Origin of the sequence: Bosea sp. F3-2, from assembly GCF_008253865.1 — a bacterium.
Taxonomy (GTDB): domain Bacteria; phylum Pseudomonadota; class Alphaproteobacteria; order Rhizobiales; family Beijerinckiaceae; genus Allobosea.
The window spans coordinates 5,382,038-5,438,674 of record NZ_CP042331.1; the positions used below are offsets into that span (position 1 = coordinate 5,382,038).

Below are 56,637 nucleotides of genomic sequence, written 5' to 3' on the forward strand. Positions count from 1 at the left end.
GACATCGGGACGGCGGCGCAGCACATCGGCGGGGATGCCGGCGCGCGGCGGGGCGGGTGTCGCGGGGACCGCGGCGGCGCGCGCAAAATAGGGCGCCATCGCCGCCGGCGGGCGGCCGGTCAGCACGGCCAAGCGATGCTGGTTCTGGGCGAGCGAGGTTTCGAGCAGGGGGATCTGCGATTCCGTGCTCGCGGCCTGCGCGGTGGCGCGGGCGGTGTCGATGGCGGAGATGTCGCCGGCGCGGAAGCGCGTGCGGGTCAGCGCCTCGGTCTCGCGCTGCGTCCTCGCCGTGCTGCGGGCCAGCGCGATCCGCGCCTGCAGGCCGCGCGCCTCGACATAGGTCGAGGCGACGTCGCCGATCAGCGTCAGCATCACCCCGTCGAGATCGTCGAAGGCAGCGTCCGTACCATAGGTCGCGGCCTCGACGGCGCGGTCGCGCGCGCCGAACAGATCGATCTCCCAGGAGGCGTCGAAGCCGGCGCGGAAGCTGTTGCGCGTCACGCCGAAGCTGCGCGAGCGTGTGGCGGAGGCGTTGCCGTCGACCTGCGGGAAGAGCGCGCCGACCGCCTGCTCGCGCGTGGCGCGAGCCTCGCGGATGCGGGCCTTGGCCTGCGCGACATCGAGATTGCCGGCAATGGCCTGCCCGATCAGCGCATTCAGCGTCGGGTCGCGCAGGCTGCGCCACCACTCGCTCGGTTTCGGCGCTTTTGGCCCACTATTCGCAGCGCTCCAGCGTTGCGGCAGCTCGAGGGCGGGTGGCGTGTAGTCCGGCCCCACGGCACAGGCACCGAGACCCAGCGCCAGGATCAATGGGGTAGCAGGGCGAATCATCGCGGCCAGAATGCCGGGAAAACCTGGGGCCGCCACCCTTTCACCCCGCCCATGCGCAATATTTCGTCCCGATGGTCATCCAGTCGGGAAGATAGCCGTTCGGACTGCCCGAGGCATTGCGACTAGATGACCATCCGGTGAGACAGCGTCTTCACGGTCATATAGTGGGCCAGCCCCTCGGCGCCGCCCTCGCGACCATAGCCGCTATCCTTGACGCCGCCGAACGGCACCTCGGCGACCGAGGCTTCCAGCGTGTTGATCGAGACGTTGCCGGCTTCGATGCCTTCCGCGAGCTGGTCGGCGCGCGCCGCCGAATGGGTGAAGCCGTAGGCGGCGAGGCCGAAGGGCAGGGAATTCGCCTTCTCGATCGCTTCCTCGACCGAGCGGACCGGGTTGATCAGCGCCATCGGGCCGAAGGGCTCTTCGCGCATGGCGCGGGCGTCGTCCGGCAGCTCGGCGATGACCGTCGGCGGGAAGAAGTAGCCGCGATTGCCGAGGCGTTCGCCGCCGGTCAGCACGCGGGCGCCGCGAGCGCGGGCATCGGCGACGAGCGCCTCCATCGCCTCGATGCGGCGGTGATTGGCGACCGGACCCATCTCGGTCTCCGCGTCGAGACCGTTGCCGACCGTCACGGCCTGCGCCTTCTCGACGAAGGCCTTGGCGAAGCGCTCGTAGATATCCTCCTGCACGAAGAAGCGGGTCGGCGACGTGCAGACTTGGCCGGCATTGCGGAGCTTGCGGGTGGCGGAGACATGCGCGGCGGCCACCGGGTCGACATCGTCGCAGACAATGACCGGGGCGTGGCCACCGAGCTCCATCAGCACCGGTGTCATGTGACGCGCCGCCAGCTCGGAGAGGTGCTTGCCGACGGTGGTCGAACCGGTGAAGGCGACGAGGCGGGTCTGCGCCTGCGGAATGAGATAGCCCGAGATCTTGGCGGGCACGCCGAAGACGAGGTTGAAGACGCCGGGCGGCACACCGGCATCGTGCAGGGCACGCGCAATATGGAGGGCGCCGGCCGGGGTCTCCTCCGCCGCCTTGATGATGATCGAGCAGCCGGCCGCAAGCGCGCCCGCGATCTTGCGGCAGGGCTGGCTCATCGGGAAATTCCAGGGCGAGAAGGCTGCGACCGTGCCGACTGGCTGGTGGGTGACGACATAGCGGATGCCGGGTTCGCTCGGCACGACGCGACCATAGGCACGCTGGCCTTCCGCCGCGTCCCATTCGAAGAACTCACAGCCGCGCACCACTTCGAGCCGGGCCTGCGCAAGTGGCTTGCCGTGCTCCAGCGTGATCGCATAGGCGATCTCCTCGACGCGCGCGCGCATCAGTGCGGCGGCCTTCAGCATGATCTCGGCGCGGGTGCGCGGTGCCGTGCGGCTCCAGACCTTGAAGCCTTCGGCGGCGGCGGCGAGCGCATCGTCGAGATCGGCATGGGAGGCGAGGGGCACCGCGCCGATAATGCTTTCGTCGGCCGGGTTGAGCACCGGCTGCTCGTCCGCCGTCTTCCGCCAGGCGCCGCCGATATAGAGCTTGAGATCGGGATAGGTCGTCATGAAAGCCTCGGCTGGCGGTGCATTCAGCGGTCTGTTCGGGTCATTTCCGCCATTCTCAAGCGGACCATAGGTGGCGGCTCATTGCGTGATCCAGTCGGCTAAATCAGATAAATTCAGATTGATCTGATTATGAATTGCGCGGGCTACCTCACCGTCAATCCGGACAAGCGGCGAAGCCGCGCCGATCCGGAATCCACCCAAGGGCGAAGCGCGTAGTCGTGGGTTCCGGGTCTCCGCTGCGCCCGGAATGACGGGAAGGTCAGCGCACCAGCGTGCGCACCCGGTTCTCGATCAGCCGGACGAGGCCGAGCGCCGTCATCTCCGAGGATTTCGGGTTCGAGGCCAGTGGCCGATTCTCGATGGCGATGTCGAGCTTGCCGAAGGCGCCGCGGGCGCTGAGCTGATGACCGTTGCCGGATGCGGCAGGGTCGGCGACGAGCTCGACGCGGGTACGATCAAGTCCGATGCCGGCGAGCGCCGAGATCACCGCGACATTGGCGTTCTGTGGGAAGCGCGAAGCGGCTTCGCGCGCGGTGCCGGAGAAGAAGGTCATGGGCTCGGTGAGCGTATCGAGAGCGGTCAGACTCTCGGCTGAGGTGCCGCGCCAGGCAGCCGGCGGCTTGACGATGCGATGCACGACCTCGTCGAGCGGCAGGAGGGCGGCTGCGGCGATGCCGTCGATGCCGGCAAGCGCGCCGGGCGGGATCAGGAGCTGGCTTCCCTGGCTGTCGGCAGAGGCGATCAGCCGGTCGAGCAGGGCGTCGTCGCAGAAGGCGCTGGTCGAGGCGATGGCGAAAGCGGGCGCATGCGCGAGCGCCGCCTCGCCCCAGATGCCGACGGCTTCGCGCCCGGCGGCTTCGACGATGAGGTCAAGATCAAGGCCGGTCAGCTCGTCCGGCGTCGTGATCAGCTTGGTGCCGGCCGGGATACCGCCTGCGGCGTCGGGGTTGCGGACAGCGATGGCGACGATGGTGATATCGCCGTTGCTTCGCTCCGCCAGCAGCTCTGCGACGCGGCGGTTGATGGCGCCCCAGCCGATCAGGGCGAGGCGCAGCGGCTTGCGCGATGGCATCGTCATCGGCCTTCCGCCGTTCGCAGGGCAAGGTCGAGCAGGGGGCCTCCGTTCAGGCCTTCCAGAAGGCTGAAATGGTGGCCAGGGCAGATCAAGGGCGCGGGCGCCTGCCATGTCGCGGCAAGCGCTGCCGATTGCGCCTTGAACGCATCGCTCTCGCCTTCGCCGACCGCGAAAGCGATCCGCGTCGATTGCGGGCGGGGCTGGACAATCGGGCTGAGCCGGGTCGCACGCGCCGCATCGTCGAGGCCGAGCAGGCGGCCGAGCGGCAGGTGGCTGACCGGCCTCAGGTCGTAGAGGCCGGAGAGCAGCAGGGCCGAGGCGATGGGCGGGGCATCCTGCGCGCAGAGCGCCATGGCGGCGAGGTGACCGCCGGCGGAATGGCCGGAGACGTGCAGGCGAGTGGCATCGAGGCCGAGCGCATCGGCTTCGCGCGCGAGAAAGTTCAGCGCTGCCACGCTCTGGGCGATGCTCGCTTCCAGCGGGGTATCCGGAGCCAGACCGTAATTGGGCATGGCGACGGCATAGCCGGCATCGAGCAAGCTGTGAGCGAACTGGGCATGCTGGGCCTTGTCCGAGGCCTGCCAGTAACCGCCATGGATGAAGACGAAGATTGGTGCCCGCTTCGCACCGGCCGGGCGATAGAGGTCGAGTGTTTCGAAGCGGCTTGGGCCATAGGCGAGGTCGAAACCGCCGTGGCGGGCGCGGAAGGCTTCGCCGTCGCGGCTCCATTGCCGGAACAGCGCCTTCATGTCGGCCTGCAGGCGCGGACTGTATTGCCGGCCGAGCTCGCGCAGCGTGTAGCCGTCGACGAGCGTGTCGGGCAGCGGCTGAGCGTCGGCATGGCGGGCGCGGATGGTCAGGCCGGCCTCGCCCCTGGGCTGAAGCCGGATCGGCGGGCGGAAGCCGGCGAAGACCTCACGCCAGACGAGTTCGATGGCGGGGCGGGAGAGGTGGAAGGCCTCGGGCCGGTCGCTCTCCCAGACCATCTCGCGCAGATGATGCGGGCCGCAGCCGGCGGCGACGAGCCCGGCGAGGATGTCGCTCAGCGCGTCGCGCAGCGCCTCGATCGGGTCAGGCTCCGCACTATGCGCGACGATCTCGTGCAGTTCCGTTTCAGACGCCGACATAGCGATGCACCAGCTCCGCATTGGCCGCGAGATCGGCGCTCGACCCCGACCAGACCGTGCGGCCCTTCTCGATGATGTAGTGCCGGTTGGCGATGCGCCTGAGCACGTTGATGTTCTTGTCGATCAGCAGGATCGACTGGCCCTGCGCCTTCAGCGCCTCGATGCAGCCCCAGATCTCGGCGCGGATCACCGGGGCGAGGCCTTCCGTCGCCTCGTCGAGGATCAGCAGCTTCGGATTGGTCATCAGCGCGCGGCCGACCGCGAGCATCTGCTGTTCACCGCCGGAGAGGGTGCGGGCCGATTGCCCGGCACGCTCCTGCAGGCGGGGGAAGAGGGCGTAGACCCGCTCCAGCGTCCAGGGCGAGGAGCGCTTCAGCCGGTTCGAGGCGGTGGCGACGAGGTTTTCGCGGACGCTGAGCGTCGGGAAGACCTGTCGGCCTTCCGGCACGAGGCCGATGCCGAAGCGGGCGATCTTCTCGGGCGCGATGCCGGAGATGGCGCGCCCATCGAAGCGGATGTCGCCGCTTTTCGGCGCGAGCAGGCCCATGATCGAGCGGACCGTCGTGGTCTTGCCCATGCCGTTGCGGCCGAGCAGGGTCACGACCTCGCCCTCGGCGATGTCGAGGGCGACGTCGAACAGCACCTGGCTCCTGCCATAGGCCGATTGCAGGTTGCGCACGCTCAGCATCAGGCGTCTCCCTCGCCGAGATAGGCGGTGCGCACCTCCGGATTGTTCCGGATTTCCTCGGCCGTGCCGGTGGCGATGACGCGGCCATAGACCAACACGGAGATGCGGTCGGCCAGCGCGAAGACGGCGTCCATGTCGTGCTCGACCAGCAGCATGGTGACGCGGCCCTTGAGCGCGGAGAGCATCGCGACCATCTGCTCGCTCTCGGCATGGCCCAAGCCCGCCATTGGCTCGTCGAGCAACAGCAGGCGGGGCTCGCAGGCGAGCGCGATCGCGAATTCGAGCTGCTTCTGCTCGCCATGAGAGAGGTCGGCGACCTTCACCTCGGCGCGGTGGCTCAGGCCAGCGGTCGCGAGATGCTGGCGCGCGCGACCGCGCAGGGTTTCGTCGCGCCGCGCATTGCCGAAGAAGCGGAAGCTGTGGCCGTCATGGGCCTGCACGGCGAGCGCGACATTGTCGAGCATCGAGAAGTCCGGCAGCAGCTGGTTGATCTGGAAGGTGCGGGCGAGGCCGCGCTTGACGCGCTGCGGCGTCGACAAGGCGTCGATCTCCTCGCCGGAAAGCCTGATCGCGCCCTCGTCATGGGTCAGTTCGCCGAAGAGCTGGGTGAGCAGCGTCGTCTTGCCGGCACCGTTGGGGCCGATCAGCGCATGGATCTCGCCGTCGCGCACGTCGAGATCGACGCCGTCGGTGGCGATGAGCCCGCCGAAGCGCTTGCGCAGGCCGCGCACGGAGAGGAGCGCAGGTGTTGCATCCATTCCAGTCATGGCGCGCTCCTGCCGAGGCCGAGCCTGCCGATCAGCCCGTTGAGTCCGCCATGGGTGAAGAGCACGACGAGCAGCAGGATCGGCCCGAGCGCGAGCTGCCAATGCTCGGTCCAACCGGTCAGCACGGTCTCGAGGATGACGAGCGCGGCCGCGCCCAAAAGCGGGCCGAGCAGCGTGCCGACGCCGCCGAGGATGACCATGATCATCAGCTCGCCGGACTTGGTCCAGTGCAGCATGTCGGGGCTGACGAAGCGCAGATAATTCGCCATCAGCGCGCCGGCGAGGCCGGCACCCATGCCGGAGATGACGAAGGCGGCGAGCTTGTAGCGATAGGGCGCGATGCCGATCGCGGCCATGCGCCGCTCGTTCTGGCGGATGCCGGCCAGCACCATGCCGAAGCGCGAGCCGACGATGCGCCAGAGCACCAGGAAGACCAGTGCCGCGACGACCAGGCAGATGAAGTAGAAGGTGGTGTCGTCGCGGGTGTTGAGATCAAAGAGCGCATTGCGGCGGCGGATCGTCATGCCGTCGTCGCCGCCATAGGCTTTGAGCGAAACGAAGAGGAAGAACAGCATCTGCGCGAAGGCGAGCGTGATCATGATGAACTGCACGCCGCTGGTGCGCAGCGACAGCGCGCCGATGATGCAGGCGAAGAGGCCGGCGACGAGGATGGCCGCCGGCAGCGTCACCAGAAGCTGGTCGGTGCCGGGGATGAAGCCGAGGAAGAGCGCGTCGTCCATGAGAGTGCGGTAGAGGATGCCGACAGCATAGCCGCCGATGCCGAAAAAGGCGGCGTGGCCGAAGGAGACCATCCCTCCGAAGCCCAGTGCGAGATTGAGGCTGGCGGCGGCGATGGCATAGATCAGGACGCGCGTCGCCAGCGGCACCAGCGCCGGCTGGCCGAGCGCCTTGACCACGAACGGCAGGGCGATCAGCGCGACGGCAAGGACGAGCAACGCGATGATGCGGCCCAGCACGGGCGTAGCCGCGTGCGTGCGGGTGATGGCGTCGTCAGACATGAGCGGGGAACAGTCCCTTCGGCCGCACCAGCAGCACGATCGCCATGAGCAGGTAGATGCCCATCGAGGCGAGGCCGGCGCCGAGCGCGTCGGCCTCCGAGCCGGTCATGACGTGCCGCAGCAGGCCGGGCGTGAAGGCGCGTAGCGAGGTGTCGACGAGGCCGACGATCAGCGCGCCGAAGAAGGCGCCGCGGATCGAGCCGACGCCGCCGATCACCACCACGACGAAGGTCATGATCAGGATCTGCTCGCCCATGCCGACCTGCACGGCGAGGATCGGCCCGGCCATCAGCCCGGCGAGGCCGGCGAGCAGGGCGCCGAGCCCGAAGACGGCGGTGTAGAGCAGGCGGATATCGACGCCGAGCGCGCGCACCATCTCGCGATGGGTGGCGCCGGCCCGCACCAGCATGCCGACGCGGGTGCGGTTGATCAGGAGATAGAGGCCGAGGGCGACGAGCAGGCCGACGGCAATGATCGCGAGGCGATAGACCGGGTAGGTCAGCCCGGGCAGGAGCTGGACCGAGCCGTTCAGCACTGGAGGCACCGAGACGAAAAGGGGATGGCGCCCGAACAGCAGCGTCACGCTCTGGTTGAAGATCAGGATCAGGGCGAAGGTCGCCAGCACCTGGTCGAGATGGTCCCGCGCATAGAGCCGGCGCAGCACGACGAGCTCCATCACCATGCCGGTGACGGCGGCGGCAGTCAGCCCTGCCAGCACGGCGAGCAGGAAGGAGCCGGTCTGCGCGGCGGCGAAGGCGGCGGTATAGGCGCCGACCATATAGAGCGAGCCATGGGCGAGGTTGATCACGCCCATGATGCCGAAGATCAGCGTCAGCCCGGCAGCGAGCAGGAACAGCATCACGCCGAACTGCAGGCCGTTGAGCAATTGTTCGAGAACGAGCGTCATTGTGGCTGAAGCCAGAGGGCCCTGAGGTAGATGGAAACACCACTATCATTCCGGGGCTTCGCCTTGGCGAAGAGCCTGGAATCCATCAGCGGTGCGATATTTCCAGAAGCGTCATGCTCGCCCCTGTGGCGAGCATCCACGTCTTGAACACCGACCTCGATGGAGCAAGACGTGGATGGTCGGGACAAGCCCGACCATGACGGAAACGTAGCATGCTGGCTGTGAGCCAGTGTGTGCCGCTTCAGAGCTTGCAGTCCTTGGCGTAGACGTCGCTGTGGTTGCTTAGCACCTTCCCGGACGTCTTCAGGACCGGCGTGCCGTCAGCGGCCTTCTCGACCTTGAGGGCGTACCAATCCTGCACCGGGTGCTGGTTCGGGCCGAACTTGAAGGCGCCGCGCACCGATTGGAAGTCCGCCTTGGCGAGCGCCTTGCGCAGCGCGGGCACGTCGGTCTTGCCGCCGGTCGCCTTCAGGGCGGAGGCGATGGCGAGCGCGGTGTCGTAGCCCTGGCTGGCATAATAGGTCGGTGCGCGGTTATAGGCCTTGGTCCAGGCCTCCATGAACTTCTTGTTGGCCGGGTTGTCGAAATCCGAGTTCCAGTGCGCGGTGACGCTGAGGCCGAGCGCGGCTTCGCCGACCGCCTTCAGCGTGGTGGCGTCGAGCGAGGGCTCGGCCAGCACCATCGGCACCTTCCCGAGCAGGCCGGCCTGCTGGTACTGGCGCAGGAAGGCGATGCCGAGGCCGCCCGGGTGGAACTGGAAGACGACGTCGGGATTGGCCGAGCGGATCTGCGCCATTTCCGGCGCGAAGTCGGTCTGGTCGAGGCGGGTATAGACCTCGCCGACGACCTCGCCCTTGAACAGGCGCTTGAAGCCGGTCAGCGCATCCTTGCCGGCCTGGTAGTTCGGGGCGAGGATGAAGGCCTTCTTGTAGCCGAGATTGGTGGCGTACTGGCCGGCGCTCTCATGCAGGCTGTCATTCTGCCAGGCGACGACGAAATAGTTCTCATTGCACTCCTTGCCGGCGAAGTTCGACGGCGCGGCGTTGGGGCTCACATAGAGCGCGCCGGAATCGACGATGTCGGGAACGGTCGCGCCGGCGACGTTCGAGAAGACGATGCCGGTCATGATCTTGATGCCGTCGGTCTTCAGCATCTTCTCGGCGATCTGCTTGCCCTGGCCGGGCTTGAGCGCGTCGTCCTCAACCACGAGCTCGACCGGCACGCCGCCGAGCTTGCCGCCCTCCATGTCGATGGCGAGCTTGAAAGCGTCGCGGATGTCCTGGCCGAGATAGCCGCCCGGGCCCGAAAGCGTGGTGATCATGCCGATCTTGATCGGCTGCTGGGCGAGGGCGGTGGTCGCCGCCAGCGAGGCGGCGATGCCGAAGAGCAATCCGCGCAATTTCATCATGGACTCCAGTTGTTCCGTTCGGCCTCTGAAATGGTTCGACGCGGCGTTTCTGCGCCGCCGCGCTTATGCGTGGTCTGACGACAAGCGCCGCCCGAGCGGGCGGCGCCTGCAGCATGGCATCACAGGCAGACCCAGCCCGCCGGCGGTTCCTTGCCCGGGTGCAAGGTGCCGCAATGCGGGCAGGTGCGGGCCTGCTCGTTGCCGTAAAAGGCACGGTAGAGCGGCGGCAGATCGTCGACAATGCTGACGAGGTCGACCTCCACACGATGGACGAGGCCCTGGCAGTTGAAGCAGTACCATTCGAAGGCGTCGAGCCAGCCTTCCGGCCGCTTCGGCTCGATGACGAGACCGATCGAGCCCTCCTGCGGGCGCTGCGGCGAGTGGCGTACATGCGGCGGCAGCAGGAAGATGTCGCCCTCGCGGATCGTCACGTCGTAGTGCTTTCCGTTGTCGACCAGCTTGAGCATCATGTCGCCCTTGAGCTGGTAGAAGAACTCCTCGACGGGGTCGTCATGATAGTCGGTGCGCTGGTTGGGGCCGCCGACGACCGTCACCATCAGATCCGAATCGGTCCAGACCTGCTGGTTGCCGACCGGCGGCTTGAGCAGGTGCTTGTGCTCCTCGATCCAGTTGTTGAAGTTGAAGGCCTTCAGCCGTCCTTCGGTCGCCATCTCTCCACCTCTCCCGTTGTCGTCTCGAATCTCGTTCAGCCGGCCTTGGCCATTGGTGCATTGCCGAGCTTCAAGCCGCAGCTCTCGAAGGCGGCGCGCGTCGCGGCCTTTTCGGCCTCTGTCAGCTCCAGCATCGGCGGACGGACGCGCCCGCCGACCTGGCCGAGCAGCTCCTGCCAGTATTTCTGGTGGGCATGCGGCTTCTCTGCGGGCCGCGTGCCGCGCAGCGCCTCGCGCACCGGGTTCAGGCTGTCGCGCACGGCGCGGGCCTTCTCGGCCTCGCCGCGGAAGGCGAGGTCGGTGTATTCGCGCATGCGCAGGTCGTTCGCCGTCTGGATGAGGTAGGGCGGCGAGGAGCAGAGATAGAGCTGCCAGCCGAGCTCGAGGATATTGTCGAGCCACTCCTCCTCGGAGGCGGTGCTGACCAGGATGCGGTCGCCGGCGAGGCGGGTGAGTTCCGCATACATCGGCCGCGGCACGCTGTACTTGATCGCGACGACGTTCTCGATGTCGGCCAGCCGGTTGCAGAGCTGTGGCGAGAGCAGATAGCCCGAGTCCGGATGGCTCCAGAGCGCGATGCCGATGTCGACCTTCTCGGCGATGGTCCGGTAGTACTCGTAGACCGTCTCGTCCTGCGCCTTGAAGAAATGCAGCACGGGTGCGTGCACGACGATGTAGTCGGCGCCGACCTTCTGGGCGTGGCGGGCGAGATCGATCACCACGTCCATGTTCTGGTCGGAGCAGGACATGATCGTCTGGCCGCGCTCGGCGCTGGCCTCGACCGCCAGTTCGAAGCTGCGCTTGCGCTCCTCCAACGACATCGCGAAGAACTCGCCCTGCTTGCCGGCGATGAACAGCCCGTCGATCTTCAGATCGTCGAGCCAGTGGCGGATGTTCTGCCGGAAACCGTCCTCGTCGATCGCGAGCGAGCCGGTGAAGGGGGTGAGCGCGGCCGCCCAGATGCCCTTCATATGGGCGCGGGCATAGGCCTTGGCGTCCTTCTTGGCGTATTTCATGGAGCCTCACCCTCGCATTCCGGCACGGTCCGGGCAGGGGGGCGGCGATGGCGGAGCCGGCCTTCAGCCGTCCATCCGCGCTGCCGCCTTCCGCGTCCCCGCCTGGCGTCGCCCCGCATCCGATGGGGGCGATGAGGAATGATGGCATGACAGGCGGGGTATACAGCAACTCGTAACATTCGTATGAATTCGGAAGCTGTCCTTATAAATCGGGTATCTCATGGCGATCACGCTGCGCCAGATCCAGGCCTTCCTCGCGGTGACCGAGCAGGGCACCTTCACCAAGGCGGCGGAGCGACTGCACATGGCGCAACCGGCGCTGTCCCAGTTGGTGCGCGAACTGGAGCGGGAACTCGGTATCCGGGTGCTCGACCGCACGACGCGCCGCGTCGAGCTGACAGAGGGCGGGCGCGAGTTCCACGGCGCGGCGCTGAAGATCGTGCAGGACCTCGACACGGCGGTGCAGAACGCCAACGGGCTGGCGGAGCGCCGGCGCGGGCGCATCGTCGTGGCGGTGCCGCCGCTGCTTGCCGCCGTCATCATGCCGCCGACCATCGCCGCTCTGCACGAGAAGCACCCCAGCCTCCAGGTCGCGATCATCGATGCGCGCAACGACCTCGTCGTCGAAGCCGTGCGCTTCGGCCGGGCGGATTGCGGGGTCGGCACCTTCTCGGCGCTGGAGGACAATATCGAGCGCACGCCGCTCGCCCGCGACAGCCTGATGCTGTTCTGCGCGCGCGACAGCCGATTCGCCGGGCAGGAGAATCTGCTCTGGCGTGACCTCGCGGAGGAGCCGCTGATCACGCTCACCCGCGACAGCGGCATCCGCCTGCTGGTCGAAGTCGGCTACGAGAGCGCCGAGATCACGCTGAAGCCCGCCTATGAGGTGGCGCAGATCACCACGGCGCTGGCGCTCGTCGAGGCCGGTCTCGGCATCGCGGTACTGCCGACCTATGCGCGGGCCGTCGCGCCGGCGGGTGTCATCGCCCGGCCGCTGGTCGAGCCTTCGATCGCGCGCGACATTGTCATGATCCGGCCGAGCGGGCGCTCCGTTTCCCCGGCGCTCTCGGCCTTCGAGACGCTGCTGCGCCGCTTCGTGCGCCAGCTCGCGCCGAGCGAGGCGGGCTGAGATCGGAGCACCGCCATAAGCGGCAAAAAGCAAAAAGGCCGCCCGGTGAGGCGGCCTTTCGTCCCTGTATTGCAAGGGCATCAAATGGTGGGCGCGACAGGGATCGAACCTGTGACCCCTACGATGTCAACGTAGTGCTCTCCCGCTGAGCTACGCGCCCGTTCGCCGCTGAAAGCGACTTCCGGTAGCGTGTCCGGGCCGTGTCGGCCGCGATCACGCTGCGAGGTGAGGGGGCTATAGCGGCTCGCCTCGCAGCTTGCAAGGCGTTTGCCGCATAAATTCTACGAGGCTGTTGGCATCTCTGACTGCCGCGGTCGACTGGTGGCGCTTTCTGCGCTTCCGGTGCTCACGTACAAACTTGCGCTCCGCTCCGGTTCTCGAAAACACCGCCATTCGACACGCCGCAGCGCGATGCCAAACAGCCTCTCAAGCCGCCAACAGCTTCTCGACTTCGTTGACGAGCTCGCGCAGATGGAAGGGCTTGGAGAGCACCTTCGCATCCTTCGGCGTCTGCGAATCGGGGTTGAGCGCGACGGCGGCGAAGCCGGTGATGAACATCACCTTGATGTCGGGATCGAGCTCGGTGGCGCGGCGCGCCAGCTCGATGCCGTCCATCTCCGGCATGACGATGTCGGTCAAAAGCAGCTCGAACGGCTCCTCGCGGAGGCGGTTATAGGCCGACAGGCCGTTGTCGAAGGAAGCGACGTCGTAGCCCGCATTCTGCAGGGCCTTGACCAGGAAGCGACGCATGTCGTTGTCGTCTTCCGCGAGCAGTATCTTCGTCATGGGCCTGTTCTGTCCGTCCCTGAGGCCTGTGTTTCGATGCGTTTGGCGCCCGTGCCACCGCCGGGCCTGGAACGGCTGGGTACTCACCCGTCCGCGCAGTTGGAACCATGCGCTTCTATAAGGCAGCATCATGGTAAACAACGGGTGAATCCCGGCATGGATTTCCACGGCTTCACAACGTCGCTTCAACCGGCCGGGTTTGTGTGCTTCTCTCGTGGGACATGAGTTCGTTCTCCACCCCTTTCCCGCCAGGCCCCGACGACATCGTCGCCGAGATCGAACGGCCGTTCAGCCTGTATCAGCCGGCGCTTCAGGTTGTGCCTGTCGTGGTCGATGTGCCGCATGCGGGCCGGCGCTATCCGCGCGGTTTCGTCGAAGCGGCGCGGCTGCCGCTGCGCAGCCTGAGGCGCTCGGAGGACGCTTTCGTCGACCGCCTGTTCGGGCAGAGTGTCGCGCTTGGTGCGCCGCTGCTGGTGGCGGAGTTTCCCCGCGCCTATCTCGACGTGAACCGCGAGCCCTATGAGCTCGATCCGCGCATGTTCGACGGGCGGGTGCCGCCCTTCGCCAATACGCGCTCGATGCGCGTGGCGGGCGGGCTCGGCACCATTCCCCGCATCGTCGGCGACGCGCAGGAGATCTATTTCGGGCGCATTCCGATCGCGGAGGGGCTCGCCCGCATCGATGGGCTCTACCGGCCCTATCACGCCGGCTTGCGGGGCCTCGTCCAGCGGACGCAAGGGGTGTTCGGCACCTGCATCCTGGTCGATGCCCATTCGATGCCGTCGGCCGGGCTCGATCGCGACGGGCTGTCGAAATCCGACATCATCCTGGGCGATCGCTTCGGCACCAGCGCCGCCGGCTACATCACCGACATCGCCGAGCAGGCCTTCACCCGGCTCGGCTTCAGCGTCACCCGCAACCGGCCCTATGCCGGTGGATTCATCACCGAGCATTACGGCGCGCCGGCCGCGGGCGTTCACGCGCTGCAGATCGAGGTGAATCGGGCGCTCTACATGAACGAAGCCACGCTGGAGCCGCATGCCGGCTTCGCGGCGATCGAGCAGGCGATCGCCAGCGCGATGGCCGACTGTTTCGCGCGCTGGAGCGGCTGGCTCGACGACTGGCGCGAGGCGGCCGAATAAGGCTGGCGACCATCGATATCGAAGCGGGCAGACAAGAAAAAAGGGCCGCACACTTGCGTGGCGGCCCAAGTCTAGGGAGGAAACGCCCAAGGAGGGCAACGAAGGTTTGAGGTCATCTCCCCTTCGCAGTGCACAATATGAGGGTGCGCTGCAAAATGCAAGCGAAATTGACGTAAATCGCAGGTGTCATGCGCCACGTGCATGGCAAGGCCGTCATTCTCTGACGTTTTTGCGGTTTTTGTCGCGCCATGCGAGTTGGCGATCCGATTTTTTACGGCATTGATGCTGCATAGCAGCAAATTGGAGAGTTTTTCATGAGCGCAGTCGATTTCGGCGCTTTCGTTGCAGAGCTGGCGACCCAGTCGGGACGGGCGATCCTGCCGTTCTTCCGCGCGCATCACGCGACCGAAGACAAGTCGAAAGGCGGCGTGTTCGACCCGGTGACGGAGGCTGACCGCGCCGGCGAATCGGTGATGCGCCACATGATCAAGCGGCAGTTTCCGGCCCATGGCGTGCTCGGCGAGGAATTCGGCAGCGAGAACACCGAGGCTGACTATGTCTGGGTCCTCGATCCGATCGACGGCACGCGCGCCTTCATCTCCGGCATTCCGGTCTGGGGCACATTGATCGGCCTGACGCGCAAGGGCGTGCCGGTCTACGGCATGATGCACCAGCCCTTCTCGGGCGAGCGCTATTCCGGCGACGGGCGCGAGGCACGCTATGAGGGGCCGGGCGGGCCGCGGAAACTGCGCACCCGACCGATCACCGATCTCGCCGCCGCGACGCTGATGACGACCTCGCCGGCGCTGTTCAAAGGCGAGGAGGCGAAGGCCTTCGCACGTGTCGAGAAGCAGGTTCGGCTCTCGCGCTATGGCTGTGACTGCTACGCCTATTGCATGCTGGCGGCCGGCCATGTCGATCTCGTCATCGAGAGCGGCCTCAAGCCCTATGACATCGTCGCGCTGATCCCGATCATCGAGGGAGCGGGCGGTGTCGTCACCTCATGGGACGGCGGCAGCGCCGCTGGCGGCGGGCGCATCCTCGCTGCCGGCAGCAAGGCGCTGCATGAGGCTGCCCTCGCGCGACTTGCCGGCTGAGACGGACGCAGCCTGGTCCTCGCCGGGGATGAAGGCGTCGAAGGCGGCCCAGAACTGGGCGCGGATCGCGTCGTTCTCCATCAGGATCTCGTGTCGCGCCGTCGGCAGGATCAGCGCCGAGCCGGTCTTGAGGCGTGCGGCGAAGCGTTCGATCGCCGGCGTCGAGACCACCGGGTCTTGCCCGGCGGCGATGATCAGCGTCGGCACCTTCACCTCCAGCGCGGCCGAGGAGGCGTTGAGGCGCGCCATCAGGCGAAAGGCCGTCCTGACCCAGGCGATGGTCGGGTCGCCGATGCTGAGATGGCGGGCCTCGCTCGAGAGCGCGCTGTTGCGGGCGTAGCGGACGGCGTCGCTGGTCAGCCGGTTGCCTGCGAAGGGCTTGGTCGCGATGGCCGTGTCGCCGCCGCCCGGGACGAAGGCGCGGCCGAAGCCGAGCCAGAAGAGCAGGCTGGCGAGGCGGCTGGCCCTGGCCGGGTGCGCGATCATCGTCAGGCCGAGCATAGGGGCAAGCGCCACCATGCGCGATACCGGCAGAGCGTCATGGCGGGCGGCGTCGAGGCAGATCGCTGCGCCCATCGAATGAGCGAGGACGAAATAGGGCGGCGGAAATTTCGCCCGCATTTCCGCCATCACCAGGGCGAGGTCGGCTTCGTAATGCTTGAGGCGGCCGACATGGCCCTTGCGCTCGCGCCGGACGAAGCGTTGCGATCCTCCCTGGCCGCGCCAGTCGAAGGACAGCACATGGAAGCCGCGTCGGCGCAGTTCCGCGGCGGTTTCGCTGTAGCGTTCGATGAATTCGGCCCGGCCCTGGACGACCACGACGGTGCCGCGCGCCGGCTTCACCGTCGGGCGCCAGCTCCCGAAGCGCAAGGAGGCGCCATCCCGGGTCGTGGCGAACCAGACCTTGCCATGGCCCGGCACAGGATAGCCGGGATGGGCGAAAAGAACGGCCTCGGCCATCGGCTCACTCCGCATCGCGACCGCGCTTCCGCACCGGTCGCCGAACTGCTTCGGCTACGTTTATGCCCGTTGGAGCGGGCTCTTGAAAAGCTGAAATGCCATCCCAGATCAGGGATGCGCAGGCCGGAACCGGCTGCGCAAACCGAAACAGGCTCGTGCTCAGGTGAGGCGGGCTGACCAAACTGTCGCTTCTTCGGAGGACATATCATGCGTCAATTCGATCTTTCCCCGCTCTATCGTTCGACCGTCGGCTTTGACCGCCTGTTCTCTCTCCTCGATCAGGTGACCAGCAACGACGCCGCGCCGGGCTATCCGCCCTACAACATCGAGCGGACTGCCGAGAACGGCTATCGCATCACCATTGCGGTCGCGGGCTTCGGCGAGGCTGACCTTGCCATCGAGGCCAAGGAAAATACCCTGACCGTCAAGGGCGAGAAGCAGGCTGTCGGCAGCGCCGAGAAGCGCGAGGTCCTGCATCAGGGCATCGCGGCCCGCGCCTTCGAGCGTCGCTTCCAGCTCGCCGACTATGTGCAGGTGACCGGAGCCAGCCTCGAGAACGGTCTGCTCCACATCGATCTCGTGCGCGAGATTCCCGAGGCGAAGAAGCCGCGCCAGATTCCGATCGGCGCCGGTTCGGCCAAGGTTCTCGAAGCCAAGATCGAGACCGCCAAGGCGGCGTGATCGGATCAGCCCCTAAAGGCTGACGAGAAAGGCTCCCGGAAACGGGAGCCTTTTTTGTTGCCGCGCTGAGCAAGGGCGACAACGACACGTCGTCATTCCGGGCGGAGCGAAGCGAAGACCCGGAATCCATCGTAGAGCGGGACGCCCTTCGATGGATTCCGGATCGGCGCCGCTATCGCGGCTTGTCCGGAATGACGGCGCACCCCCTCAGGTGATCTCTATCCTCAGTTCATCGGGGCGACCGGGGCGATCGGCGTCTCCGGCTTGGGCGTCGACGGCGATGGGTCGACATGCTGCACGGGCGGGATGGACGGCGCCTGGGTGGCGGGCGCTGCCGTCGACAGTGGTGGCTTGCGTTCCGCCTCGTCGGTCCCGCGCACATCGCTCGGATTGACGAGCTTGGGCTTGTCGGCGCCGGTCTCCGGGTCGGTTGCGCCTGGTGAAGGCTCTGCCGGCTTCGCCGGCTGCGGCGGAGAAGCGGTGGCGGGCACGCTGGCCTCGGCGGGCGGTTTCTCGGCAGGCTTCGCCGGTTCCGGCGCGGGCGGCGCAGTGGGCGAGGGCGGCGAGGTCGTGGCCGGAGCGCTGGCCTCGATCGGGGCCGTCTCAGCGGGCTTGGCAGGCTCGGGCGCGGGTGACGCCGCCGGCGACGGCGGAACGGATGTCGCCGGAGCGCTGGCTTCTGCCGGCAGCTTCAGTTCGGCCGGTCGTTCGGGCGGCTGGGGCGCGAGGCGCGGTCGCGGTGCGGCCTGCTCCTGATGCGGGTCGATGCGGGCGACATCCGGTGCGGGCGCGGCCTGGCCGCGCAGCGGGATGCGGCGGATCAGTTCGCCGGCATAGGCATCGAGGACGAGGCGCAGGCGCTGGCCTCCGGCGGTGACGCCATCGACGATGTAGGTGTCGTCGCGCCGGATCGAGCGGTCGATCCGGACAAGGCCGTAGTTGCGGGCGGCGATGCGGTTGACCGCATAGGGCGATACCGGGGCTGGAGCAGCGCGCGGCACCGCCGCCGGCGGGCGCGGCGCGTATCCGTAGTCGTAGCGATAGCCGTAGCCATAGGCCGGATACGGGTCATATCCATCGTCATAATAGTAATACTGGGCCCCGGCAGTTCCCGCCGTGCCGGCCAGCGCGCCGGCCATGACCAGGCCGATCAGCGCGATGCGCCCCGGTGCGGTCGAACGATTTGCCATGCCTTCTCCTTAACGACTGCATGCGTGGCGGGCAGTCTTGTTAGGGATTGCGGCAGGCATGGGGCTGGAAACGCGGCTTAAATGCGCCGGTTTAGCCCGCGCTGGCAGCGATCAGGCGCTCGACATGTTCCGGCTCGGTCGCGAAGGACATGACGAAGCGGCCGACGATCTCGCCGTCCTGAAGTGGCGCCTCCGGCGGCAGGGAGCGGGCCGACCAGTCGTAATAGCCGACGCCGGCCGCCTTCAGGCGCTCCTGCACGGCGGGCGGCAGCACGATGAAGACCTCGTTCGCCTGGCAGGGCCAGGCGAGGCGTGCCGCGCTGCCCCGTGCGACCGAATCTGCCAGGCGCTTGGCCTGGGCGTTGGCATGGCGGGCGAGCTCGAGCCAGTGATCGTCGGCGAGCAGCCCCTCGAACTGGGCGCCGAGGAAACGGCCCTTGGACAGGGTCTGGCCGGCGCGCTTGCGGCGCCATTTCATCTCCTCGGCCTGGGTCGGGTCGAAGAAGATCACCGCCTCGGCCGCGAGCGCGCCGTTCTTGGTACCACCAAAGGAGAGCACGTCGACGCCGGCCTTCCAGGTGATTTCGGCTGGCGTGCAGCCGAGGGTGACCAGCGCATTGGCGAAGCGCGCCCCATCCATGTGCAGCTTGAGGCCGCGTGGCGTGACGGCGTCCTTGAGCGCCCGCACCTCGGCCGGCGTGTAGACCGTGCCGCATTCGGTGGCCTGGGTGATCGTCAGCGCCTGCGCCTGGACCTGATGGAAATCGCCGTCGCGCAGATGCGAGAGCGCCTTCGTCACCGTCTCCGGCGTCAGTTTCCCGCCGACGCCGGGCAGGTCGACCAGCTTGGCGCCGTTGCTGAAGAATTCGGGTGCGCCGCATTCGTCCTCGACGACATGGGCTTCCTCATGGGTGAGGACGGCGCCCCAGGGCCGCACGATGCTGGCCAGCGCCAGCGCATTCGCCGCGGTGCCGGTGAGGACAAGGAAGACCGAGACCTCGCGCTCGAAGATCTTGGCGAAGCGCTCCTCGACGCGGCGCGTCCAGTCGTCCTTGCCATAGGGGGAGGCGTTGCCCTCGTTGGCGGCGGCGAGGGCAGCCATGATGCGGGGGCAGGCGGCGGCGGTGTTGTCGCTGAAGAAATGCATGACTGAGCGTTAGGCGGATGGGGATGTTCTGCCAAGCGAGCGGCGGGAAAGGGGGGCTTGCGCGCGGCGCCGGGCTGAAATCTCACCGGAGGCCGAAAAACAAGAAGCGTGCTGCCGGAGTCGGGCTTTCATCCCGGAAATGTCTGGCGCGGATTCGATTTTGCAATAAAATTTCGCCGCGGTGCAAAATCGGCGCTTGTGCGTAGATTGGAATTCTGGCAAGTTCATTTCAATAGGACAGTGTTGCTGTCCCATTTTTCACCGCGCCGACCGAAAGCCGATGCAGGCTAGAGGTCGCGCCGTCGCAATGGAGCGGAGCATGACGAGGGGCAGGGCTAACGACGCCAAAGCCAACCGTACGTGCACCGTCCGTAAAACGACGGGCTGAAGACAGGCGCAAGCGGGCGAGAGAACGCCCGGGGCGCCTGCGGAGGACGCGGGCGCGGTGGAAACAAAGCGCAAGCAAGCCTCTGACAAGACGATGGCCGAGCCGCCTGGCCTCATCCTTGCTGCCGACACGATGTCGGCACCGAGGGCTGAAGCGGCGAGGATTGTGGACTGACGGGTCTACCCGCCGGCGGCGCGCCAGCGGGTTCTGGGAAGCGGGGTTTGACGATGAGCGTGACCAGCAAGTCGAGCGGCGCAGTGGGCTTCGAGCGTTTTCCGGCCGTGCGCGACCCGGCGATGCCGACGCATCAGGGCCTGTACGATCCTCGCAACGAAAAAGACTCCTGCGGTGTCGGCTTCATTGCCGACATGAAGAACCGCAAGAGCCACGCCATCGTCCAGCAGGGCCTGCAGATTCTGCACAATCTCGACCATCGCGGCGCCGTCGGTGCCGATCCGAAGCTCGGCGACGGCTGTGGCATCCTGGTCCAGATCCCGCATCGCTTCTTCAAGGAAGAGACGGGCAAGCTCGGCATCGAATTGCCCGAGCCCGGCTTCTACGCCATCGGCCAGTTCTTCATGCCGCGCGATCCGGCGATCCGCGCGCTCTGCGAGGAGATCATCGCCCAGACCGTCGAGGAGGAGGGCCTGACCTTCCTCGGCTGGCGCGACGTGCCGGTCGACAATTCCGACCTCGGCAAGGCGGTGCTGGAGACCGAGCCGGTGCATCGCCAGCTCTTCGTGGGCCGCCCCGCCGATTTCGCCAGCGAGGATGAGTTCGAGCGGCAGGTCTATGTCCTCAGAAAGTCGGTCTCGAACAAGGTCTACAAGCATCACGAGCGCAAGACGGCGGAATACTACCCCGTCTCGATGTCCTGCCGCACCATCGTCTACAAGGGCATGGTGCTGGTGAACCAGCTCGGCTCCTACTTCAAGGATCTGCAGGACGAGCGCTTCGACAGCGCCATCGCCCTCGTGCACCAGCGCTTCGCCACCAACACCTTCCCGTCCTGGCGCCTCGCCCACCCCTACCGGATGGTCGCCCATAACGGCGAGATCAACACGCTGCGCGGCAACGTCAACTGGATGGCGGCGCGGCAGGCGAGCGTCGATTCCGACCTGTTCGGCTCGGACATCTCGAAGCTCTGGCCGATCTCCTATGAGGGCCAGTCCGACACCGCCTGCTTCGACAACGCGCTCGAATTCCTGGTGCAGGGCGGCTACTCGCTCGCCCATGCCATGATGATGCTCGTGCCGGAGGCGTGGAACGGCAACCCGCTGATGAACGAGGAGCGGCGCGCCTTCTACGAGTATCACGCGGCGCTGATGGAGCCCTGGGACGGGCCGGCGGCGATCGCCTTCACCGACGGGCGCCAGATCGGCGCGACGCTGGACCGCAACGGCCTGCGCCCCGCGCGCTATCTCGTCACCGATGACGGGCTCGTCGTGCTCGCCTCGGAATTCGGCGTGCTGCCGATCCCGGAGGAGAAGATCGTCGAGAAGTGGCGCCTCCAGCCCGGCAAGATGCTGCTGATCGACCTCGATCAAGGCCGCATCATCGGCGACGACGAGATCAAGACCAGCCTGTGCCTGGCCAACCCCTATAAGGACTGGCTGAAGCGCACCCAGATCGTGCTGGAGGACCTGCCGCCGGTCGAGGCGCGGGCGTCGCGCACCGATGTGCCGCTGCTCGATCGCCAGCAATCCTTCGGCTACACCACGGAAGACGTCCGCCTGCTGATGGCGCCGATGGCGGTGACCGGCCAGGAAGCCGTCGGCTCGATGGGCACGGATACGCCGATCTCGGCGCTCTCGCTCAAGTCGAAGCTGCTCTACACCTATTTCAAGCAGAACTTCGCGCAGGTGACGAACCCGCCGATCGACCCGATCCGCGAGGAGTTGGTGATGAGCCTGCTCTCCTTCATCGGGCCGCGTCCGAACATCCTCGACCTCGAGGGCACCTCGCGGCGCAAGCGGCTGGAAGTGCGCACCCCGATCCTGACAAATGACGATCTCGAGAAGATCCGCTGCATCGGCCATTACGAGGATCGCTTCGACACCAAGACCATCGACTTCACCTATCCGGCGCGCGAGGGCGCTGCCGGCATGGAGGGTGCGCTGGAGCGGCTCTGCGAGCGTGCGGAGGCGGCGGTCCATGGCGGCTACAACATCATCATCCTGTCCGACCGGCAGGTCGGCGCGGACCGCATCCCGATCCCGGCGCTGTTGGCGACGGCGGCGGTGCACCATCACCTGATCCGCAAGGGCCTGCGCACCTCGGTCGGCCTCGTCGTCGAATCCGGCGAGCCGCGCGAGATCCACCATTTCTGCTGCCTCGCCGGCTACGGCGCCGAGGCGATCAACCCCTATCTCGCCTTCGACACCTTGCTCGACCAGCATGAGCAGGGCGCCTTCCCCGAGGAGGTCGATGCCGACGAGGTGGTAAAGCGCTACATCAAGTCGGTCGGCAAGGGCGTGCTGAAGGTGATGTCCAAGATGGGCATCTCGACCTACCAATCCTATTGCGGCGCCCAGATCTTCGACGCCGTCGGCCTGAAGAGCGCCTTCGTCGACAAGTTCTTCTTCGGCACCGGCACGGCGATCGAGGGTGTCGGCCTCGACGAGATCGCCGAGGAGAGCCTGCGCCGCCATCGCGACGCCTTCGGCGACTCGCCACTCTACCGCGACAGCCTCGATATCGGCGGTGAGTACATGTACCGCGTCCGCGGCGAGGACCATGTCTGGAAGCCGGATGTCGTCGCCTCGCTGCAGCATGCGGTGCGCCTCAATGCGCGCGAGCGCTATGAGGATTTCGCCAGGCAGGTGAATGACGACGCGCAGCGGCTCAGCACCATCCGCGGCCTGTTCAAGGTCAAGATGGCCGCTGATGACGGGCGCCAGCCCGTGCCGCTGGAGAGCGTCGAGCCGGCGGCCGAGATCGTGAAGCGCTTCGCCACGGGCGCGATGTCCTTCGGCTCGATCTCGCGCGAGGCGCATGAGACGCTCGCCATCGCGATGAACCAGATCGGCGGCAAGTCGAACACCGGCGAGGGCGGCGAGGAGTCGATCCGCTTCAAGCCGATGCCGGACGGCCGCTCCAAGCGCTCGGCGATCAAGCAGATCGCGTCCGGCCGCTTCGGCGTCACCACCGAATATCTCGTCAACTCCGACGTGATGCAGATCAAGGTGGCGCAGGGCGCGAAGCCCGGCGAGGGCGGACAGCTCCCCGGCCACAAGGTCGATGCCAAGATCGCGCGGACCCGGCATTCGACGCCCGGCGTCGGCCTGATCTCGCCGCCGCCGCACCACGACATCTATTCGATCGAGGATCTGGCGCAGCTGATCTTCGACCTGAAGAACGTCAATCCGGCGGCCGATGTCTCGGTGAAGCTCGTCTCGGAGATCGGCGTCGGTACGGTCGCGGCCGGTGTCGCCAAGTCGCGCGCTGACCACATCACCATCTCCGGCTTCGAGGGCGGCACAGGCGCGAGCCCGCTGACCTCGCTGAAGCATGCTGGCTCGCCCTGGGAGATCGGTCTCGCCGAAACCCAGCAGACGCTGGTGCTGAACCAGCTGCGCGGGCGCGTGGCCTTGCAGGTGGATGGCGGATTGCGGACAGGACGCGACGTCATCATCGGCGCGCTGCTCGGGGCCGACGAGTTCGGCTTCTCGACCGCGCCTTTGATCGCGGCCGGCTGCATCATGATGCGCAAGTGCCACCTCAACACCTGCCCGGTCGGCGTCGCGACGCAGGACCCGGTGCTGCGCAAGCGCTTCAAGGGCCTGCCCGAGCATGTGGTGAACTACTTCTTCTTCGTGGCCGAGGATGTCCGCCAGATCATGGCGGAGATGGGCTTCACCAAGATCGAGGAGATCATCGGCCGCTCCGACCTGCTCGACAAGCAGGAGGTGATCGCGCACTGGAAGGCGAAGGGGCTCGACTTCACCAGACTCTTCCACAAGGTCGATCTGCCGGAGGTGGCGATCCGCCATGTCGAATTGCAGAAGCACCCGATCGACACGGTTCTGGACCGCAGGCTGATCAAGGCGGCGGAAGGCGCGATCGAGACCGGCGCGCCGGTCGTGATCGAGGAGAGCATCTGCAACGTCGATCGCTCGACCGGCGCGATGCTGTCGGGCACTGTGGCCAAGAAGTACGGCCATGCCGGCCTGGCGGACGACACCATCACGGTGAAGCTGAAGGGCACGTCCGGCCAGAGCTTCGCGGCCTTCCTCGCCGCGGGCGTCACCGTCGAGCTCACCGGCCAGGCCAACGACTATGTCGGCAAGGGCCTGTCGGGCGGCAAGCTGATCGTGAAGCCGGATCCCGCCGCGAAGGCTGTGCCGGAGCGCTCGATCATCGTCGGCAACACCGTGCTCTACGGCGCGATCGCGGGCGAGGCCTATTTCCGCGGCGTTGCCGGCGAGCGCTTCGCGGTGCGCAACTCCGGCGCCATCGCGGTGGTGGAAGGCACGGGCGACCATGGCTGCGAATACATGACCGGCGGCGTCGTCGCGGTCATCGGCCAGACCGGCCGCAACTTCGCGGCCGGCATGTCGGGCGGCATCGCCTATGTGCTGGACGAGGACGGCACCTTCAAGTCGCGCTGCAACCTCTCGATGGTCGATCTCGAGCCGGTCGAGGAGGAAGAGGAGCTGATGGAGCGGCTGCACCATCACGGCGGCGATCTCGAGCATAAGGGCCGCATCGACATGACCAACATGTCGGGCCATGACGAGGAGCGCCTGATGCAGATGCTGACGAACCACGCCAACTACACCGGCTCGGAGCGCGCCCGCACGATCCTCGACAATTGGGCGGACTACCGCACCAAGTTCGTCAAGGTGATGCCGGTCGAGTACCGCCGCGCACTGCGCGAGATGGAACAGGCCCGCACCTTGCAGGCTGCGGAATAAGCGAACGCTACCTCGCCGGGGCCGTCTGCGGTCCCGGCACCTCGATCAGGTTAAGGCACGCGCACGGGGACGCCCCGCGCACACGGCGAGAGAAACGGCATGGGCAAGGTCACAGGCTTTCTCGAATTCGACCGGCAGGAGCAGAAGTATCAGCTCGCCGGCGACCGCATCCGGCATTTCCGCGAGTTCACGCTCCCGCTGGAGGAGCGCGACGTCAAAAAGCAGGCGGCGCGCTGCATGGATTGCGGCATCCCCTTCTGCCACGGCCCGACCGGCTGCCCGGTGCACAACCAGATCCCGGACTGGAACGAGCTGGTTTATTCCGGCGGCTGGGAGGACGCGCTGCGTAACCTCCACTCCACCAACAACTTCCCGGAATTCACCGGCCGGATCTGCCCGGCGCCTTGCGAGGAAGCCTGCACGCTCAACCTCGAGAACATGCCGGTGACGATCAAGGCGATCGAGCAGGCGATCGCCGACAAGGGCTGGGAAGAGGGTTGGATCGCGCCCGAGATTCCGGCCAAGCGCACCGGAAAGCGCATCGCCATCGTCGGCTCGGGGCCGGCGGGAATGGCTGCGGCGCAGCAACTCGCCCGCGTCGGTCATGACGTGCATGTCTATGAGCGCGAGGCCAAGGCCGGCGGCCTGCTGCGCTACGGCATTCCCGACTTCAAGATGGAGAAGAAGCACATCGATCGCCGGGTGAAGCAGATGGAGGCGGAGGGCGTCACCTTCCACTACAACGCCAATGTCGGCCTGACCCTGCCCTTCGCCACGCTCGTCGCCGAGCATGACGCGGTGCTGATGACGGGCGGGGCGGAAGCGCCGCGCGATCCCGGCTTGCCGGAGACCAACCTCGCCGGCGTGCATTACGCGATGCCCTACCTCACCCAGCAGAACAAGCGCACCGGCGACGAGGACATCTCGAACGAGGCTCCGATCCTGGCCGCCGGCAAGCATGTCGTGGTGGTCGGCGGCGGTGATACCGCTTCCGACTGCGTCGGCACCGCCTTCCGGCAGGGCGCGCTCTCGGTGACGCAGCTCGACATCCGGCCGATGGCGCCGGAGATGGAGGACAAGCTGACGGTCTGGCCGTATTGGCCGACCAAGTTCCGCACCTCCTCCTCGCAGGCCGAAGGCGCCGAACGCGAGTTCCAGGCGGCGACGCTCGGGCTCGAAGGCCGCAACGGCCGCCTGACCGGCGTGAAGTGTGCCCGCGTCGACGAGACGCGCAAGCCGATCCCCGGCACCGAATTCGTGCTCCAGGCTGATCTCTGCTTCCTGGCCATCGGCTTCGCCGGCTCGGTGATCGAGGGCATGATCGCGCAATCGGGCGCGGCGGTGGACAAGCGCGCCAACGTCGTCGCCAACGATCGCGATTACAAGACCAGCACCGACAAGGTCTTCGTCGCCGGCGACATGCGCCGCGGCCAGTCGCTCGTGGTCTGGGCGATCCGCGAAGGGCGCCAGGCGGCGCACGCCATCGACAAGGAGCTGATGGGCGCGACGATCCTGCCGGTGTGAGGGCGTTGCCCTCCATCGCGAGAGCCTGCTGATTTTCGGTAGAAACGCGCCGTCATTCCGGGCTTGCCCCGGAATGACGGGACCGGTTCCGTGAAAATCCAGCATGCTCTATCGTCGCGCGTCCCATCAGACGCGAAGTGGCGATCTATCCCTTTGTTTAAGCATCGGATTTCTCCAGAAAGTGGATTCCACTTTTCGGTCCGATGCCATAGCGCAATTCAATCACCAAATGCCCGGGATGAGCCGCCACCGGACCCGCGCGGCGTAATCCGAATAGCCTGCGAGCTCCGCCTGCAGAATTCGATCCTCCGTGATCGTGCGATAGAGCAGAAACGGCAGGCTGGAGATCACAATGAGCGCAGCCGCGAGCCACGATCCGAGTGCGGGTCCGCTTGCCGCGATAATCAGAATCCCGGCGGTGTATCCGGGATGGCGGACGAAGGCGTAGGGTCCCGTGGTGACGACGTGGTGACCACGGTCGGTCTGGATGCGGATGACCGAGGAGAAAAACCGGTTCACATGCATAGCCCAGAGCGCCAGGGCGTAACCGGCCCCGACCGCGAACAGGCAAATGCCTTGCAGCCAGCCGGGCACGTCGTCGCTCCAATGGAAGCGACCACGGTCGAGCCCGGCAACGATCCAATGCAAGAGCAGAACCAGCGAGAACAGCCTCAACGCGAGCGGCGGCCTGTTGCCGCCCGGCCGCATGCGTTCGCGCAGGAGGTCCGGATCGAGCGCCGCGAACGAAACGATCATGACGACGGCGAGGATTGCCAGATACGTCCAAAAGCCCGGGATGGTGACCGTGCCCGCTGCTGCGAACAAGGCGGTGGCCGCAGCGACCACGAACAAGCCTGCCTGTAGGTAAGCCGAGATTGGCATCCGCTACTATACCATTTCAGAGGAAGCGAAGTGGTGCCACGGGTTGAGAGCGGACGCTGGCGCTCGCAGCGAGGCCGCTACCCCGGTTCCTCCAGCGGCCAGACCTCGACGACGCCATGCGCGATGGCGCAGGGGACCCGTGAAACCAGATCGATGGCTTCGTTGAGATCGGCGGCCTCGATGATGGCGAAACCGGCCACGGGCAGCTGCGACGACATGAAGGCACCGTTCTGCGTCCGGACCCCGGAGGCGTCGGGGTTGCGCACCTGAACCGGTTGCCCGGCGATGCCGATCACGGCGCCGCGTTCGACGAGCGCCGCATCCTGGGCGTGGGCTGCGTCACGGATGGCAGGGGCCGTGCGGTCGTAGCCGGCCCGGTCGCCATAGCCGATCGTCACGAATTTCGGCATCGCCTGGCCTCCTCTTACGGATGATCAATCCATCGCAGACGAGGCAGTTCCGTCGGTGCCGCACCGGGCGCTTCGCGAGTGACCGGCGCCGCGATGGCGATCGCCATGCCGTGGACGCACTGTTCATCCGGCTCGATGCCGCTATGGTTGCGGCCATGGAATCGAAACAGAGGGGGAAGCTGGCGCTGAGCCAGGGCTTCCATTTCCGCACCCGAGGACCTGTTTCCGCCCCGCGCCTCATCTCGCGGGGCTGATCGGGAACGCATCGTCGTCTCATCGTCAGCCCTTTTCGGCGCCTTCGCTTGCGCCTGCCTGACTTCATGAGATTCCGATGTCCCTGATTGCCATCAAAGACCTTTCGCTCGTCCGTAGCGCGCCGCTCTTCGCCGGCCTCAACCTCGCCATCGCCAAGGGCGACCGCCTCGGTCTCGTCGCCGCCAATGGCCGCGGCAAATCCTCGCTTCTGCGCATCCTGGCCAGTGAGGAAGAGGCGACGGGCGGGACGCTGACCCGTGCTCGCGGCCTCGTCACCGCCTTCGCGCCGCAGGACCCGCCCGAGCGGCTGCTGCCGATGAGCTTCTACGAGGCGGTGCACGACGCGCTCGACGCTGAGGCTGCCGAAACCGAGAGCTGGCGGGTCGACGTGCTGCTCGACGACCTCACGGTCGAGGAAAGCCTGCGCGGCCGGGCCGTCCGCAGCCTGTCGGGCGGCTGGCAGCGAACGATGCTGCTGGCGCGGGCTGCTGTGGTCGAGCCCGATCTGCTGCTGCTGGACGAGCCGACCAACCATCTCGACCTCGAACGGATCGGCTTGCTGCAACGCTTCCTTGCCGCCCTGCCGCGCGACTGCGCCGTCGTCGCCGCGAGCCATGACCGCGCCTTCCTCGACGATATCGGCACCCGCACCCTGTTCCTGCGCCCGACGGAAAGCGCCGATTTCGCCTTGCCCTATTCGCGGGCACTGCAGGCGCTGGAGGAACGCGACGCGGCGCGGGGCCGGCAGTTCGAGAACGACATGCGCAAGGTCCGGGCGTTGCGGCAGCAGGCGGCCAAGCTCAAGAATATCGGCATCAATTCCGGCTCCGACCTGCTGGTGGTCAAGACCAAGCAATTGTCCGAGCGGGCCGACAAGCTGGAGGAGAGTGCCCGGCCGGCGCACAAGGAGCGCTCGGCCGGGGCGATCCGGCTCGTCAATAGCGGCACCCATGCCAAGGCGCTGGTGGCGATCAAGGATACGGGGATAGCCACGCCGGACGGCCGGTCGCTCTTCCGCACCGGGCAGCTCTGGATCGAGAACGGCGATCGCATCGCGTTGCTCGGCGCCAATGGCAGCGGCAAGACACGCTTCGTCACGCGGCTGCGGGCAGCCCTCGACGGATCAGATGCGGATATCCGCGCCGCCGCGAGCCTGAAGGCCGGCTTCTCCGATCAGGCGCTCTCGCAGCTCGATGCCTGGCCGACGCCATGGGCGGCCGTCAAAGGCGCGAGCGATGTCGGCGACCAGCTGGCGCGAACGCTGCTCGCCGGAGCCGGCATCGCCAGCGAGGCACAGGGCGCGCCGCTCGCCCGGTTGTCGGGAGGCCAGAGAGCGCGGCTCGCGATGCTGCTGCTGCGCCTGGCCCAGCCGAATTTCTACCTGCTGGACGAGCCGACCAACCATCTCGACATCGAAGGGCAGGACATGCTGGAGCGCGAGCTCACCGAGCATGGCGCGGCCTGCCTGCTGGTCAGCCATGATCGGGCTTTCGTCCGCGCCGTGGCGACGCGAATCTGGGTGATCACCGGCAAGAAACTCGTCGAGGTCGATGATCCCGACCCCGTCTTCGATAGGCTGATGGCGGGCTGAGCTCAGCGCGGCCAGCGATAATCATCGAGACGGCCAGGGATCGGATCGGGCGCGATGCCCTGGCCGAAGACGCGCTCGAGCTGCAGCGCGGCGTCGCCCCGCCCGCGCGCCTCGGTGATCGAGGCCAGCAACGGCTGCCCGGCTGTCGCGGCCTGCCCGGTCAGCGGCTGGATGGGCCCCGCCAGCGGGCGGGCCTGCAGCGCCGGGGGCAGGCCAATCGTCGGAATGCCGGCGACCATCTGATCGATCAGGCGCTCGACGCCGCCGGGCTGCAGTTCCGGCGCGGCCGGAGCCCCCGTCTCGGGCGAGACGGGCAGGGCGATCACGCTGTTCTGCGGCGCCGCCTCGATGATCCGGCGGATGACGAGATCGACGAAATGGGCGGCCTTGCGGGCGCCGGCGGCGGTGAAATGGATGCCGTCGCCGAGGCGCAGCCGCGTCGGCTGGCCGGAAACGTCCGGGCCCGTCGCGGTGTAGCGGTTCTCGGCATCGACGAAGCCGCCCCATAGATCGACATATTGCCCGCCGGCCTTCTCGACGCGCTGGCGGTAGAGTTCGTTGAACGAGACGAAATCAGCCGAGAGCCGGCCGTTCTGGACCGGCGGAGCGCCGACCCAGATCAACGGGATGCGGCGGGCTGCGAAAGCGTTGGCGACGAGATCGATCCGGTCGCGATAGAGTTCGAGCCAGCGTGGGCTTAAGGGGTCATGGACGGTCTCGCCCTCGCGGATCGATTGCCGGTCGTTGAGGCCGATCAGCATGACGCCGAGGGTGATCTTCTGGTCGCCGGCCAGGATCTCGGAAACCGCTTTCGGCCAGTCGTAGAAGTCGGTCCGAACGAGGCCCGAATCCGGCTTGGACTTGTGGATCACCTCGACATCGAGACGATCGTTGAGGGCATCGTCGAGGCCGCTGGCGAGGAGGTTGGCGAGCGAGTCCCCCATCACGACGATGTGGTGGGCGACATCGACCTTGGGGATGACCGGATCGTCGCGGACGATGACGGGGGCCTCGCGACGGCGGACGACGACAGGGGCGACACGCTGGCGGGGTTGCGGTGCCGCGCGCTGTGGGGCGGCCGGCAATTGCCAGAAGAGCTGGAAGAGGTTGCGCTGTTGCGGCTGGGCAAGGGTGGTCGGCCCGCCCGTGATCAGGAGCAGGCAGGCGGCAGTGAGAACCAAGGCGAGCGAACGCAGACGCATCTGCCTATCCGATCCAGCGGCCCCCATGCTGGGCACTATAGGGCGGAGCGGCCCGAAAGTCAGCGCTTGCCACGCATCCGCGCCAGCAGGGCCGGCGTCGGATAGCCGTCCGGGATCTCGCCGGCGCTGATCTGGTACTGGCGCACGGCCTCCCGTGTGCCGGTGCCGATGCGCCCGTCGGCGTCGTGATTGTAGAAGCCGAGCGCCTTCAGCCGATGCTGCAGGTCCCGGGTCGCCGCCATGTCGAGGCGAGGGGCCTTGACCGGCCAGTCGGCCTGGATCGCCGGGCGGCCCATGATGCGGTCGCCGAGATGGCCAACGGCGAGCGCATAGGCGTCCGAGGAGTTGTACTTCTTGATGACGTCGAAATTGGCGGTGAGCAGCATCACCGGGCCGCTATGCCCTGCGGGATAGAACAGGCGGCCTTCGCCGGAGGAGGGCAGACGGCCGCCATCGACGCGGCGCACGCCGGCCGAGGCGAAGGCGGAGAAGCTCGCCTTGTTGAGGCGGTGGTCGAAGCCGCCCGGCAGCGTCACTTCCATGCCCCAGGGCAGGCCGGGCACCCAGCCATAGCCCTTGAGGTAGTTGGCGGTGGAGGCGATGGCGTCGCTCGACGAGTTCCAGATGTCGGCATGGCCGTTGCCGGTCCAGTCGACGGCATATTTCATGTAGCTCGACGGCATGAACTGGGTGTGGCCCATGGCGCCGGCCCAGGAGCCGCGCAGCTCGCTGCGCTCGGCATAGCCTTTCTCGATCAGCTCGAGCGCGGTCAGCAGCTCGTCGCGGAAGAAGTCGCCGCGATAGCGGATCGAGGCGAGAGTCGCCAGCGAGCGGATGACGTCCTTGCCGCCCTTGAAGGAGCCGTAATTGGTCTCCATGCCCCAGACGCCGAGGACGACCTCCTTGGGAACGCCGTAGCGGGCTTCGACCTGCGCGAGAACGGCTGCGTTCTCGGCGGCAGCATCGCGGCCGCGCTGGATGCGGGCGCCGCCGACGGCATTCTCCAGATAGCTCCAGATCGGAGCGCTGAACTCGGCCTGCTTCTTGGTCAGGGCGACGATGGAAGCGTCCGGCGTCACGCCGCGAAAGGCGAGGTCGAACGTCGCGCGTGAGATGCCGCGCGCCTGCGCCTGCGGCCAGAGCCGCTGCAGGAAGATGTCGAAGGAGGCGCTCGCCGGCGTCGCCTGCGCATTGCGGGCATGGGCGCCGGACACGTTGATCGACCCGGTCGTCTGCGCCAGCGCAGGTGCCAGGCTGATCAAGGCCGAAGCTGCGATGACGGACAGGCGCATGGACACTCCCTGCAGATGCTGGATGGAAACACCATCACAGCGCCTGAACAAGATTAACCGTAGGTTAAGCCCGGTGTCAGCTGGGCGCCAGCGCGGCAATTTGACAAGCCCGGGCGATTGGCGGATTCTGATCCAATGTATAGCGCCTCTCCGTTCCGCCGCGGTCTGCACCGCTCGGGCAACCTCATCGCGGGCTTCTAGCCCCGGGTCTGTCGCGCTTGGCGCCTCCGGCTCGGGGGCGCTTCCTCTGCACCTGTTCACCTGCGAGTTCGACCTTTGATTCCGCGCGGCTTTGCGTCCGCCGGCAGGTGCTCGCCTTTTCGATGAAAGACTTGATCCGATGACCGCCAAGCGTCCTGCCATCACTGTCACGGCAGCGGACCATGCCATGCTGAGCCGCATCGCGGCCGGCGCGGCCAACACCATGCCGGAGCTTGCCGCCGAGCTGACCCATGAGCTCGACCGCGCCCGCATCCTGCCGGAGGGGCGGGTTTCGGTCGATCATGCCCGGATCGGCAGCGTGATCGTCTATCGTGACGAGAGCACCAAGCGGGAAACCACCGTCACGCTGGTCTGGCCGCAGGACGCCAATATCGAGAAGAACCGCATCTCGGTGATGACGCCGATCGGCGTCGCGCTGATCGGCATGGCGGCCGAGCGTTCGATCGACTGGACGACGCGCTCGGGCGATGTGAAGCGCCTGACCGTGCTGGAAGTGCGCGAGCCGGTCGGCGAGGATACGGCCGCCTGACGCCGAAATGTGCTGCCTTCAACCGGAAACGCACCGTCATTCCGGGCGAAGCGCAGCGAAGACCCGGAATCCATCGTGAACGCGACGCTCTACGATGGATTCCGGATCGGCACCGCTTCGCGGCTTGTCCGGAATGACGGTGTGTTTTCAGGAATGCAGCGTGCTCCGCAGCTCAGGCCGTTGCGTTCCGCGTCCTGAGCTTCTCTTCCCAGGCCAGCGCCTGGCCGACGATCTCCTCGAGGTCGTCATGCTCCGGCCGCCAGCCGAGCTCGGCCTGGATACGATCGGCGCGGGCAACCAGCGAGGCGGGGTCGCCAGCGCGGCGATCGGCCAGGGTCACGGGGAAATCGATCCCTGAGACCTTCTTCACCACCTCGACGACCTCCTTCACCGAATAGCCGCGGCCATAGCCACAGTTCAGCGTCAGGCTTTCCTTGCCGGCGCGCAGATGGTCGAGCGCGGCGAGGTGGGCGCGGGCGAGATCGGTGACGTGGATGTAGTCGCGCACGCAGGTGCCGTCCGGCGTCGCATAGTCGGTGCCGAAGACCGTGAGGCCGTCGCGCTGGCCGAGCGCGGCCTGGCTCGCGACCTTGATCAGATGCGTCGCATTCGGCGAGGACTGGCCGGAGCGGAGCTTCGGATCGGCGCCGGCGACGTTGAAGTAGCGCAGCGCGACGTAAGCGAAGCCATGCGCCTTCGCCGCATCCTGCAGCATCCATTCGCTCATCAGCTTGGAGCGGCCGTAAGGGTTGATCGGGTTGAGCGCGATCTCCTCCGGCACCGGCGAGACGGAGGGCTCGCCATAGACCGCGGCCGTTGAGGAGAAGATGACGTGCTTCACGCCGCCGCGGACGGCGCTCTCGATCAATGCTCGGGTTTTCACAGTATTATTGAAATAATAACCAAGCGGATCGCTGACCGATTCAGGGACGACGATGCGCGCCGCGAAATGCGCCAGCGCCGTCACGCCATGCTCGGCGATCAGCTTCTCGACCAGCTCCTGATCGCCGATATCGCCTTGAATGAAGGTCGCTTCGGGCGGAACGGCCCACCAGAAGCCGGTGGACAGGTTGTCGAGCACGACCACGCGCTCGCCGCGATCCAGAAGTTCGAGGACCATGTGGCTGCCAATGTAGCCAGCGCCGCCGGAAACCAATATCGCCATTGCGTCTCTTGCCTCATCTTTGTCATGACCCGGCTCTAACGAAAAACCGTTGACGGGTTCTCAAGGCCTGTCAGCTATAAGCACAAATGGCTGCCAACAATGACAGTTGTGCGGCCGTTCCGATCACTGCCCTGCCATTCGGCAATGGCCGCCGCGCCCAATGGATTTTTCATGACGAAACGCATCCGCAAGGCCGTTCTCCCCGTCGCCGGTCTCGGCACCCGCTTCCTGCCCGCCACCAAGGCGATCCCCAAGGAGATGCTCACCATCGTCGACCGCCCGGTCGTGCAGCACGTTGTCGACGAGGCGCGCGCCGCCGGCATCGAGCACTTCATCTTCGTCACCGGCCGCAACAAGGCGGTGATCGAGGATCATTTCGACATGGCCTATGAGCTCGACGACACGCTGGCCAAGCGCAACAAGGTGAAGGAGCTCGAGGCGCTGAAGCACGACCTGCCGGCCGCGGGCGCCACCAGCTTCACCCGCCAGCAGGCGCCGCTCGGCCTCGGCCACGCTGTCTGGTGCGCGCGCGAGATCGTCGGCGAGGAGCCGTTCGCGCTGCTGCTGCCGGACATGCTGCATTACAGCGCCGGCAAGGGCTGCCTCGCCGAGATGATCGATGCCTATGAGCAGCATGGCGGCAACCACATCGCCGTTGCGCCGGTACCGGACGACCAGACGCATCAATACGGCATCGTCGGCGTCGAGGATGCCAAGGCCAAGGTCTCGAAGATCACCGGCATGGTCGAGAAGCCGCCGAAGGGCACGGCCCCGTCGAACCTCCACATCACCGGTCGCTACATCCTGCAGCCGACGATCTTCAACCTGCTCGCCAATCAGGAGAAGGGTGCGGGCGGCGAGATCCAGCTCACCGATTCGATGATCGCGTTGTCGCGGCAGGAGCCGTTCTATGCGGTGCGCTTCGACGGCGAGATCTATGATACCGGCTCGAAGATCGGCTTCCTCACGGCGAACGTGGCCTATGCGCTCGATCGCGGCGATCTCGGCCCGCAGCTGCGCGCCGAGATCGAGAAGCTGCTCGATCGCTGAGCAGATCACGGATGTGACTGTCTCAGCCCTCGTCCTGAGGAGCCATTCCGAGTAGGAATGGCGTCTCGAAGGACGATCCGGAAGGCTCGGAGACATCTGGATCATCCCCGGATCAAGTCCGGGGCAGGCTCTTCGAGACGCAGCCTCGCGGCTGCTCCTCAGGATGAGGACTTGTGTCTTTGCGAAAGGTACCGGGTTGAGCGACCAGAGCCTCGTCTTCGACCGCGCGCTCGGCCGTTCGCGGCTGAAGCGCGCGCTTGCGCAGGACTATCCGGATTTCCTGCTCCAGCGTGCGGCGGGCGATCTGGAGGAGCGGCTCGGGGCCGTGCTGCGGGAATTCGCGGTCGCGGCCGATCTCGGCACGCCGCTGCCGGTCATTGCCCCCGTCCTCGTCGGCAAGGCGGGGCGGTTGCTGCGTATGGCGGAGGCCGAGGGGGCGCCGGCCGATCTGGTCGGCGATCTCGAGCGCCTGCCCTTCGCCGCAGGCTCGCTCGATCTCGCGGTCTCGCTGCTGGCGCTGCAGGGCGTCAACGACCTGCCTGGTGCGTTCATCCAGATCAAGCGGGCGCTCAGGCCGGACGGGCTGTTCATGGGCTGCCTGCTCGGCGGGCGTTCCTTGCAGGAACTGCGGCAGGCACTGCTCGAAGCCGAGAGCGAGACGATGGGCGGCGTCAGCCCGCGCGTCGCGCCCTTCGCCGATCTGCGCGATCTCGGCGGATTGCTGCAGCGCGCGGGTTTCGCTCTGCCGGTCATCGACAGCGAGATCGTCACGGTGCGCTATCGCGACGCCTTCGGGCTCTTCCGCGATCTGCGGGCGATGGGCTGGGCCAATACGCTCGTCGCGCGGCGCAAGGCGCCGCTACGGCGCGAGACGCTGTTGCGTGCTGTAGCGCTCTATGCCGAGCGTTTCGCCGACCCCGACGGGCGCCTGCCAGCGACCTTCGAGTTTGTCTGGGTTTCGGGCTGGGCCCCGCATGAAAGCCAGCAGAAGCCGCTCAAGCCGGGCTCGGCCAAGGCGAGGCTGGCCGATGCGCTGGGTGTGCCGGAGATCAAGGCCGGCGAGAAACCGGGGGAAAGCTGAGAATGGTTATGCCCGCGCCGTCATGGTCGGGCTTGTCCCGACCATCCACGTCTTCCTTCCTCGAATGCGGTGTTCAAGACGTGGATGCTCGCCACAAGGGCGAGCATGACGGTGGGAGGATTTACCGGATATGAGCGACCGTCAGCCCCGCCTCACGCGCGGCGATTTCCGCGTCTTCCGCGCCATCCCGACGCGCTGGCACGACAACGACGCCTACGGCCACGTCAACAATGTCGTCTACTACGGCTGGTTCGACACTGCGGTGAACGCCTGGCTGATCGAAGGCGGTTTTCTCGACCTCGCCGGCAGCGAGACCGTCGGGCTCGTGGTCGAGACCGGCTGCACCTATTTCGAGAGCGTCGCCTTTCCCGAGACGGTGGAGGCGGGGATCGCGGTCGAGCGGCTCGGCAACAGCTCGGTCACCTACCGAATCGGCATCTTCCGGCAGGGGAGGGAGCAGGCGGCAGCGCAGGGGCGCTTCACCCATGTCTATGTCGAGCGCGCCGGCCAGAAGCCGGTGTCGATTCCGGTGTCCTTGCGGGTGGCTCTCGGCGAACTTGCCATCTGAAGTTCAGAGGGTGCGCAGGCCGCAATGCTCCACCATCGGATCGAAATCGCGGTCTTGATGGAGCAGCAGATGGCCGTGCTCGATACAGTAGGTGGCGATGATGACATCGGCTGTCTTGCGGATGGTGATGCCGCGCTGGCGAAGCCGGCGATAGTTCGCGGCGGCGCGGGGCGCGAGCGAAGGTCCGAGTAGCGGCACGATCGGAAAGGTGGACATCAGCGCTTCGATCGTCGCCGCGTGCTTGTCGTCGCGGGCGCCTTGCAGCACTTCCGTCAGCACAAGGTCGCCGACCAGGATGTCGGAGGTATTCTCGACAGCCCTGAGCCGCGCGACTTGGGGCGAGGCCTCGCCGCGCAGCAAAGCGATCCAGACCGACGAGTCGACGACGATCACCGCTCGTCAGGCAGGACGATGTCACGCCGCATCGCGTCGAGATCGCCTTCCCAGCCAAGCCCGGCGAGTTCTTTCAGAGCGCGGCGCTGGCGATGCTGCCGAACGACGAGCCGCAGCGCTTCCTCGACCGTTGCGCGCTTGGTCGGCAGCCCCGTGGCCTTCATCGCTTCCGCGAGCAATTCGTCGTCAAGTTCGATGTTCGTGCGCATGACGGATCGATGTGTAGAAGGTGGGCTAATCATACACATTCGCGGGTTCCAGCTCAAGCCGTCGTCGCGGTGGCGTTGTACTGCGGGCCGAGGCAGGCTATGCCCCTGCCAAATCCCCTCGCCGGACCGCCAGGAACCCTGAGCCCGTGATTCCGAACGACATCAAGATCACCCCGCAGCTCGTCGCCGAGCACGGCCTGAAGCCTGATGAATACCAGCGCTTCCTGCATCTGATCGGCCGCGAGCCGACGATCACCGAGCTCGGCATCGTCTCGGCGATGTGGAACGAGCACTGTTCCTACAAATCGTCGAAGATCCATCTGAAGACGCTGCCGACCAAGGCGCCCTGGGTGATCCAGGGGCCGGGCGAGAATGCCGGCGTCATCGATATCGGCGACGGTCTCGCCATCGTCTTCAAGATGGAGAGCCACAATCATCCGTCCTTCATCGAGCCCTATCAGGGCGCGACGACGGGCGTCGGCGGCATCCTGCGCGACGTCTTCACCATGGGCGCGCGGCCGATCGCGGTGCTCGATGCGCTGCGCTTCGGCGATCCCGACCATCCGAAGACGCACCATCTCGTCTCGGGCGTCGTCGCGGGCATCGGTGGCTACGGCAATTCCTTCGGCGTGCCGAATGTCGGCGGCGCCACCGGCTTCCACACCCGCTATGACGGCAACATCCTCGTCAACGCCATGGCGGTCGGCATCGCCAAGGCCGACGAGATCTTCTACGCCAAGGCGACCGGCGTGGGTAAGGCGATCGTTTATCTCGGCTCCAAGACCGGCCGCGACGGCATCCACGGCGCGACCATGGCCTCGGCGGAGTTCGACGATAAGTCGGAGGAGAAGCGCCCGACCGTGCAGGTCGGCGACCCCTTCGCCGAGAAGCTCCTGCTCGAAGCCTGCCTCGAGATCATGGCCGCCGGCCATGTCGACGCGATTCAGGACATGGGCGCGGCGGGCCTGACCTGCTCGGCCGTCGAGATGGGCGCCAAGGGCAATCTCGGCGTCGAGCTCGACCTCGACAAGGTGCCCTGCCGCGAGGAGGGCATGAGCGCCTATGAGATGATGCTCTCGGAGAGCCAGGAGCGCATGCTCATGGTGATCAAGCCGGGGCATGAGGAGGCCGCCGAGGCGATCTTCCGGAAGTGGGGGCTCGATTTCGCGGTCGTCGGCCACACCACCGACACGCTGCGCTTCGTCATCAAGCACCAGGGCGAGGTGATGGCCGACCTGCCGATCAAGGAGCTCGGCGACGAGGCTCCCGAATACGACCGGCCCTGGATCGAGACCGCGCCGCAGCAGCGCATCGCGGCCGAGAGCGTGACGCCGCCCTGCGGCAATGCCGAGGCGCTGAAGAAGTTGATCGGCTCGCCCGACCTCTGCTCCAAGCGCTGGATCTGGGAGCAGTACGACACGCTGATTCTCGGCAATTCGGTGGTGACGCCGGGCGGCGATGCCGGCCTGATCCGTATCGAGGACGGGCCGAAGGGCCTCGCCATGACCGCCGACGTGACCCCGCGCTATTGCGAGGCCGATCCGTTCGAGGGCGGCAAGCAGGCCGTGGCTGAAGCCTGGCGCAACCTCACCGCCGTCGGCGCGACGCCGCTCGCGATCACCGACAACCTCAACTTCGGCAATCCGGAGAAGCCGGAGGTGATGGGCCAGTTCGTCGGCTGCGTTCGCGGCATCGGCGAGGCCTGCAAGGCGCTCGACTTCCCGGTCGTCTCGGGCAACGTCTCGCTCTACAATGAGACCAATGGCGTCTCGATCCTGCCGACCCCGACCATCGGCGGCGTCGGCGTGCTGGCTGATGTCACCAAGCACGCGACCATCGCCTTCAAGGCCGAAGGCGAGACGATCCTGCTGATCGGCGAGACGCAGGGCTGGCTCGGCCAGAGCGCCTATCTCGCGACCGTCTGCGGCCGCGAGGAGGGCGCGCCGCCGCCGGTCGATCTTGCGATCGAGCGTCGCAACGGCGATTTGGTGCGCGGGCTGATCACGAACGGCAAGGTTACTGCCTGCCACGATCTCTCGGATGGCGGCCTTGTGGTTGCGCTCGCCGAGATGGCGATGGCGAAGGGCATCGGTGCGACGATCGAGACGCTGCCGGCCGGCCCGGCTCATGCCGCGCTCTTCGGCGAGGATCAGGCGCGCTATGTCCTCACGGTTCCCGCTGCGCAGGCCGAAGCCGTGATCGCTGAGGCGAAGGCCGCCGGCGTGCCGGCGCTCGCCATTGGCCGCACCGGCGGTGCCTCGCTTAGCCTGCCGGGCGAACCGACGCTTGCCGTCGCTGATCTGCGCAAGATCCACGAAGACTGGCTGCCGTCCTACATGGCCAGCAAGGTGGACTGAGGAGACAGACCATGGCGATGGACGCCCATGAGATCGAGCGGATGATCAAGGCGGCGCTGCCGGATGCGGCGGTCGAGATTCGCGACCTCGCCGGCGACGGCGACCACTATGCCGCGACCGTCACCTCGGCTGCCTTCAAGGGCAAGACACGCGTGCAGCAGCACCAGATGGTCTATGCCGCGCTTCAGGGGAATATGGGCGGCGTGCTGCACGCCCTTGCGCTGACGACGGCGGTTCCCCAAGATTAGAATGAAACCATCCGGCGGGCCTTGAACCCGCTTCAGGAGACAGATGATGTCCGACGTCAACGCCCGCATCGAAGCGGAAGTGAAGAACAACGACGTGGTGCTCTTCATGAAGGGCACGCCGCAATTCCCGATGTGCGGCTTCTCCGGCCAGGTCGTGCAGATCCTCAGCTACATCGGCGTGCCCTATAAGGGCGTGAACGTGCTCGAGGATCAGGAAATCCGCGAGGGCATCAAGGCCTATTCCAACTGGCCGACGATCCCGCAGCTCTACGTCAAGGGCGAGTTCATCGGCGGTTGCGACATCACCCGCGAGATGTTCCAGGCCGGCGAGCTGCAGGCGCTCTTCGAGGAAAAGGGCATCGCGGTGAAGCAGGCGAGCTGAGGCTCGCCTGACCCGTCGAAGTCATCGAGTCGATCGCCTTCCTTAGGCCGCCACGCATTGCGGATGCGGCTTGCGGATGCGCTCGACTGACGCCGGGTATTTCTCGAGCATCCGCTCCGGCCTGATCGGCCGGCGCACCAATTCCCCGCCGCAATTCGGGCAGGTGCCGGCGAAGCGCATCTCGGCGCAGTCGGCGCAGAAGGTGCACTCGAAGGTGCAGATCAGGGCGTCGCGCGACTGCGGCGGCAGGTCGCGGTCGCAGCATTCGCAGTTCGGGCGCAGTTGCAGCATGGCGTCGTCTCCCTCCGATCGACGGGGAGAATGACCGCAAACGGTCCCGAAACCAGCAATTTTGCGTGATCCGACCGATCAACGCTGCGGATCGATTATTTTCGGCTCAGCAGAACTCAGCGCTGTCATCCCGGACGTAGCGAAGCGCAGATCCGGGATCCATGCCTGAGCGTTTCCGATCGACGTTCAGGCATGGATCCCGGGTCTCCCTGCGGTCGCCCGGGATGACGACGGTGGGTTCATTGCGCAGGCGCCGGCCACCGACCGCGCCTACTTCACCAGCAGCCAGTCCTCGACCACAAGCGCATCGAGCCCGCTCGTATAGAACATCAGGATCGCATCCTCCGCCGTGTGCAGGATCGGCTTGCCCATGATGTTGAAGGAGGTGTTGAGGATCACCGGCACGCCCGTCAGCTCATGGAAGGCCGAGATCAGCGCGTGGTAGCGTGGGTTGCGCTCCGCCGTGACGCTCTGGAGGCGGCCGGTCGCGTCCTCATGGACCACGGCCGGGACGCGGTGGCGCACCGCCTCCTTCCAGGTCAGCGTGCGCTCCATATAGGGCGCGTCCTGATAGTTATCGAACCAGTCGGCGGCGTGCTCGGCCAGGATCGAAGGCGCGAAGGGCCGGAAGGCCTCGCGGTACTTCACCTTGGCGTTGAGGATGTCCTTGGCGTCGGCCGGGCGCGGATCGGCGATGATCGAGCGGTTGCCGAGCGCGCGCGGCCCGAATTCGGCGCGGCCCTGGACCCAGCCGATCAGCTTGCCCTCGGTGAGGAGCTTGGCCGTGACGGGGGCGATTTCATCAGGAGAGAGCTTCCGCAGCCGCTTCTCCCAGAGCTGCATGCGCTCGAAAGGCTCGGTCGAGACGCGCGAGCCGAGATAGGGGGTGAGAGGCCCCTTCGGCGCGCGCCAGTCCGGGTTCGCTTCGGCGTGGCTAAGCCAGGCGGCACCGATGGCATTGCCGTCATCGGCCGGGGCGGAGGGCACGAATACGGTCTCGAAGCCGTGGCGGCCGGCGATCTTGCCGTTGAAGGAGGAGTTCAGCGCGCAGCCGCCGGCCATGACGAGGTTTTCGCTCGGCACGAGCGCCGCGGTCTCGGCGAGCAGCGCTTCCATCATCTCGGCGAAGACGTCCTGCCCGCAGCGGGCGAGATCGGCCCAGCCCTGATCGAGCGCATCGGCCGGGCGGCGGGCCAGGATTTTCGCTGCGACCGCCTGCACCACATCGGCCTTGGCGAAGGAGAGCTTGTGGCCCTCGATCGTGTAGAGCTTGCGCAGCAGCGCCATCAGCTCCGGGTCGGTCTTGCCGTAGGGGGCGAGCCCCATGATCTTCCATTCCTCGCCCTTGGCCTGGTCGAAGCCGGCGAGGTCGGTGACGAGCCCGAAATAGAAGCCGATCGATTCCCGCCCGCGATGGCGCTTCACCTCGCGGATGCGGCCGTTCTCCAGCGCGAAGATGGCGGAAGCCCCGGTCTCGCCCATGCCGTCGACGACGAGGCAGGCGGCGTTGTCGAAGGGCGAGGACCAGCAGGCATAGGCGGCGTGGCTGAGATGGTGGCCGTAGCGCTTGAGGCCGGTGACGTTGGCCTTGCCATAGGCGCGGTCGAGCCCGAGCAGCACGCCCATGCCGGCGCGTTGCTGGGCGTGATGGAGCGAGGCGATCAAGGCGCGCTCGGTGCGCTCGGGCACCAGCGAGCGGTTGAGCTCGGGCGAGAGCTTGAGCAGCGCGTCGAGGGTGAAGGAGCCGGCGCGCGCCATCTGGTCGAGGAAGCCGGTGAAGTCCTCGCCCCAGCTGGTGGCGATGGTGACCTCGGCGTCCTTCGGGATGTAGCGCTTCAGCAGCCCTTCCATGCGCGGCGCCGAATCGGGCTCGCAATTGGGCGCGCGCTTGTATTGCAGATAGCGCTCGGTCGCCTCGGCGAAGAGCACCTCGCCGTCGGGGCCGATGATCGCGATGGCGGGATCATGGAAGGTGGTCGCGAGACCGATCGTATAGTTCATGGAGCAAGCCAATAGCCTCCCGCGCATGCGACGCCAATCGCTCAATGCGCGGGTGGGGTGGGGGAAGCGCTCTACCGGGCCGCGAAAGCAACGCTGGCGGCGGTCTGCTCGATTGCCGGCTGCAGCTTCGGCATCTCCGCCTCATCCGCCATGACGAGAAGGCGGACGAAGCGCCCGCCGGGGCCGATGGCGAGATATTGCACGAAGCTCTTGTCGTTGCCGTTGGGATGCTTGAAGGAGCCGGAAAGCAGCACGCCGTCCTGCCCGGCGAAGGGCACGCGCTTGCGCTCCTTGATCTCGGCCGTCTGCATGTCGCGCGTGCTCCTCAGCATCGTCTCGGAGAGCTTCTCCTCCTGGCCGGGCTTGATGGGCGCGGACATCTGGTAGGCGGCGATCATCAGCGGCTGGGTGCCCGAGGGGTCGGTGCTGCGTTCGCCGGTGGTCATCAGCACGCCGGCGCCGCCGATGGTGTCGACGACGCGGAACGGCGCTGCGGTCTTGATGGTGAAGGGAAGCGCGGCGAGCTTCTCGTCGAGCGAGGCCTCCTTGCCGAGCGAGACCGACGCGACCAGCGCCTTGACCTCGGCCGGCTGCATCTTGGCGGCTGGCGGCGCCTGCACGGTCATCATCACCGTCTTCGGCCCCTTGAACAGGGCGATCCATTTGTCGAGTTTGGTGCCGCCGGCCTCCTGCGTGCCGCTCAGCAGCGGCACCTTTTCGCCGCCGGTGCCGTCGACCTGCTCGACCTTGGTGATATTGACCTTCTGCCGGGCGAAATTGGTCTTGGCGCTCTCGCTGTCGTTGAACAGCGTCGCGAGCTGCGGATAGGCTTCCGCGGGCATCTCGACGATCAGGACGCTGGCCTGCGTCTTCGGGTTGGACAGTCCGGCAAAGCCGGATGCCGGTTCGAAGCCCTTCGGCGCGACCAGCGAGACGCTGGTGCCGGGAATGGGTTTGCGCTCCTGCGCGATGGCCGATCCCGCGGCAACGCTCAGCGCCACCGCGAGCATGATCGCTCCCGCCCGGTGAAAACCCTGCTTCCGCTTGCGCAAGAGTGTCATGCTCGATCCTTTCGGCCGCTGCTGAGGCCTTTTGCTTAGTCGCAGATTCTTGTCGGAAAACCGTGGGACACTTTTCCGGAATCTGCTGAGCAGAACGCCGCAATGCGACGAGAGTTCGTCAACACGCTGCCATTGCCGCGACGTTGCGCTCAGGGCTTGCCGATCGCGGCCTTCATCAACGCTTTCGAATCGGCGCTCGCCCAGTCGGCCGGGCCCTGGATGATGCCGAGCTCGCAGCCGGATTTGTCGACGATAATGCTGACCGGCATGCCCTCGACCTTGTGGGCGGCGCGCAGCGACTGGAAGGTCGCCGCCTGCGGATCGCCGTAGAAGGGCAGCGTGGCGACCTTGTTCTCGGCGAGCCAGGCCTTCGGCTTGTCGAGGTTGCGCGTGTCGATGTTGATGGCGACGACGGCGAAATCCGGCCCGCCCATCTCCTTCTGGAGTGTGTCGAGCGCCGGCATTTCCTTGAGACAGGGCGCGCACCAGGTCGCCCAGAGATTGACCAGCAGCGTCTTGCCCTTCAGTGCCGCGAGCGTCATCGGCTGGCCGTCCGGGCCGGTGAAGGCGAGCTCCGGGGCCGGCTGCGGGCGTGAGCGCAGCTCGATGGCCGCGACCTCACCCTTGACCAGCGGCTTCATGCGTTCGGCGGTCGTGCGTGCCGCGCTGCATGATCCGTTGCCGGCATCGCCCGTGACGGAGTAGAACGCCGCCACGCCAGCGAGGCCGAGCGCCGCCACGACCCCGAGGGCCAGTCCGATCTTCATTCCAGACGTCATTGCGCGTCCTCAAAAGCAGGAAAGACCGTCGTGAGCAATCGCATGTGGGGTGGGCGTTTCGCCACAGGTCCGGGCGCCATCATGGAGGAGATCAATGCCTCCATCGATTTCGACAAGAAGCTCTGGCGCCAGGATATCCGCGGTTCGCTCGCCCATGCGGCTATGCTGGCCGAGACCGGCATCCTGACGAAGGACGATGTCGCAACCATCACCGCGGGTCTCAAGCAGGTCGAAGGTGAGATCGAGAGCGGCGCCTTCACGTTTTCGCGTGCGCTCGAAGACGTCCACATGAACGTCGAGTCCAACCTCAAGGACAAGATCGGCGCCGCTGCCGGCCGGCTGCACACCGCCCGCTCGCGCAACGACCAGGTCGCGACCGATATGCGGCTATGGGTGCGCGACACCCTCGACGAGATCGACGGACAGATGGCTGACCTGCAGCGCGCGCTTGCCGAGAAGGCCGATACCTATGCCGGCGCGGTGATGCCGGGCTTCACCCATCTGCAGTCGGCGCAGCCGGTCACCTTCGGCCATCATCTCCTCGCCTATGTCGAGATGCTGGGCCGTGACCGCGGCCGTGTCCGCGACGCCCGCGCGCGCCTCAACGAATGCCCGCTCGGCGCGGCGGCCCTTGCTGGCACCTCCTTCCCGATCGACCGGCACATGACGGCGAAGGCGCTCGGCTTCGACCGCCCGACCGCGAACTCGCTCGATTCGGTCTCCGACCGCGATTTCGTGCTGGAGACGCTCTCGACCGCCTCGATCTGCGCCATGCACCTCTCGCGCCTCGCCGAGGAAATCGTGCTCTGGGCGACGCCGCAATTCGGCTTCGTCAAGCTCTCGGATGCCTTCTCGACGGGGTCCTCGATCATGCCGCAGAAGCGCAATCCCGACGCGGCTGAGCTGGTGCGCGGCAAGGCGGGCCGGGTGTTCGGCGCGCTGCAGGCGCTGCTGACCATGATGAAGGGCCTGCCGCTCAGCTATTCCAAGGACATGCAGGAGGACAAGGAGGGCACCTTCGACGCCCTGCAGACGCTTTCGCTCTGCCTCGCCGCCATGGCCGGCATGGTCCGCGACATGCAGCCCGACCTCAAGGCGATGAAGAAGGCGGCGGGCTTCGGCTACGCCACCGCGACGGATCTCGCCGACTGGCTGGTGCGGGTGCTGAAGATGCCGTTCCGCGACGCGCATCACGTCACCGGCCGGCTCGTCGGCATCGCCTCCGAGAAAAAGGTCGGGCTGGAGAAGCTCTCGCTCGCCCAGATGCAGGCGGTGGAGCCGAAGATCACCGAGGCGGTCTTCGCCGTGCTCGGCGTCGACCAGTCGGTCAAGAGCCGCGTCAGCTATGGCGGCACGGCGCCCGCCAATGTCCGCAAGCAGGCACGGCGCTGGCTGAAGCAGCTCGCGAAGGGATAAGCCGTCATGCTCGGCTGTCCGACGAGCGGTCCCATACCACCGCTCCCTTCTCCCCTTGTGGGAGAAGGTGCCGGCAGGCGGATGAGGGGTCGCGCAGGTCTGAAAGTTCGGTGTTCGGCTCGCGCCCAGCGTCGCGAGACCCCTCACCCTAGCCCTCTCCCGCAAGGGGAGAGGGGATATGTGGCGCTTGCCCGAGAATGACGCAGGTCGAGAGCCTCGCGCTCCGCTGCATCCTCCGCTACTGTCCTGCCACGCTTCGTTCCGAGGGTTCGCTTTCGTGCTTGATTCCCGCCTGAAATTCGGCCGCACCCTGCTGGTCGTCGGCCTTCTGGCCGTTGCACTCGCTGCCTGCGGGCGAAAGGGGCCGCTCGAGGCGCCACCGAATGCGGCCGGAGCCATCGATCTGCCCGATGACCAGATCGGCGCCCAGGAGAACGACGTCTCCTCCTATGGTTCGGCCTCGGTGCTGGCGAAGCCGGCCAAGGCGAACAAGGCGATCGTCGTGCCGAACAAGCCGTTCATCCTCGATCCGTTGATGTGATTTCAGTCTTCACGCGCCGTCATCCCGGGCGACCGCAGGGAGACCCGGGATCCATGCCTGAGCGCTTCTGCTAAAAGGTTCCGGCATGGATCCCGGCTCTACGCTACGCTCCGGCCGGGATGGCGGCGCGGATTTCAGCCGATTTTTCCAGGGTTAAGTCCCATGCATCATTTCGCCTATCGCGACGGCTCGCTCCATGCCGAGGGCGTCGATCTCCAGCGCATCGCGGCCGAGGTCGGCACGCCGGTCTATGTCTATTCCACCGCGACGATCGAACGGCACTACAAGCTGTTCGCGGCGGCCGTGAAGAAGACCGCCGGCAAGACCCATGTCTTCTACGCCATGAAGGCGAACGGCAATCTCGGCGTGCTGAAGACGCTGGGGGCGCTCGGCGCCGGCATCGACACGGTCTCCGAAGGCGAGGTGCGCAAGGCGCTCGCCGCCGGCATCCCGCCCGGAAAGATCGTGTTTTCCGGCGTCGGCAAGAGCGAGCAGGAGCTGCGCTTCGCGGTCGAGGCCGGCATCTATCAGGTCAATATCGAGAGCGAGAGCGAGCTCGACCTGCTCTCCAGGGTCGCGGCCTCGCTCGGCAAGCGGCAGGAGGCGGTGTTTCGCGTCAATCCCGATATCGGCGCCGGCGGCCACGCCAAGATCACGACCGGCTCGTCCGAGAACAAGTTCGGCGTCTCCTTCGAGGAGGTCGGCCGGCTCTATGGACGGGCGGCCAACATGCCGGGCGTGCGGATCATGGGGCTTGCCGTCCATATCGGCAGCCAGATCCGCGAGATCGACGCCTTCGAGGCGGCCTATTCCAAGATGGTCGCGCTGGTCGGCTCGCTGAAGGGCGAAGGCCATCGCGTCGACCGGCTCGACCTCGGCGGCGGGCTCGGCATCCCCTACGACATCCCGAAGACCTTCGACTATGGGCCGGGGCTGATCGATGCCTATGCCGAGATGGTCGCCAAGGTGACGAAGGGCCTCGATGTCGAGCTCGGCTTCGAGCCGGGCCGTCTCATCGTCGGCAATGCCGGCGTGCTGCTGACGAAGGTGCTGCATCTCAATCCGCGCCCGACCAAGCAGTTCCTCATCGTCGATGCGGCGATGAACGACCTCGTCCGGCCGGCGATGTACGAGGCCTATCACGAGATCTGGCCGGTGGCCGAGCCGGTGATCGGCGGGCCGGAGGTCGCTTACGACGTCGTCGGGCCGATCTGCGAATCGGGCGACACCTTCACGGCCGGCCGGGCCCTGCCGCAGCTCAGGCAGAACGATCTCATCGCCTTCATGACGGCGGGCGCCTATGGCGCCTCGATGTCCTCGACCTACAACCAGCGCCTGTTGATCGCCGAGGTGATGGTCAAGGGTGACGACTACGCCGTGACGCGGCCGCGCCAGAGCTATGAGGAGCTGATCGGCACGGACCGGCTGCCCGGCTGGTTCGCCTGATCTGATTCGTTCCGCTCCCCTGGCTGTTCACGAAAGGTGGAGCGGCGCCGGCAGTGCCGTCTTCGCACTGGCAATGCCACATTCCCGTGTTAGCCTGACTGCGTCAGGCAAGTTCAGACAGGAATGGGGGCCGCCCGGAGCGATGGCATGAGCGAGGCAGAGCGCCGCAAGGCGCCCGATACGATCGACGGCATCCGGCAGCGGCTTCGCCGTCTCGCGCTCGCCTCGCGGGTTTCGCTTGGCTGGGAACGGCTCTGGCCGCGGCTGTGGCTGACGCTCGCCGTCATTCTTGCCTTCCTCGCCGTATCCTGGTTCGGGCTGTGGACGCATCTGCCCTGGTATGGGCGGATCATCGGCGTGCTCGCCTTCACGGCAGCGCTGATCGGCAGTCTCTGGTACGTCGCGCGGCTCGTCCTGCCGACGCATCGCGACGCATTGACCCGGCTCGACCGTTCCTTCGCCGGCGGCCATCGCCCGGCCTCGGCGCTGGAAGACAGCCTGGCCGTCGGCTCGGCCGATCCCGTGTCGCAGGCCCTGTGGAAGCTCCATGTCGAGCGCCAGAGCCGGCAGGTCGCCGCCCTCAAGGTCGCGCCGCCGCAGCCACGCATGGCCGGGCACGACAGGCTGGCATTGCGCGCCGTGCCGCTGCTCGCCGCCGTCACCGCTTTCTTCGTTGCAGGCCCCGAAGCGACACAGCGCCTCTCCGCCGCCTTCGACTGGAAGGGGCCGCCCGGCAGCGCACCCTCGACCCGGATCGACGCCTGGATCGACCCGCCGGCCTATACCCGCCTGCCGCCGATCCTGATCGATTTCAACAAGCTCGCCAGCCCCAATCTCAACGCGCCCGAGAAATCGGTCATTGTCGTCCGCATCGCCGGCAAGACCAATATGGACGTTGCCACGACCGGGCGGCTCGAGCTGCTCAAGCCGGAGGCGAAGGAAGGCGAGGGCAAGGACGCCCAGTCCAAGGAGGCGCCGTCGAAGGACGCGGCCCCGGCCAAGCCGGCGCAGTCCGCCGGCCCGCAGCAGGCGGTGCTGGAGAAGCGCTTCACGCTTGCCGGCAACGGCACGCTCAAGCTCACCGGCAGCGGCGCGCCCGGCACGGCGCTTCACATCACCGCCATCGCCGACCAGCCGCCGACCATCGCTTTCACCGATCCGCCGAAGCCGGTGACGGGCGCTCAGTCGGGCGGGCTCGCCATCAGCTACAAGGCCAGGGACGATTACGGCATCGCCTCGATCGAGGCGACGGTCTCGCGTCCCGATCCGGCGGCGGGCGGGCGCTCGCTGGTCGAGCCGCCGAAGCAGAACCTCGCCGTGCCGCCTCCCTCCGCGGGCGAGGAGGAGATGAAGAGCACGGTCGATTTTTCGGCTCATCCCTGGGCTGGCGCCAAGGTCCGCATGGTGCTGATCGCCAAGGACGAGGCCGGCCAGGAAGGGCGCACCGAGCCGATCGAGGTCGTGCTGCCGCAGCGCACCTTCACCAAGCCGCTGGCCAAGGCGCTGGTCGAGCAGCGGCGCAAGCTCGTCATGAATGTCGAGGACCGCTCCAAGGTGCAGCTCGCCATGGACGCGCTGATGATCGAACCCGACCTCTTCATGAAGGAGACCGGCGTCTATCTCGGCATGCGCATGCTGACCGAGCGGCTGCGCAAGTCCGGCAGCGACGACGAGTTGCGCGAGGTTTCCGAGCTGATGTGGGCGATGGCGCTGCAGCTCGAGGATGGCGACATGTCCGACGCCGAGCGGGCGCTGCGGCAGGCGCAGGAGAATCTGCAGCAGGCGCTGGAGCGGGGCGCATCCGAGGAGGAGATCAAGAAGCTCACCGACGAGATGCGCCGGGCCATGGACAATTTCATGCGCCAGCTCGCCGAGCAGATGATGCGCCAGCAGCAACAGAACGGCGACCAGAACCAGGCGCAGCTGCCGGAGAACTTCCGCACGGTGACGCCGCGCGACCTGCAGAACATGCTCGACCGGATTGAGGAGCTCTCCCGGCGCGGCGACATGGCCGAGGCGCAGCGCCTGATGGAAGAGCTCAACCGGATGCTCAACAATCTGCAGATGGCGCGTCCGAACCAGCGCGATCCGCGCCAGAACCAGATGAACCAGGCGCTCGGCGATCTCGACCGGATGACGCGCGACCAGCAGAATCTGCGCGACGAGACCTATCAGAACGAGCAGCGCCGGCAGGGACAAGGCCAGACCCAGCGCGGCCAGCGTCCGGGCCAGCAGCAGGCGCGGCCGGGGCAGCGCGGCCAGCAGGGGCAACAGGGCCAGCAAGGACAACGGGGCCAGCGTGGTCAGCAACCCGGCCAGCAGCCGGGCGAGCAGGGGGAGGACGGCGAAGGCGGCGAGGGCATGCAGGGCCAGAACGGCCAGGGGCAGGGCCTCTCCCAGCGCCAGCAGGCGTTGCGTGAGCGGCTGCAGGATCTGCAGCGGCGGATGCGCGGCATGGGCGCGCCGCAGAATGGCGAGCTCGACGAGGCCGAGGATGCGATGCGCGACGCGGAGCAGCAGCTCGGCCAGGGCCAGGGCGAGGGCGCGCTCGATGCGCAAGGCCGCGCGCTCGATGCGCTGCGCCGTGGCGGCCAGAACCTCGCCCAGCAGATGCAGGGCCAGCCCGGCGAGGGCGACGGCACCGAAGGCGCCTATGGCGAGCCGGACGGGCGCCAGCAGGGGCGGCCCTCGGCGCAGCAGCGTGGCAGCGAGGATCCGCTCGGCCGGCCGCAGCGCCAGCGCGACTGGGCCGATGGTCGGGTCAAGGTGCCCGGCGCCGACGAGAGCGCGACCCAGCGGGCGCGGCGCATCCTCGAGGAGCTGCGCAAGCGCCTCGGCGACCCGATGCGTCCGACCGAGGAGCTGGATTATCTGGAGCGGCTGCTCAGGCGGAATTGAGCGGGCGGCATGCTGTCATTCCGGGGCTTCGCGTAGCGAAGAGCCCGGAACCCATGAACACCACATCAGCCGTCATGGTCGGGCTTGTCCCGACCATCCACGTCTTCCTTCATGGAACGCGGTGTTCAAGACGTGGATGCTCGCCATAAGGGCGAGCATGACGACAACTGGATCAGCCTCGTGTTCATGGGTTCCGGGCTCAGGCCTGCGGCCTGCCCCGGAATGACGGGCTCAGCGTTTGCGCCCACCCCCGCTCGCCACCAGCGCCCCGACGACGATGAGGGCGCAGGAGGCACCCAGCAGCCAGCTCGCCGGGGCATAGCCGAAGAGCACCAGGATCAGCGTCGAGAGCACCGGCGCGGCATAGGAGGCGACGCCGAGCAAGGCGACATCGCCGTGCTTCATGCCGACATCCCAGACGACGAAGGCGAGCCCGATCGAGCCGAGCCCAAGGCCGAGCACACCGGCCCATTCCACCGCTGTCAGCGACCAGAGCGTGGTTTCCAGCATGAAATGGAGTGCCAGCGCCGGTACGGCGCAGCCCAGCATGGTGATGCACAGGCTCTCCGAGGGCACGTTGGCGAAGCGGCGCGAGGCCACCGAATAGCTCGCCCAGACGAAGGCGCCGAGTGCCGCCAGCCCATGGCCGAGCGCGATCCCGCTGCCGGTCCCGAGCCCACCTGAGACCAGAAGCCCGGTCGCGACGAGGCCGATCAGCGCGCCGATGAGGTGGCGGGGCTTGAGGCCGCCGCCCGGCAGCAGCGCCGCAAAGAGCACGATCAGCAGCGGCCAGAGATAGTGGATCAGGTTCGCCTCGGCCGGTGGGGCGTTCTTCACGGCGGCGTAATAGAGCGTGGTGTCGCCGAACGGGCCGTAGAGGCCGAGCGCGAAGGAGGCCGGCGTCGGTCGGATACGGGAAAGATCGCCGCGTAGCGCCGTGATCACGAGGATCAGCAGGCCGCCGATGACGAAGGTCATCGCCACGAGCTGGAAGGGCGGGACGCGCCCCGACATCGCCGTGAAGAGCGCGAGCGTCGACCAGAGCAGGATCGCGCAGAAGCCGATGAGGGTGGCGGTGCGGGAGGTCATGACGATGCGGCGGGAGGCGGATTGCGAGGCGATAGCAGGGTTTGCGGGGCTTGCCGATACTAAGCTCGGCTAGCGCGGGGAACCCTCTCCCGGAGGGAGAGGGCAGGGTGAGGGGTCGGCCGTTGGACGCTTTAGCCGTGTCCCAACCGTAGCAGCGGTGAGGGCGTGCGCAACTGGTCCAGCGGCCTACACCTCACCCCTGCCCCTCTCCTTACAGGAGAGGGGTTCCCGCGCCGTTACGACCACCCGAGGTCAGCAATCGCCTGGATGCTGCACCGCACCTCGGCATAATGGCCATGGGCGCCATGCTTCCGGCGCCGTGCCGGGGCGTTGACCGCGTCGGCAAGGAGGATCATGGCTCGGAAATGACCTCGATCCCGCTGCAATCCGTCACCCGTCGTCCGTTGATGCCGGTTCTGGCCGCGCTGAGCGTCGCGCATCTGCTGAACGACCTCGTCCAGTCGATGATCCCGGCGCTCTACCCGCTGATCAAGGACGCCTATCAGCTCGATTTCGTGCAGATCGGCCTGATCACGCTCGCCTTTCAAGTGACGTCGTCGCTGCTGCAGCCTCTGCTCGGCTATGTCACCGACCACAGGCCCTGGCCCTATGCGATGGTCGCCGGCATGTGCGCGACGCTGTCGGGGCTGCTGCTGCTCTCCTTTGCCCATAGCTACGGCGTCGTGCTGATCGGCGCGGCGATGATCGGCCTGGGCTCGGCCGTGTTCCACCCCGAGGCGACCCGGATGGCGCGCCACGCCGCCGCTGGCCGGCAGGGGCTGGCGCAGGGCGTGTTCCAGGTCGGCGGCCATATCGGCTACGCCATCGGCCCGCTGCTGGCGGCGATGATCGTGGTGCCGCGCGGCCAGCAGAGCCTGTCCTGGTTCTCGGGCGTGGTGCTGGTGGCGATGCTGGTGATGGGCTGGCTCGGCGCGCGCTATTCGGCGATGCGGCGCGAGCAGAAGGCGTCGCCCGTGCATGTCGAGGAGGCCGCGGATCACGGCCTGCCGCATGGGCGCGTGCTGCTGGCGATGGCCGTCCTGGTGCTGCTGCTGATCTCGAAGAACGGCTATACCGCCGCCTTCACCTCCTACTACACCTTCTATCTGATCGAGCGCTTCGGCATCGCGCTGCAGCTCTCGCAGATCATGCTGTTCCTCTATCTCGTCGTCGGCGCGGCCGGCGTCATCCTCGGCGGCATGATCGGCGACCGCATCGGCCGCGACCGGGTGATCTGGCTGTCGATCCTGGGCTCGTTGCCCTTCGCGCTGGTGCTGCCCTATGCCGACCTGTTCTGGACCGGCGTGCTCAGCGTCATCATCAGCTTCGTCATGGCGAGCGCCTTCTCGGCGATCCTGATCTACGCGATCGACCTCGTGCCGCATCGCGTCGGCCTTGTCGGCGGGCTGTTCTACGGCCTGTCCTTCGGGCTCGGCGGCATCGCCGCCGCCGCGATCGGCGCGCTCGCCGACCAGATCGGCATCATCCAGGTCTTCAAGATCTGCGCCTGGCTGCCGGCCGTGGGCCTGCTGACCTTCCTGCTGCCGAAGGGCAAGCGCCACGGCTGAGCCGCGCGGCTCCTTGTCTGACGTTTTGAAGGGCCGTCGGCATTGCCGGCGGCCCTGACGCATTGAGCCCACATTCGCTCGCTAGCCCTCTGTGTATCCGGCCGACCGCTGGCGGCCGCTGCGCAGGGGTTGGCCGATGCTGCTTCAGATCGGAACGCTGATCGCCGCGACGAGTCTGGTGCAGCTCGCGAACGGCTACTTCAACACCTTCCTGTCCTTGCGCCTGACGCTCGAGGATTTCGGCCCGACAGCGACCGGCATCGTGCTCAGCGCCTATTTCATCGGCTTCACCATCGGCGCCGTGACCAGCGGCGGGGTGATCCAGCGCGTCGGCCATATTCGCGCCTATACGGCCTTTGCCGGGCTCGTGGTCGTCGCGACCGCGCTGATGCCGCTCTGGACCTCGGCGCTGATCTGGACGGCCTGCCGAATGGTGATCGGCATCGGCTGCGTCGGGCTCTTCGTCACCACTGAAAGCTGGCTCAACGCCAAGGCCGTGCCGGACCAGCGCGGCCGCGTCTTCTCGACCTATATGGTCGGCACCTTCCTGGCGCTGGCGATCGGCCAGCTCGCCATTGTCGGTCTCTCGATCCATTCGGCGGGGGCGTTCCAGGTCATCATCGCGCTCTTCGCACTGGCGCTGGTCATGGTCAGCACGACGCGGGCGGAGGCGCCCGGCCTCGTGCCGGAGGAGACGCTGCGCTATGGCGAGCTGACGCGGCAGGCGCCGATTTCCGTCATCGGCTGCATCGTCAGCGGCATCATCACCAGCTCCTTCTACGCGCTGGTGCCGGCCTGGATGCTCAGCAACGGCGTGCAGCAGCAGACCATCGCGTTGTTCATGCTGGTCGCGGTGCTCGGCGGGCTGGCGCTGCAGGTGCCGGTCGGACGGCTCTCGGACCGCAACGATCGCCGCCTCGTGCTGGCGGGGCTCGCCGTCGGCTATGCGGTGGCCGTCGTGCTGCTGGTCGCGATGCCGCGCTCTCTCGTCACGGTGCTGCCGGTCGCGGCGCTGCTCGGCGGCTTCATGTCGACGCTCTATCCGGTCTGCGTCGCCCATGCGCTGGATCGGATGCCGGCCGACCGCGTGGTGGCGGTGAGCGGGCGGCTCATCCTGGTCAGCGGCTTCGGCTCGGCGCTCGGGCCGCTGGTCGGCGCCGGCATCATGGCGCGCTTCGATATCAACGGGCTGCTCTATTTCATGGCTGCGATCGCGCTGGCGCTGGCGGCGGCCGCGGGCCTGCGCATCCGGATGCGGGAAGCGCCGCCCAAGGTCGAGCGGCCCTTCGAGGTCATCGATCCGCTCAACCCGCCGATCGCGCAGGAGCCGGAGGCGACGGAGATCGACGGCACGCCCCGCCCGGCCGTGGCTTGAGCGGGGCGGCGGCGCAGGCTTCAGGCCATGTACTGGCCGCCATTGGCGGAGATGGTGGAGCCGGTGATGAAACCCGCATCGTCGCTGGCCAGGAACACCACGGCCCGCGCGATCTCCTCGGGCTCGCCGAGGCGCCCGACCGGGATATGCGGCAGGATCGACTTCTCGACCACGGCCGGATCTATCGCCTTGACCATCTCGGTTGCGATATAGCCGGGGCAGATCGCGTTGACCGTGATGCCGGCCCGCGCGCCCTCCTGCGCCAGCGCCTTGACGAAGCCGATGTCACCGGCCTTGGCGGCGGAGTAGTTGACCTGGCCCATCTGGCCCTTCTGGCCGTTGATCGACGAGATGCAGATGACGCGGCCGAACTTGCGGGCGCGCATGCCCTCCCAGACCGGGCGGGTCATGTTGAAGAGCGAATTGAGGTTGGTGTTGATGACGGCGTCCCACTGATCCTTGGTCATCTTGTGGAACATGCCGTCGCGCGTGATGCCGGCATTGTTGACGAGCACGTCGACCGGGCCGAGCTCGGCCTCGACCTTGGCGATGCCGGCGACGCAGGAATCATAGTCCGAGACGTCCCATTTATAGGTCTTGATGCCGGTCTCGGCGGTGAACTTGGCCGCCGCCTCGTCATTGCCGGCATAGCTCGCCGCCACGTTGTAGCCGGCCGCTTTCAGGCCTTTCGAGATCGCAGCGCCGATGCCGCGCGAGCCCCCTGTAACCAGCGCCACTTTCGTCATAGCCATTCTCCCTCTTGGTGAAGTTCTGTACGGCTTGCCGCCGTCATTGTTCGGATAGTTTCAGGGTGGGCGAGTAGGGCTCGTCCACGTCCTTGATGATGGCCTGGCCGCAGATGACGCGGCCTTGCGTTGGGTCAAAGGTGAGTGTCGGCTGGCCAAAGAGCGACCAGCCGCGGCTCAGCGCTTCGTTGACCCGATGACAGAACGAGGCGTCATCGGGTCCTGTCAGATAGCGATAGAGCGTCGTGCGCTGCACCATCACCGGGCGCTTTCCTCAGCGCTCCACCGCCATGGCGACGCCCATGCCGCCGCCGATGCAGAGCGTGGCGAGGCCCTTCTTGGCGTCGCGCTTGGCCATCTCGTGCAGCAGCGTCACCAGCACGCGCGCGCCGGAGGCGCCGATCGGATGACCGATCGCGATGGCGCCGCCATTGACGTTGACGATGTCCGGGTTCCAGCCGAGATCCTTGTTCACCGCCAGCGCCTGCGCCGCGAAGGCCTCGTTGGCCTCGACGAGATCGAGGTCGCCGACCTTCCAGCCGGCCTTCTCCAGCGCCTTGCGGGTCGAGGGGATCGGGCCGGTGCCCATGATCGCCGGGTCGACGCCGGCCGTCGCCCAGGAGGCGATGCGGGCGAGCGGGGTGAGGCCGCGGCGGGCCGCTTCCTTGGCGGTCATGATGACGAGCGCGGCTGCGCCGTCATTGAGGCCCGACGCGTTGCCGGCGGTCACCGTGCCATCCTTGGAGAAGGCGGGCTTGAGCTTGGCCATGGCCTCGAGCGTGGCGCCATGGCGCGGATACTCGTCGGTGTCGACGATGATGTCGCCCTTGCGCGTCGAGATGGTGACCGGGACGATCTCGTCCTTGAAGCGACCGGCCTTCTGGGCGGCCTCGGCCTTGTTCTGCGAGCCGACGGCGAAGCGGTCCTGCTCCTCGCGGCTGATCTGGTATTTGGTCGCGACGTTCTCGGCGGTGGTGCCCATGTGGTAGCCGTGGAAGGCGTCCCAGAGCCCGTCCTTGATCATGGTGTCGACGAACTTCAGGTCGCCCATCTTGGTGCCGGCGCGCATATAGGCGGCGTGCGGCGCCAGCGACATCGATTCCATGCCGCCGGCGACGATGATGTCGGCGTCGCCATTGGCGATCTGCTGCAGGCCGATCGCGACGGTGCGCAGGCCAGAGCCGCAGAGCTGGTTGAGGCCCCAGGCGGTCTTCTCCTGCGGGATGCCGGCGGCTATGGCGGCCTGACGGGCCGGGTTCTGGCCCTGGCCGGCGGCGAGCACCTGGCCCATCACCAGCTCGTCGACCTCCGCGGCTTCGACCTTGGCGCGCTGCAGCGCCTCCTTGATCGCGATGGCGCCGAGCTCATGGGCGGGCGTGTTGGCGAAAGCGCCGTTGAAAGCGCCGACTGCGGTGCGGGCCGCGCCGACGATCACGATATCCGAATCTGCCATGAGAGTGTCCTCGCTTGTTGTTGCTGCTGCACCGCTCCCGCCGGCGCACCATTCCTCGCCACCTTCGAAGCCTGCTGCGACGCCGTCAAGTCGGGTGAACGCTGAATTCGGG

General features: G+C 67.0%; 50 protein-coding genes and 1 tRNA gene (1 of these 51 running past the window's edge). 20 read left to right on the forward strand and 31 right to left on the reverse strand.

Going from position 1 to position 56,637, the window contains the following annotated elements:
- The 11 genes from FQV39_RS24895 to FQV39_RS24945 form a co-directional block, all read right to left on the reverse strand.
- Window positions 1-831, reverse strand: partial view of an efflux transporter outer membrane subunit gene (locus FQV39_RS24895; RefSeq protein ID WP_149132732.1) — the 5' portion only. Its footprint begins 618 nt before the window's first position; 831 of the gene's 1,449 nt are visible here — the first part of the coding sequence; it begins with the start codon at window positions 829-831; the stop codon falls past the left edge of the window.
- A 122-nt stretch (window positions 832-953) separates the two neighbouring features.
- Window positions 954-2,387: an NAD-dependent succinate-semialdehyde dehydrogenase gene (locus FQV39_RS24900; RefSeq protein WP_149132733.1), complete on the reverse strand. Its 1,434-nt coding sequence runs from the start codon at window positions 2,385-2,387 to the stop codon at window positions 954-956.
- Between the two features lie 259 nt (window positions 2,388-2,646).
- On the reverse strand, window positions 2,647-3,465 hold the full coding sequence (locus FQV39_RS24905) for an aspartate dehydrogenase (RefSeq protein WP_248313135.1): 819 nt from the start codon (window positions 3,463-3,465) through the stop codon (window positions 2,647-2,649).
- Window positions 3,462-4,589: an alpha/beta hydrolase gene (locus FQV39_RS24910; protein WP_187640057.1), complete on the reverse strand. Its 1,128-nt coding sequence runs from the start codon at window positions 4,587-4,589 to the stop codon at window positions 3,462-3,464. Before FQV39_RS24910 ends, FQV39_RS24905 begins: the two co-directional genes overlap by 4 nt.
- Complete coding sequence (locus FQV39_RS24915) at window positions 4,576-5,277, reverse strand: ABC transporter ATP-binding protein (protein WP_149132735.1); 702 nt, start codon at window positions 5,275-5,277, stop codon at window positions 4,576-4,578. The genes FQV39_RS24910 and FQV39_RS24915 overlap by 14 nt, the downstream gene beginning before the upstream one ends.
- A complete protein-coding gene (locus tag FQV39_RS24920; protein WP_149132736.1) occupies window positions 5,277-6,044 on the reverse strand; it encodes an ABC transporter ATP-binding protein in 768 nt (255 codons plus the stop codon). Before FQV39_RS24920 ends, FQV39_RS24915 begins: the two co-directional genes overlap by 1 nt.
- Window positions 6,041-7,063 (reverse strand): branched-chain amino acid ABC transporter permease, encoded by a 1,023-nt coding sequence (locus FQV39_RS24925; RefSeq protein ID WP_187640058.1) that lies wholly within the window; start codon window positions 7,061-7,063, stop codon window positions 6,041-6,043. Before FQV39_RS24925 ends, FQV39_RS24920 begins: the two co-directional genes overlap by 4 nt.
- Window positions 7,056-7,970 (reverse strand): branched-chain amino acid ABC transporter permease, encoded by a 915-nt coding sequence (locus FQV39_RS24930; RefSeq protein WP_149132737.1) that lies wholly within the window; start codon window positions 7,968-7,970, stop codon window positions 7,056-7,058. The genes FQV39_RS24925 and FQV39_RS24930 overlap by 8 nt, the downstream gene beginning before the upstream one ends.
- Before the next feature lie 241 nt (window positions 7,971-8,211).
- Complete coding sequence (locus FQV39_RS24935; RefSeq protein ID WP_149134028.1) at window positions 8,212-9,375, reverse strand: ABC transporter substrate-binding protein; 1,164 nt, start codon at window positions 9,373-9,375, stop codon at window positions 8,212-8,214.
- A gap of 122 nt (window positions 9,376-9,497) precedes the next feature.
- The gene (locus tag FQV39_RS24940) at window positions 9,498-10,049 is read right to left on the reverse strand and encodes a 3-hydroxyanthranilate 3,4-dioxygenase (protein WP_149132738.1); all 552 of its coding nucleotides are present in this window, start codon (window positions 10,047-10,049) and stop codon (window positions 9,498-9,500) included.
- A gap of 35 nt (window positions 10,050-10,084) precedes the next feature.
- Complete coding sequence (locus FQV39_RS24945) at window positions 10,085-11,065, reverse strand: dihydrodipicolinate synthase family protein (RefSeq protein WP_149132739.1); 981 nt, start codon at window positions 11,063-11,065, stop codon at window positions 10,085-10,087.
- 220 nt (window positions 11,066-11,285) lie between these two features.
- Between FQV39_RS24945 and FQV39_RS24950 the strand changes: the two genes are divergently transcribed.
- Entirely contained in the window at window positions 11,286-12,194 is a 909-nt protein-coding gene (locus FQV39_RS24950) for a LysR family transcriptional regulator (RefSeq protein WP_149132740.1), read from the forward strand.
- Window positions 12,195-12,279: 85 nt separating this feature from the next.
- Here FQV39_RS24950 and FQV39_RS24955 read toward each other — a convergent pair.
- Window positions 12,280-12,354 (reverse strand) — tRNA-Val (locus FQV39_RS24955).
- Window positions 12,355-12,620: 266 nt separating this feature from the next.
- Entirely contained in the window at window positions 12,621-12,980 is a 360-nt protein-coding gene (gene cpdR / locus FQV39_RS24960; protein ID WP_038363805.1) for a cell cycle two-component system response regulator CpdR, read from the reverse strand.
- A 221-nt stretch (window positions 12,981-13,201) separates the two neighbouring features.
- Between cpdR and FQV39_RS24965 the strand changes: the two genes are divergently transcribed.
- On the forward strand, window positions 13,202-14,122 hold the full coding sequence (locus tag FQV39_RS24965; protein ID WP_149132741.1) for an N-formylglutamate amidohydrolase: 921 nt from the start codon (window positions 13,202-13,204) through the stop codon (window positions 14,120-14,122).
- 314 nt (window positions 14,123-14,436) lie between these two features.
- Entirely contained in the window at window positions 14,437-15,219 is a 783-nt protein-coding gene (hisN, locus tag FQV39_RS24970) for a histidinol-phosphatase (RefSeq protein WP_149132742.1), read from the forward strand.
- Here hisN and FQV39_RS24975 read toward each other — a convergent pair.
- Complete coding sequence (locus FQV39_RS24975) at window positions 15,124-16,179, reverse strand: alpha/beta fold hydrolase (RefSeq protein WP_149132743.1); 1,056 nt, start codon at window positions 16,177-16,179, stop codon at window positions 15,124-15,126. The genes hisN and FQV39_RS24975 overlap by 96 nt on opposite strands.
- 207 nt (window positions 16,180-16,386) lie before the next feature.
- Here FQV39_RS24975 and FQV39_RS24980 point away from each other — a divergent pair, with 207 nt between their 5' ends.
- A complete protein-coding gene (locus FQV39_RS24980; protein ID WP_149132744.1) occupies window positions 16,387-16,860 on the forward strand; it encodes an Hsp20 family protein in 474 nt (157 codons plus the stop codon).
- Window positions 16,861-17,084: 224 nt separating this feature from the next.
- On the opposite strand, the gene FQV39_RS24985 is transcribed toward FQV39_RS24980, so the two are convergent.
- Complete coding sequence (locus FQV39_RS24985; protein ID WP_149132745.1) at window positions 17,085-18,050, reverse strand: hypothetical protein; 966 nt, start codon at window positions 18,048-18,050, stop codon at window positions 17,085-17,087.
- Window positions 18,051-18,141: 91 nt separating this feature from the next.
- Window positions 18,142-19,197, reverse strand: a complete 1,056-nt coding sequence (locus tag FQV39_RS24990; protein ID WP_149132746.1) for a threonine aldolase family protein — start codon at window positions 19,195-19,197, stop codon at window positions 18,142-18,144.
- A 615-nt stretch (window positions 19,198-19,812) separates the two neighbouring features.
- On the opposite strand from FQV39_RS24990, the gene gltB reads away from it, so the two are divergent.
- Together gltB and FQV39_RS25000 are read left to right on the forward strand one after the other, a co-directional pair.
- Window positions 19,813-24,501: a glutamate synthase large subunit gene (gene gltB / locus FQV39_RS24995; protein ID WP_149132747.1), complete on the forward strand. Its 4,689-nt coding sequence runs from the start codon at window positions 19,813-19,815 to the stop codon at window positions 24,499-24,501.
- Between the two features lie 99 nt (window positions 24,502-24,600).
- Window positions 24,601-26,025 (forward strand): glutamate synthase subunit beta, encoded by a 1,425-nt coding sequence (locus FQV39_RS25000; protein WP_149132748.1) that lies wholly within the window; start codon window positions 24,601-24,603, stop codon window positions 26,023-26,025.
- A 222-nt stretch (window positions 26,026-26,247) separates the two neighbouring features.
- Here FQV39_RS25000 and FQV39_RS25005 read toward each other — a convergent pair whose 3' ends face one another.
- Together FQV39_RS25005 and FQV39_RS25010 are read right to left on the reverse strand one after the other, a co-directional pair.
- On the reverse strand, window positions 26,248-26,871 hold the full coding sequence (locus FQV39_RS25005) for a methyltransferase family protein (RefSeq protein WP_248313460.1): 624 nt from the start codon (window positions 26,869-26,871) through the stop codon (window positions 26,248-26,250).
- A 113-nt stretch (window positions 26,872-26,984) separates the two neighbouring features.
- Entirely contained in the window at window positions 26,985-27,317 is a 333-nt protein-coding gene (locus FQV39_RS25010; RefSeq protein ID WP_149132750.1) for a YciI family protein, read from the reverse strand.
- Window positions 27,318-27,648: 331 nt separating this feature from the next.
- On the opposite strand from FQV39_RS25010, the gene FQV39_RS25015 reads away from it, so the two are divergent.
- On the forward strand, window positions 27,649-29,163 hold the full coding sequence (locus tag FQV39_RS25015) for an ATP-binding cassette domain-containing protein (RefSeq protein ID WP_149132751.1): 1,515 nt from the start codon (window positions 27,649-27,651) through the stop codon (window positions 29,161-29,163).
- Between the two features lie 2 nt (window positions 29,164-29,165).
- Here the strand turns inward: FQV39_RS25015 and FQV39_RS25020 are convergent, their stop codons facing one another.
- On the reverse strand, window positions 29,166-30,365 hold the full coding sequence (locus FQV39_RS25020) for an SGNH/GDSL hydrolase family protein (RefSeq protein WP_187640060.1): 1,200 nt from the start codon (window positions 30,363-30,365) through the stop codon (window positions 29,166-29,168).
- Window positions 30,366-30,424: 59 nt separating this feature from the next.
- Window positions 30,425-31,657, reverse strand: coding sequence for a lytic murein transglycosylase (locus tag FQV39_RS25025; protein ID WP_149132753.1), 1,233 nt, complete (start codon window positions 31,655-31,657; stop codon window positions 30,425-30,427).
- 340 nt (window positions 31,658-31,997) lie between these two features.
- Between FQV39_RS25025 and rnk the strand changes: the two genes are divergently transcribed.
- Window positions 31,998-32,408: a nucleoside diphosphate kinase regulator gene (gene rnk / locus FQV39_RS25030; protein ID WP_149132754.1), complete on the forward strand. Its 411-nt coding sequence runs from the start codon at window positions 31,998-32,000 to the stop codon at window positions 32,406-32,408.
- Window positions 32,409-32,580: 172 nt separating this feature from the next.
- On the opposite strand, the gene galE is transcribed toward rnk, so the two are convergent.
- Window positions 32,581-33,573, reverse strand: coding sequence for a UDP-glucose 4-epimerase GalE (galE, locus tag FQV39_RS25035; RefSeq protein WP_149132755.1), 993 nt, complete (start codon window positions 33,571-33,573; stop codon window positions 32,581-32,583).
- Window positions 33,574-33,744: 171 nt separating this feature from the next.
- Between galE and galU the strand changes: the two genes are divergently transcribed.
- From galU to FQV39_RS25050, 3 genes are all read left to right on the forward strand, one after another.
- Window positions 33,745-34,623: a UTP--glucose-1-phosphate uridylyltransferase GalU gene (gene galU, locus FQV39_RS25040; RefSeq protein ID WP_149132756.1), complete on the forward strand. Its 879-nt coding sequence runs from the start codon at window positions 33,745-33,747 to the stop codon at window positions 34,621-34,623.
- 196 nt (window positions 34,624-34,819) lie between these two features.
- The gene (locus tag FQV39_RS25045; protein ID WP_149132757.1) at window positions 34,820-35,704 is read left to right on the forward strand and encodes a methyltransferase domain-containing protein; all 885 of its coding nucleotides are present in this window, start codon (window positions 34,820-34,822) and stop codon (window positions 35,702-35,704) included.
- Window positions 35,705-35,834: 130 nt separating this feature from the next.
- Window positions 35,835-36,272 (forward strand): acyl-CoA thioesterase, encoded by a 438-nt coding sequence (locus FQV39_RS25050; protein ID WP_149132758.1) that lies wholly within the window; start codon window positions 35,835-35,837, stop codon window positions 36,270-36,272.
- Between the two features lie 3 nt (window positions 36,273-36,275).
- On the opposite strand, the gene vapC is transcribed toward FQV39_RS25050, so the two are convergent.
- Together vapC and FQV39_RS25060 are read right to left on the reverse strand one after the other, a co-directional pair.
- A complete protein-coding gene (gene vapC / locus FQV39_RS25055; RefSeq protein WP_149132759.1) occupies window positions 36,276-36,665 on the reverse strand; it encodes a type II toxin-antitoxin system VapC family toxin in 390 nt (129 codons plus the stop codon).
- Window positions 36,662-36,874, reverse strand: coding sequence for a type II toxin-antitoxin system VapB family antitoxin (locus FQV39_RS25060; protein WP_149132760.1), 213 nt, complete (start codon window positions 36,872-36,874; stop codon window positions 36,662-36,664). Before FQV39_RS25060 ends, vapC begins: the two co-directional genes overlap by 4 nt.
- A gap of 146 nt (window positions 36,875-37,020) precedes the next feature.
- On the opposite strand from FQV39_RS25060, the gene purL reads away from it, so the two are divergent.
- From purL to grxD, 3 genes are read left to right on the forward strand one after another with little or no spacing between them, the layout of a single operon-like run.
- Entirely contained in the window at window positions 37,021-39,231 is a 2,211-nt protein-coding gene (purL, locus tag FQV39_RS25065; RefSeq protein ID WP_187640061.1) for a phosphoribosylformylglycinamidine synthase subunit PurL, read from the forward strand.
- A gap of 11 nt (window positions 39,232-39,242) precedes the next feature.
- Window positions 39,243-39,479, forward strand: a complete 237-nt coding sequence (locus tag FQV39_RS25070; protein WP_112579526.1) for a BolA/IbaG family iron-sulfur metabolism protein — start codon at window positions 39,243-39,245, stop codon at window positions 39,477-39,479.
- Between the two features lie 46 nt (window positions 39,480-39,525).
- Window positions 39,526-39,861: a Grx4 family monothiol glutaredoxin gene (gene grxD, locus FQV39_RS25075; protein ID WP_149132761.1), complete on the forward strand. Its 336-nt coding sequence runs from the start codon at window positions 39,526-39,528 to the stop codon at window positions 39,859-39,861.
- Between the two features lie 42 nt (window positions 39,862-39,903).
- Here the strand turns inward: grxD and FQV39_RS25080 are convergent, their stop codons facing one another.
- The 4 genes from FQV39_RS25080 to tlpA all read right to left on the reverse strand — a co-directional run bounded on the left by FQV39_RS25080 (window position 39,904) and on the right by tlpA (window position 43,981).
- Complete coding sequence (locus FQV39_RS25080; protein ID WP_149132762.1) at window positions 39,904-40,152, reverse strand: DUF1272 domain-containing protein; 249 nt, start codon at window positions 40,150-40,152, stop codon at window positions 39,904-39,906.
- A 270-nt stretch (window positions 40,153-40,422) separates the two neighbouring features.
- A complete protein-coding gene (locus tag FQV39_RS25085; protein ID WP_149132763.1) occupies window positions 40,423-42,153 on the reverse strand; it encodes a carbamoyltransferase family protein in 1,731 nt (576 codons plus the stop codon).
- A 71-nt stretch (window positions 42,154-42,224) separates the two neighbouring features.
- Window positions 42,225-43,214, reverse strand: coding sequence for a hypothetical protein (locus tag FQV39_RS25090; protein ID WP_149132764.1), 990 nt, complete (start codon window positions 43,212-43,214; stop codon window positions 42,225-42,227).
- A gap of 149 nt (window positions 43,215-43,363) precedes the next feature.
- A complete protein-coding gene (gene tlpA / locus FQV39_RS25095; protein ID WP_248313136.1) occupies window positions 43,364-43,981 on the reverse strand; it encodes a thiol:disulfide interchange protein TlpA in 618 nt (205 codons plus the stop codon).
- Between the two features lie 42 nt (window positions 43,982-44,023).
- On the opposite strand from tlpA, the gene argH reads away from it, so the two are divergent.
- From argH to FQV39_RS25115, 4 genes are all read left to right on the forward strand, one after another.
- Window positions 44,024-45,409, forward strand: a complete 1,386-nt coding sequence (argH, locus tag FQV39_RS25100; protein WP_149132766.1) for an argininosuccinate lyase — start codon at window positions 44,024-44,026, stop codon at window positions 45,407-45,409.
- Window positions 45,410-45,686: 277 nt separating this feature from the next.
- Complete coding sequence (gene lptM, locus FQV39_RS25105; protein WP_187640062.1) at window positions 45,687-45,950, forward strand: LPS translocon maturation chaperone LptM; 264 nt, start codon at window positions 45,687-45,689, stop codon at window positions 45,948-45,950.
- 162 nt (window positions 45,951-46,112) lie between these two features.
- Window positions 46,113-47,396, forward strand: coding sequence for a diaminopimelate decarboxylase (lysA, locus tag FQV39_RS25110; RefSeq protein WP_149132768.1), 1,284 nt, complete (start codon window positions 46,113-46,115; stop codon window positions 47,394-47,396).
- Window positions 47,397-47,543: 147 nt separating this feature from the next.
- A complete protein-coding gene (locus FQV39_RS25115) occupies window positions 47,544-50,294 on the forward strand; it encodes a TIGR02302 family protein (RefSeq protein ID WP_149132769.1) in 2,751 nt (916 codons plus the stop codon).
- 231 nt (window positions 50,295-50,525) lie between these two features.
- Here the strand turns inward: FQV39_RS25115 and yddG are convergent, their stop codons facing one another.
- Window positions 50,526-51,383, reverse strand: coding sequence for an aromatic amino acid exporter YddG (gene yddG / locus FQV39_RS25120; protein WP_149132770.1), 858 nt, complete (start codon window positions 51,381-51,383; stop codon window positions 50,526-50,528).
- A gap of 365 nt (window positions 51,384-51,748) precedes the next feature.
- Here yddG and FQV39_RS25125 point away from each other — a divergent pair, with 365 nt between their 5' ends.
- Together FQV39_RS25125 and FQV39_RS25130 are read left to right on the forward strand one after the other, a co-directional pair.
- Window positions 51,749-52,951: an MFS transporter gene (locus FQV39_RS25125; RefSeq protein WP_149134030.1), complete on the forward strand. Its 1,203-nt coding sequence runs from the start codon at window positions 51,749-51,751 to the stop codon at window positions 52,949-52,951.
- A 136-nt stretch (window positions 52,952-53,087) separates the two neighbouring features.
- The gene (locus FQV39_RS25130) at window positions 53,088-54,326 is read left to right on the forward strand and encodes an MFS transporter (RefSeq protein WP_149132771.1); all 1,239 of its coding nucleotides are present in this window, start codon (window positions 53,088-53,090) and stop codon (window positions 54,324-54,326) included.
- A 20-nt stretch (window positions 54,327-54,346) separates the two neighbouring features.
- On the opposite strand, the gene phbB is transcribed toward FQV39_RS25130, so the two are convergent.
- From phbB to FQV39_RS25145, 3 genes are read right to left on the reverse strand one after another with little or no spacing between them, the layout of a single operon-like run.
- Window positions 54,347-55,072, reverse strand: a complete 726-nt coding sequence (gene phbB, locus FQV39_RS25135) for an acetoacetyl-CoA reductase (RefSeq protein WP_149134031.1) — start codon at window positions 55,070-55,072, stop codon at window positions 54,347-54,349.
- 43 nt (window positions 55,073-55,115) lie between these two features.
- On the reverse strand, window positions 55,116-55,331 hold the full coding sequence (locus FQV39_RS25140) for a DUF1737 domain-containing protein (RefSeq protein WP_149132772.1): 216 nt from the start codon (window positions 55,329-55,331) through the stop codon (window positions 55,116-55,118).
- Window positions 55,332-55,346: 15 nt separating this feature from the next.
- Window positions 55,347-56,525, reverse strand: coding sequence for an acetyl-CoA C-acetyltransferase (locus FQV39_RS25145; RefSeq protein WP_149132773.1), 1,179 nt, complete (start codon window positions 56,523-56,525; stop codon window positions 55,347-55,349).
- Between the last annotated feature and the right edge of the window lie 112 nt (window positions 56,526-56,637).

Bases quoted from the DNA above. Each gene is read 5' to 3' on its own strand.
- FQV39_RS24900 (WP_149132733.1), bottom strand. From the start codon at position 2,387: ATGACGACCTATCCCGATCTCAAGCTCTATATCGGCGGCGCCTGGCGG.
- FQV39_RS24905 (WP_248313135.1), bottom strand. From the start codon at position 3,465: ATGACGATGCCATCGCGCAAGCCGCTGCGCCTCGCCCTGATCGGCTGG.
- FQV39_RS24910 (WP_187640057.1), bottom strand. From the start codon at position 4,589: ATGTCGGCGTCTGAAACGGAACTGCACGAGATCGTCGCGCATAGTGCG.
- FQV39_RS24915 (WP_149132735.1), bottom strand. From the start codon at position 5,277: ATGCTGAGCGTGCGCAACCTGCAATCGGCCTATGGCAGGAGCCAGGTG.
- FQV39_RS24920 (WP_149132736.1), bottom strand. From the start codon at position 6,044: ATGACTGGAATGGATGCAACACCTGCGCTCCTCTCCGTGCGCGGCCTG.
- FQV39_RS24925 (WP_187640058.1), bottom strand. From the start codon at position 7,063: ATGTCTGACGACGCCATCACCCGCACGCACGCGGCTACGCCCGTGCTG.
- FQV39_RS24930 (WP_149132737.1), bottom strand. From the start codon at position 7,970: ATGACGCTCGTTCTCGAACAATTGCTCAACGGCCTGCAGTTCGGCGTG.
- FQV39_RS24935 (WP_149134028.1), bottom strand. From the start codon at position 9,375: ATGAAATTGCGCGGATTGCTCTTCGGCATCGCCGCCTCGCTGGCGGCG.
- FQV39_RS24940 (WP_149132738.1), bottom strand. From the start codon at position 10,049: ATGGCGACCGAAGGACGGCTGAAGGCCTTCAACTTCAACAACTGGATC.
- FQV39_RS24945 (WP_149132739.1), bottom strand. From the start codon at position 11,065: ATGAAATACGCCAAGAAGGACGCCAAGGCCTATGCCCGCGCCCATATG.
- FQV39_RS24950 (WP_149132740.1), top strand. From the start codon at position 11,286: ATGGCGATCACGCTGCGCCAGATCCAGGCCTTCCTCGCGGTGACCGAG.
- cpdR (WP_038363805.1), bottom strand. From the start codon at position 12,980: ATGACGAAGATACTGCTCGCGGAAGACGACAACGACATGCGTCGCTTC.
- FQV39_RS24965 (WP_149132741.1), top strand. From the start codon at position 13,202: ATGAGTTCGTTCTCCACCCCTTTCCCGCCAGGCCCCGACGACATCGTC.
- hisN (WP_149132742.1), top strand. From the start codon at position 14,437: ATGAGCGCAGTCGATTTCGGCGCTTTCGTTGCAGAGCTGGCGACCCAG.
- FQV39_RS24975 (WP_149132743.1), bottom strand. From the start codon at position 16,179: ATGGCCGAGGCCGTTCTTTTCGCCCATCCCGGCTATCCTGTGCCGGGC.
- FQV39_RS24980 (WP_149132744.1), top strand. From the start codon at position 16,387: ATGCGTCAATTCGATCTTTCCCCGCTCTATCGTTCGACCGTCGGCTTT.
- FQV39_RS24985 (WP_149132745.1), bottom strand. From the start codon at position 18,050: ATGGCAAATCGTTCGACCGCACCGGGGCGCATCGCGCTGATCGGCCTG.
- FQV39_RS24990 (WP_149132746.1), bottom strand. From the start codon at position 19,197: ATGCATTTCTTCAGCGACAACACCGCCGCCGCCTGCCCCCGCATCATG.
- gltB (WP_149132747.1), top strand. From the start codon at position 19,813: ATGAGCGTGACCAGCAAGTCGAGCGGCGCAGTGGGCTTCGAGCGTTTT.
- FQV39_RS25000 (WP_149132748.1), top strand. From the start codon at position 24,601: ATGGGCAAGGTCACAGGCTTTCTCGAATTCGACCGGCAGGAGCAGAAG.
- FQV39_RS25010 (WP_149132750.1), bottom strand. From the start codon at position 27,317: ATGCCGAAATTCGTGACGATCGGCTATGGCGACCGGGCCGGCTACGAC.
- FQV39_RS25015 (WP_149132751.1), top strand. From the start codon at position 27,649: ATGTCCCTGATTGCCATCAAAGACCTTTCGCTCGTCCGTAGCGCGCCG.
- FQV39_RS25020 (WP_187640060.1), bottom strand. From the start codon at position 30,365: ATGCGTCTGCGTTCGCTCGCCTTGGTTCTCACTGCCGCCTGCCTGCTC.
- FQV39_RS25025 (WP_149132753.1), bottom strand. From the start codon at position 31,657: ATGCGCCTGTCCGTCATCGCAGCTTCGGCCTTGATCAGCCTGGCACCT.
- rnk (WP_149132754.1), top strand. From the start codon at position 31,998: ATGACCGCCAAGCGTCCTGCCATCACTGTCACGGCAGCGGACCATGCC.
- galE (WP_149132755.1), bottom strand. From the start codon at position 33,573: ATGGCGATATTGGTTTCCGGCGGCGCTGGCTACATTGGCAGCCACATG.
- galU (WP_149132756.1), top strand. From the start codon at position 33,745: ATGACGAAACGCATCCGCAAGGCCGTTCTCCCCGTCGCCGGTCTCGGC.
- FQV39_RS25050 (WP_149132758.1), top strand. From the start codon at position 35,835: ATGAGCGACCGTCAGCCCCGCCTCACGCGCGGCGATTTCCGCGTCTTC.
- FQV39_RS25060 (WP_149132760.1), bottom strand. From the start codon at position 36,874: ATGCGCACGAACATCGAACTTGACGACGAATTGCTCGCGGAAGCGATG.
- FQV39_RS25070 (WP_112579526.1), top strand. From the start codon at position 39,243: ATGGCGATGGACGCCCATGAGATCGAGCGGATGATCAAGGCGGCGCTG.
- grxD (WP_149132761.1), top strand. From the start codon at position 39,526: ATGTCCGACGTCAACGCCCGCATCGAAGCGGAAGTGAAGAACAACGAC.
- FQV39_RS25080 (WP_149132762.1), bottom strand. From the start codon at position 40,152: ATGCTGCAACTGCGCCCGAACTGCGAATGCTGCGACCGCGACCTGCCG.
- FQV39_RS25085 (WP_149132763.1), bottom strand. From the start codon at position 42,153: ATGAACTATACGATCGGTCTCGCGACCACCTTCCATGATCCCGCCATC.
- FQV39_RS25090 (WP_149132764.1), bottom strand. From the start codon at position 43,214: ATGACACTCTTGCGCAAGCGGAAGCAGGGTTTTCACCGGGCGGGAGCG.
- tlpA (WP_248313136.1), bottom strand. From the start codon at position 43,981: ATGAAGATCGGACTGGCCCTCGGGGTCGTGGCGGCGCTCGGCCTCGCT.
- lysA (WP_149132768.1), top strand. From the start codon at position 46,113: ATGCATCATTTCGCCTATCGCGACGGCTCGCTCCATGCCGAGGGCGTC.
- FQV39_RS25115 (WP_149132769.1), top strand. From the start codon at position 47,544: ATGAGCGAGGCAGAGCGCCGCAAGGCGCCCGATACGATCGACGGCATC.
- yddG (WP_149132770.1), bottom strand. From the start codon at position 51,383: ATGACCTCCCGCACCGCCACCCTCATCGGCTTCTGCGCGATCCTGCTC.
- FQV39_RS25125 (WP_149134030.1), top strand. From the start codon at position 51,749: ATGACCTCGATCCCGCTGCAATCCGTCACCCGTCGTCCGTTGATGCCG.
- FQV39_RS25130 (WP_149132771.1), top strand. From the start codon at position 53,088: ATGCTGCTTCAGATCGGAACGCTGATCGCCGCGACGAGTCTGGTGCAG.
- phbB (WP_149134031.1), bottom strand. From the start codon at position 55,072: ATGACGAAAGTGGCGCTGGTTACAGGGGGCTCGCGCGGCATCGGCGCT.
- FQV39_RS25140 (WP_149132772.1), bottom strand. From the start codon at position 55,331: ATGGTGCAGCGCACGACGCTCTATCGCTATCTGACAGGACCCGATGAC.
- FQV39_RS25145 (WP_149132773.1), bottom strand. From the start codon at position 56,525: ATGGCAGATTCGGATATCGTGATCGTCGGCGCGGCCCGCACCGCAGTC.